Here is a 57671-nt window from a genome sequence, read left to right on the forward strand (position 1 = left end):
CTTGTTGCCTAGCGCACTGCTGCGTTTGCGCCAGGCCGCGCCGAGAGTTGAGCCGAAGCTGGTGCCAGGCGTTTCGCTCAATCTGCTCAGCCAAGTGGACGCCGGCGAGCTCGATGTCGCCATTTTGATTCGCCCGCCCTTCCCTTTGCCTAAAGAACTGCATACCCAGCTACTGCGCCAGGAGCCGTTTGTGTTGGTGGTGCCGGAAGGATTGCAGGGCGACGACCCGCTGCAGATTCTTAGCGAGCAACCGTTAGTGCGCTACGACCGCACTTCGTTTGGGGGGCGATTGGTGAGCCGGTTTCTACGCGAGCAACGGTTGGATGTGCAGGTTGCGCTAGAGCTGGATGAGTTGGACGGAATTGTGAAGATGGTCGAATGCGGCCTGGGCGTTACGCTGATTCCTCTGGCCGGGCTGTGGCTCGAGTTGGGCGCTAAGGTACGAATTATCGAGTTGGGAGAGCTGACGTTTCACCGCGAGCTGATCATGTTGCTGCGCCATAGCCAGCGGCATCTCCCGATTCAGCAGTTATTCATTGACTGCATCCAAGGAAACTAACCACGCGCCCATAAAAAAACCCGGCTTGGTTGGCCGGGTTTTTCAGGTGAGGTAACGCGAACCATCAAACCACACGGTTGGCACTCGGTACGATCAGCGCCACCTTCAGCTACACGGTTTGCGCCGGTACGATCAGCACCGCCTTCAGCTACACGGTTTGCGCCAGTACGGTCTGCACCACCTTCGGCTACACGGTTTGCGCCGGTACGGTCTGCACCGCCTTCGGCTACACGGTTTGCGCCGGTACGGTCTGCACCGCCTTCAGCTACACGGTTTGCACCGCAGTACGGTCTGCACCGCCTTCGGCTACACGGTTTGCGCCGGTACGGTCTGCACCACCTTCGGCTACACGGTTTGCGCCGGTACGGTCAGCACCGCCTTCGGCTACACGGTTTGCACCGGAACGGTCAGCGCCGCCTTCAGCAACCATCGAGGAGTGAACGAATTGACCGTCAAACGTGAACTGAGGTTGATCGGATGGCAGAGCAAATACGCTGGCGGAGAGGCTGGCCAGGATCAGGCTGGCAAATACTTGGCTTTTCATTTTTCGGCTCCTTGCAGGGGCTGGTAAGTGGGTACGGAGCCTATGGTACTCACCGAGATTTTTCGTAGAAGTGAAAGGTCCCAATAGTCACCATCGATACGAATGATTGCTGGCTTTTCTCTTTTCAAATCAAGCCACTAGCTGCGCTAAACATAGGTAGAGACGAATTCCTGACACCCGTTTTTGACCGCCCGCCCAGCTTATTCGCGCTCCTTCTCCAGCAATTTTTGCTTGCGCTCGATACCCCAGCGATAGCCTGAAATGCCGCCATCGTTACGAACGACACGGTGACAGGGGATCGCCACAGCTAAAGAATTAGCTGCACAGGCACCGGCGACGGCACGAACAGCCAGAGGCGTTCCAATAACTTCGGCGACGTCGCGATAGCTAGCGGTTTTGCCGACGGGAATTGTTTGGAGCGCCTGCCACACGCGCTGCTGAAACGCCGTTCCGCGAATATCCAGCGGCAAGTTCAGCCCCTGGCCCGGTGCTTCGACGAATGCGACGACCTCGGCCAGGATTTGGCTGAATGCATCGTCGGCAGCTTCGATCTGAGCATTGGGAAATCGGCGGCGTAGGTCAGCTTCGAGCACGGGCGCGTTGTCATCAAACAGAATCGCGCAAATGCCGCGCTCACTTTGCGCCACCAGCAACGCACCGAGGAGCAGGCACCTAGGGCGTAGCGAATCCGCACACTAGCGCCACCGGCCTTGTAGGCTTTTGGAGTCATGCCTAACAGCTGATTAGCCACGGTGTAGAAACGTCCGCTGGAATTGAAGCCGGCTTCATAGAGCGCTTCGGTTACAGACCCACTCGCAGTGAGTTGGTCACGAACGCGATTGGCCCTGTGCGCGCTGGCGTAGCCTTTTGGCGTGACTCCGGTGATTGCTTTAAACAAGCGATGGAAGTGGTACGGACTCAGTCCGACCTGGGCGGCGAGCGCGTTTAGGGTCGGCGGCGATTCTGCTTGTTCGATTACGTGACAGGCACGCTCGATCAATGCGCGCTGCGTTTCATCAGGCGACCTCTGGTCAGGTTTGCAGCGCAGGCAGGCGCGGAAACCCGCGGCTTCGGCTGAGGAGCAGTCGAGATGGAACTGAACATTTTCGGGTAACGCCTGACGCGCCGAGCAGGAAGGACGGCAGTAGATGCCGGTGGAAGTCACTGCGTAGACGAACTGGCCGTCGGCGGCTTTGTCTCGCGCTTGCACGGCGAGCCAGCGCGGGTCGCTGAGCGTTTGGGCGATGCGGGTGTTTTTGTCGAGATTGGAACTCATCGAATAGCTCACGATTGGAAGCTGAGCGTACGGTATCAGGGGATCCACCCGGGGGGCATGCTGAATCTTGCTATCGAATTCGGACTTCCGTAGAGAGCGGAGCTGACTGGCTGGGCCCGCTCAGTTGGCGGCCGCTAAGTCGGCCGACATACTTGCTTTAGCTCAAGCTATCCAGATCAAGACGTCTGCGCAGACCTATTTTTCATCGCACAAAAACAAACCCCTACCCGTTTTCACGAGTAGGGGGTTTGGAATTTAAGCTTGACGATGACCTACTCTCACATGGGGAGACCCCACACTACCATCGGCGATGCGTCGTTTCACTACTGAGTTCGGGATGGGATCAGGTGGTTCCAACGCTCTATGGTCGTCAAGCAATTCGGGTGGAGCGTCGCGTTAGCGCAGCTCCAAATTGGGTATGTGATGATGCTGCGGGTAATTTGTGTGTTTGCCGAATTTTCGGTTTGTATCGTCTTCACACCATCAATTTGCGCTAAGCAAATTGCTTGGGTGTTATATGGTCAAGCCTCACGGGCAATTAGTATGGGTTAGCTCAACGCCTCACAACGCTTACACACCCCACCTATCAACGTCGTAGTCTTCGACGGCCCTTTAGGGGATTCAAGATCCCAGTGAGATCTCATCTTGAGGCTAGTTTCCCGCTTAGATGCTTTCAGCGGTTATCTATTCCGAACATAGCTACCCGGCGATGCCACTGGCGTGACAACCGGAACACCAGAGGTTCGTCCACTCCGGTCCTCTCGTACTAGGAGCAGCCCCTCTCAAATCTCAAACGTCCACGGCAGATAGGGACCGAACTGTCTCACGACGTTCTAAACCCAGCTCGCGTACCACTTTAAATGGCGAACAGCCATACCCTTGGGACCGGCTTCAGCCCCAGGATGTGATGAGCCGACATCGAGGTGCCAAACACCGCCGTCGATATGAACTCTTGGGCGGTATCAGCCTGTTATCCCCGGAGTACCTTTTATCCGTTGAGCGATGGCCCTTCCATACAGAACCACCGGATCACTAAGACCTACTTTCGTACCTGCTCGACGTGTCTGTCTCGCAGTCAAGCGCGCTTTTGCCTTTATACTCTACGACCGATTTCCGACCGGTCTGAGCGCACCTTCGTACTCCTCCGTTACTCTTTAGGAGGAGACCGCCCCAGTCAAACTACCCACCATACACTGTCCTCGATCCGGATAACGGACCAGAGTTAGAACCTCAAAGTTGCCAGGGTGGTATTTCAAGATTGGCTCCACGCGAACTGGCGTCCACGCTTCAAAGCCTCCCACCTATCCTACACAAGCAAATTCAAAGTCCAGTGCAAAGCTATAGTAAAGGTTCACGGGGTCTTTCCGTCTAGCCGCGGATACACTGCATCTTCACAGCGATTTCAATTTCACTGAGTCTCGGGTGGAGACAGCGCCGCCATCGTTACGCCATTCGTGCAGGTCGGAACTTACCCGACAAGGAATTTCGCTACCTTAGGACCGTTATAGTTACGGCCGCCGTTTACCGGGGCTTCGATCAAGAGCTTCGCGTTAGCTAACCCCATCAATTAACCTTCCGGCACCGGGCAGGCGTCACACCCTATACGTCCACTTTCGTGTTTGCAGAGTGCTGTGTTTTTAATAAACAGTCGCAGCGGCCTGGTATCTTCGACCGGCATGAGCTTACGCAGTAAATGCTTCACCCTCACCGGCGCACCTTCTCCCGAAGTTACGGTGCCATTTTGCCTAGTTCCTTCACCCGAGTTCTCTCAAGCGCCTTGGTATTCTCTACCCAACCACCTGTGTCGGTTTGGGGTACGGTTCCTAGTTATCTGAAGCTTAGAGGCTTTTCTTGGAAGCATGGCATCAACCACTTCGCGCTCTAATGAGCACTCGTCATCAGTTCTCAGCCTTAACCGCCCGGATTTACCTAAGCAGTCAGCCTACAACCTTAAACTTGGACAACCAACGCCAAGCTGGCCTAGCCTTCTCCGTCCCCCCATCGCAATAACTAGAAGTACAGGAATATTAACCTGTTTTCCATCGACTACGCTTTTCAGCCTCGCCTTAGGGACCGACTAACCCTGCGTCGATTAACGTTGCGCAGGAAACCTTGGTCTTTCGGCGTGGGTGTTTTTCACACCCATTGTCGTTACTCATGTCAGCATTCGCACTTCTGATACCTCCAGCAAGCTTCTCAACTCACCTTCACAGGCTTACAGAACGCTCCTCTACCGCATCACCTAAGTGATACCCGTAGCTTCGGTGCATGGTTTGAGCCCCGTTACATCTTCCGCGCAGGCCGACTCGACTAGTGAGCTATTACGCTTTCTTTAAAGGGTGGCTGCTTCTAAGCCAACCTCCTAGCTGTCTAAGCCTTCCCACATCGTTTCCCACTTAACCATGACTTTGGGACCTTAGCTGACGGTCTGGGTTGTTTCCCTTTTCACGACGGACGTTAGCACCCGCCGTGTGTCTCCCGTGCTCGCACTTGCTGGTATTCGGAGTTTGCATCGGTTTGGTAAGTCGGGATGACCCCCTAGCCGAAACAGTGCTCTACCCCCAGCAGTGATACACGAGGCGCTACCTAAATAGCTTTCGAGGAGAACCAGCTATCTCCGAGCTTGATTAGCCTTTCACTCCGATCCACAGGTCATCCGCTAACTTTTCAACGGTAGTCGGTTCGGTCCTCCAGTTAGTGTTACCCAACCTTCAACCTGCCCATGGATAGATCGCCCGGTTTCGGGTCTATACCCAGCGACTAAACGCCCTATTAAGACTCGCTTTCGCTACGCCTCCCCTATTCGGTTAAGCTCGCCACTGAATATAAGTCGCTGACCCATTATACAAAAGGTACGCAGTCACCCAACAAAGTGGGCTCCCACTGCTTGTACGCATACGGTTTCAGGATCTATTTCACTCCCCTCTCCGGGGTTCTTTTCGCCTTTCCCTCACGGTACTAGTTCACTATCGGTCAGTCAGTAGTATTTAGCCTTGGAGGATGGTCCCCCCATATTCAGACAAAGTTTCTCGTGCTCCGTCCTACTCGATTTCATTGATAAGAGATTTTCGCGTACAGGGCTATCACCCACTATGGCCGCACTTTCCAGAGCGTTCCGCTAATCTCAAATCAACTTAAGGGCTAGTCCCCGTTCGCTCGCCACTACTAAGGGAATCTCGGTTGATTTCTTTTCCTCAGGGTACTTAGATGTTTCAGTTCCCCTGGTTCGCTTCTTACACCTATGTATTCAGTGCAAGATACTTAACTTATGTTAAGTGGGTTCCCCCATTCAGACATCTCCGGATCAAAGTCTGTTTGCCGACTCCCCGAAGCTTTTCGCAGGCTACCACGTCTTTCATCGCCTCTGACTGCCAAGGCATCCACCGTATGCGCTTCTTCACTTGACCATATAACCCCAAGCAATCTGGTTATACTATGAAGACGACATTCGCCGAAAATTCGAAATACTCTTGATCTCTCAAGAGAACTCACAAATTTTACCTTAGCCTGAATAAACACCAGTGAAAGTGCTATCCAGTCTATCTTTCTATCACATACCCAAATTTTTAAAGAACGATAATACTTTCTAGTCAAAGACCAGAATTCAATATTCAGCCAACAGGCGAATACTCAATTCTGAACTTTACGTGTCGTCGTGGTGGAGCCAAACGGGATCGAACCGTTGACCTCCTGCGTGCAAGGCAGGCGCTCTCCCAGCTGAGCTATGGCCCCGTATCTGAGGCTTCTTCCACAACAATTGGTGGGTCTGGGCAGATTCGAACTGCCGACCTCACCCTTATCAGGGGTGCGCTCTAACCAACTGAGCTACAGACCCAATTGTTCGGGCTACTAGGCTGACAACTCGTCACTGATCCTCCTAAAACCTCTAGGACGACCCTATCGTCTTTCGCAATGAATCAAGCAATTCGTGTGGGAGCTTATAAGGAAGCTGATGTCGTCGATTAAGGAGGTGATCCAGCCGCAGGTTCCCCTACGGCTACCTTGTTACGACTTCACCCCAGTCATGAATCACACCGTGGTAACCGTCCTCCCGAAGGTTAGACTAGCTACTTCTGGTGCAACCCACTCCCATGGTGTGACGGGCGGTGTGTACAAGGCCCGGGAACGTATTCACCGTGACGTTCTGATTCACGATTACTAGCGATTCCGACTTCACGCAGTCGAGTTGCAGACTGCGATCCGGACTACGATCGGTTTTATGGGATTAGCTCCACCTCGCGGCTTGGCAACCCTTTGTACCGACCATTGTAGCACGTGTGTAGCCCTGGCCGTAAGGGCCATGATGACTTGACGTCATCCCCACCTTCCTCCGGTTTGTCACCGGCAGTCTCCTTAGAGTGCCCACCATAACGTGCTGGTAACTAAGGACAAGGGTTGCGCTCGTTACGGGACTTAACCCAACATCTCACGACACGAGCTGACGACAGCCATGCAGCACCTGTGTCTGAGTTCCCGAAGGCACCAATCCATCTCTGGAAAGTTCTCAGCATGTCAAGGCCAGGTAAGGTTCTTCGCGTTGCTTCGAATTAAACCACATGCTCCACCGCTTGTGCGGGCCCCCGTCAATTCATTTGAGTTTTAACCTTGCGGCCGTACTCCCCAGGCGGTCGACTTAATGCGTTAGCTGCGCCACTAAAGTCTCAAGGACCCCAACGGCTAGTCGACATCGTTTACGGCGTGGACTACCAGGGTATCTAATCCTGTTTGCTCCCCACGCTTTCGCACCTCAGTGTCAGTATCAGTCCAGGTGGTCGCCTTCGCCACTGGTGTTCCTTCCTATATCTACGCATTTCACCGCTACACAGGAAATTCCACCACCCTCTACCATACTCTAGCTCGACAGTTTTGAATGCAGTTCCCAGGTTGAGCCCGGGGATTTCACATCCAACTTAACGAACCACCTACGCGCGCTTTACGCCCAGTAATTCCGATTAACGCTTGCACCCTCTGTATTACCGCGGCTGCTGGCACAGAGTTAGCCGGTGCTTATTCTGTCGGTAACGTCAAAATTGCAGAGTATTAATCTACAACCCTTCCTCCCAACTTAAAGTGCTTTACAATCCGAAGACCTTCTTCACACACGCGGCATGGCTGGATCAGGCTTTCGCCCATTGTCCAATATTCCCCACTGCTGCCTCCCGTAGGAGTCTGGACCGTGTCTCAGTTCCAGTGTGACTGATCATCCTCTCAGACCAGTTACGGATCGTCGCCTTGGTGAGCCATTACCTCACCAACTAGCTAATCCGACCTAGGCTCATCTATTAGCGCAAGGCCCGAAGGTCCCCTGCTTTCTCCCGTAGGACGTATGCGGTATTAGCGTTCCTTTCGAAACGTTGTCCCCCACTAATAGGCAGATTCCTAGGCATTACTCACCCGTCCGCCGCTGAATCAAGGAGCAAGCTCCTCTCATCCGCTCGACTTGCATGTGTTAGGCCTGCCGCCAGCGTTCAATCTGAGCCATGATCAAACTCTTCAGTTCAAACATATCTGGGTTTTGTGAAAACCCTAAACTTGGCTCAGCAATCGCAAAAAACTCTCAAATTAACGAGTGTTACTTGTGATGCTGATAATCTGGTGACTATCAGTCTTACCTCACAAGCACCCACACGAATTGCTTGATTCAGTTGTTAAAGAACAGTTGGTTAAGCCTTTCGTCTCAACCGAGGCGCGCATTCTACAGCAGCCTCTTATTCCGTCAAGCGATTTCGAAAATTTCTTTTCAAACTCAACCGCTTGCGCTTCAGATCAACTTCAGTCTCTCGTCAGCGGGAGGCGAATTCTACAGCGTTTCAAACCGCTGTCAACCACCTCATTTACCGCTTTTCGATCAACTTACTCGACCGACCAACAAGACCAACCTTCAACCTTGTCAGCCCGGCGCATTCTACGCAGATCGCTCTGCTTTGCAACCTTCAATTTCAACCTAACCTATTGATTAGAAAGAACTTTTAGGAGCCTTCCGCGCCGGAAGAGGTGCGCATTATAAGCACCTGGGAAAAGCCGTCAAGCCATTATTGAAACGATTCTGAAATAAACCTAAATACCGAACGAGCGTGCCGGGAAACCCTCTTACCCATACGCCTCTATATATAGAAGGTGTAACGCCGCACTTGCGAACAGGACAACGCTTATGAAACTTCCCACCCTCGTGCGCCCGACAGCCACAGCCTTGCTGCTACTTATCCTGAATGGATGCAGCGTGTTCGGTTCGCGGGATGACGTCTATGTAGACCTAGTCGGCCTGGAGCCACTTCCCAGCCAGGAAATGGAAGCGCGATTTGCGCTGAAGTTGCGGGTGCAGAACCCAAATGAGCAGGCGATCCGTTATGACGGCATCGCCCTGGAGCTGCGGGTCAACGATCGCCCCTTCGCCAATGGAGTGAGCGATGAAAGCGGGGAAGTTCCGCGCTACGGTGAAAAGCTCATCTATATACCCATCACCATCTCAGCCTTTTCAGTACTGCGTCAGGCTTGGGGCGTTGCCTCCGCTGCACCTTCGGCCAAGGCCGCCGTGCCGTATGAGCTGAACGGCAAGTTGGGCGGCGGCCTGTTTGGAGCCGCGCGGTTCAGTGACAGCGGCAAGCTCTCCTTTCCAACGCAATAGCCTTAAGCAATCGCTGCCTGTTTGGCCAGTTCGTCGAACACTTCTGGCCGCAGCGCTGCTTCGCCTTTCTCATCCAACACTTCACGGGGATGTTCGCTGCCAGGAATGCTGCTATCCAGCAGACTGAGCAGACTCGCCCCACGCGGCGTTAAGACGAAGTTCTCACCATTACCGCCTTCTTCCTCCGGGCGCGGTTCGATAAAGCCGTCTTTAAGCAACAACGCTTCATAGTTCTGAGCGTCGGCTTTAAGCGTGTCGAGCTTTTCCAGCTGCACGCCTTCAGCGGTTTGGTCCGCAGCAAACTCTGCGGCGTATTCCCGTGGTTTGAACGGTTTGTAGGCGCCGTTCTGCACTTCGTGGAGCAGGCGCTCGATGAGGTCCCAGTTATAGGTAGCCATGTTCTCAACCTCCAACTTTCACTAAGTGATGCCGCGCGCCCAGAGACGCCGACTTGTCCTTCTTAAGTTGTGACCTACCCCGCCCATGGGCCGTTCAGGTTGATTTCGCCGGCACGCCTTCATCCGCCACCTTCTCGCCCGGCGACTTGCCGTCGCGTGCATGGTGCTCAATCACGGCGTTCAGCTCGGCTCCAAACAGCAGCACCGCCGAAGACAGGTATAGATAGAAGAGGAAAATAATGATCGCCCCGATGCTCCCGTAGGTGGCGTTGTAGTTGGCGAAGTTCTGCGCGTAGAACCCGAAGCCCAACGAAGCGGCAATCCAGCCGATCACCGCCACCAGCGACCCCGGCGTAATAAAGCGGAACTCCTGCTTCACATCCGGCGCCAGGTAATAAACCGTCGCCACCACCGCTACCAGCATGAACACCGCCACCGGCCAACGCAGCCAGTTCCACAGCACGACCACGATCTGCTCAATACCCAGTTGGTGCGCCAGCCAATTCATCGCCTGAGGACCGACCACCATCAGGCCCGCCGCAATCAGCAGCAACGCCGCGACCCCAATGATGTAAATCACCGATAGCGGAATTCGCTTCCACGCCGGCCGCCCCTCCTCCACCCCATACACCTGATTCATCGCCAACATCGTGGAGCGCACCGCGGCCGAAGCCGTCCACAGGGCGATAACAATGCTGAAGGAAAACAAACCCGCCTTTTGCGTTTGCAGATTGCTGATCGCAGGGTCGACCAATTCCATCGCCGCGCGAGGCAATACCAGTGCAGCTTGTTCACGCAACCAATCAAAGAACGGCTGTAAGTCGAGCACGCTGATTAACGCGATCAGGAACAACAAAAACGGGAATAAAGAGAAGAACAGCTGGAAAGCCAGTGCCGATGCGTAGGTCGGCAACTCGTCATCAAGAAAGTCGACCACCGTGCACTTAATGATTTCCCAGAAGGAAACACCGCGCAGATCCGGTAAAAACATGCTCAACCTCCGTGCGTTAGCTGCCTGCGGCGCCAGTGAAATAGCGCCGCGTCCACGGGTTTTGAGCACACGGGCGGCAAATCGGTTCGTGTAAAAATAAGCGCCCCCTGCCGGCCAACCGAAACGAGGGAAAACCCTATACACTATGCGGCCTTTTTTAGCGGTCTGAAGCCGAGGTTCCCGTGAGCACGTTGCCACCCTGCCCGAAATGCAATTCCGAATTCACTTACGAAGATGGCCAGCAACTGGTCTGCCCGGAATGCGCCCACGAATGGTCGGCCACTGCGGCAACGGACACAGGCGGCGAGAGCGACAAGGTCATCAAGGATGCCGTCGGCAACGTACTGCAAGACGGCGACTCGGTCAGCGTGATCAAAGACCTCAAGGTCAAAGGCACGTCGCTGGTGGTCAAGGTGGGCACCAAAGTGAAGAACATCCGCCTGTGCGACGGCGATCACGACATCGACTGCAAAATCGACGGCATCGGCCCCATGAAGCTGAAGTCCGAATTCGTCAAAAAAGTCTAACCACTTCCGGGCGGCCTACCGCGCCGCCCTACCCCGCCTTACTGCACCGGCAAGAAGTTCATAAACAGCAGCCCTTGCGCATAACTCACCCCCAGCCGCCGATAACGCTCATCGAGCACATCGGTGAGCAGGTCCAGGCGCGCGACAATCTTGCCGAACTCCACGGCAAAACTCAGGTTGCGAACATCCGGCGATAGCTCGTTCGACAACAGCCACGGGTTGCCCTTCAAGTCGTTACGACTGGCGAGCATCCACGTCGCCTTCTCGATATTGCGCGCAGCGTTGTGGATAAACTGCGGGTCGAGCTCATCGGTCATATAAAACTCGGTACGCCCGCCATGCGCCGTAATCAACATGCTGCCCAGCGCATAAACAAAACCACCCACCCGATCCCCCTTGTAGTCCACGCTCAACGCGTAGCTCAGCGCCTCAACGTCTTTACGGCCGCCGAGTTCAGGTAATGGAAGGTCTTTTTCGATAGCCAGCTGCACTTGTTTTTCCGCTTCTTCAAGCGTCGGCAAGCCGGTCTTACGCCACTCGCGCGGATTGCGGCGGTAGAGTTTGTCCATCAGGCGATAGAGGGTGTTGAGGTTGTTGCGCATGCCGATGGTGGCCATGCGGTCGGTGTGCGTCTGGAAGAACTCGCCCGGCTTTACCGCGCTTTTATTGCCCACAATCGAGTCGTGGTCTTGGTGCGTGGCGCAGCCAGAAACCAGCAAGCTCAGCACTAACGCCCAACCGCGCAATGCCCACCGCCCCGCGCCAGCTTCGTTGCGAAGCCTTGCGCGCCGCTGGGCGCCACTTGCTAGCAGGTTCATCCAATCCATGCGTCGTACAGTCATCCACTCAGGTGCTGTGCAGTGCAACTAGCTCAACGCTAGCAATAAAAATGCCGTGCCTGGTTATTTTTTAGGCACCCCAGCCAACACGCCTCGTCGCGTCGGCCTCAGGGTCTGACCGGCAAGTCGCGCAGAGGTTGCGCCGCCTGGCAAAACGCAGCGTTTGCCCCTACTGGGCATACCCTGCGCGCCGACTTCATTCCGTCATCAGCCCGTCACAACACCCGCGCAAGCTGCTCGCCGTCCGCACGCCAAAATCGCCCGTCGGTTACCGATCCTCCCAGCGTTCTGTTACAGCAGTGAGCCGCCATGAATCACACCCTTGAGGTTCCAGACCTGTTCGGTCTGCTCTATGGCTTTCGTTTCCGCCCGGGCGAGCGCGGCGAGGAAATCGACTCAAGCGCCGCCCTGTCCTGGCTTCAAGCGCCCAGCGATGACGGCGAATTCCTCTGGCTGCACCTCAACCTGGCACACGCGGCCTGCGAGCGCTGGATGATGGCGCACCTCGACCTACCGGAATATTTCTTCGAAAGCCTGCGTGAAGGCTCGCGCTCTACGCGCCTGGAGCACGTGGACTCGGCGCTGTTGGCGGTGGTCAACGACGTGGTGTTCAACTTCGACATGGTCAGCACCGACATCTCCACCCTGTGGGTCTGCGCACGCAGCCGCCTGCTGGTGACTGCCCGCCTGCAACCGCTGCGTTCGGTCGACAAGCTGCGCTCCTCAGTGAAACGCGGGGAACATTTCCGCTCGCCGCTGGAGGTGCTGGTTCACCTGCTGCGCGATCAAGGTGACGTGCTCACCGGCATCGTCCGCGAAACCAGCCTCAGCGTGGACGGCATTGAAGACCAACTGCTCGCCTCGCGCCTGAACAGCAACCGCGCCGACCTCGGCACCAAGCGCCGAGTGCTGGTTCGCCTGCAACGCCTGCTGGCACTGGAGCCGGGTTCGCTGATGCGCCTGCTCAACCGCCCGCCCGACTGGCTGCAAGACGACGACGTACGCGAACTTCGCGAAGCGACCGAAGAATTCACCCTGGTCATCAGCGACCTCACAGCCCTTGGCGAGCGGATCAAGTTGCTGCAGGAAGAAATCGTCGCCCAGCTCAACGAACAAAGTAACCGCACGCTGTTCACCCTCACCGTAGTCACCGTGCTGGCCTTGCCCATCAACATCATTGCCGGTTTTTTCGGCATGAACGTCGGCGGCATTCCGTTGGCCGATGACGCCGAAGGTTTCTGGATTCTGGTGGCGCTGGTGGCCACGTTCACGGCGCTGGCCGGACGCTGGGCCTTTCGCAAACGCAGCGATTACTAGCGCGCTGCGCTGTCATCCGCCTGCCATGCCCACGCTCTAGCATCGGCAGCCCAGCCCACCTACGCCCCGCTCTCCCACCTGAGGTGCAGACATGACCAACGACCAGCTGATGCAACGCATCCACCGTGAGTTGCAGGACTACGGCGACGAAGCATTGGAATTGGAACTGCTCGAAGACGGCCAAGACCTCGACGAACTGTTCCAGGGCCGCCCCGAAGACAGCGAAGCCAAGCGCGCCCGCAAGCGTTACTTCAGCGAACTGTTTCGCCTGCAAGGTGAGTTGGTGAAGCTGCAGAGTTGGGTGGTCAAGACCGGGCACAAAGTCGTGATTCTGTTCGAAGGTCGCGACGCGGCTGGCAAAGGTGGCGTGATCAAGCGCATCACCCAGCGCCTCAACCCGCGTGTGTGCCGAGTGGCCGCATTGCCCGCACCGAACGACCGTGAACGAACGCAGTGGTACTTCCAGCGCTACGTTTCGCACCTGCCTGCGGCGGGTGAAATCGTGCTGTTCGACCGCAGCTGGTACAACCGCGCGGGCGTCGAGCGGGTGATGGGCTTTTGCAACGACGAGCAATACGAAGAATTCTTCCGCAGCGTGCCCGAATTCGAACGCATGCTCGCGCGCTCGGGCATTCAGTTGATCAAATACTGGTTCTCCATTTCCGACAGTGAACAGCACCTGCGCTTCCTGGCGCGCATTCACGACCCGCTCAAGCAATGGAAACTCAGCCCCATGGACCTGGAATCGCGCCGCCGCTGGGAGGCGTACACCAAGGCCAAGGAAATCATGCTCGAACGCACCCACATCAAAGAAGCGCCTTGGTGGGTGGTGCAGGCCGACGACAAGAAAAAAGCACGGTTGAACTGCATCAACCACCTGCTAAGCCAGATGCCGTACGAGGAAGTGGAGCACCCGCAGGTGGAACTGCCGCAGCGGTTGCGGCATGAGGACTATGTGAGGAATCCGACGCCGTCGAGCATTATTGTGCCGCAGGCGTATTGAGCGGGAGCGTCGATGGCTGGGGGGCATAACGCCGAGTGTGCAACCCCACCCGTCATCCTCGCGAAGGCGGGGATCCAGAATCTTTCAGGTTACGTCGTTCAGTCCGAAAGCCTGGATTCCGAATCGTCGGACCGCCGCCTGCGCGGGAATGACGGTGGTTTGTGCTGCTGGCGCGGCTACAGACGAAGAAGCGCACAACCACACCCGTCATCCTCGCGCACGCGGGGATCCAGGCTCGTTCAGGTTCGTCGCCCGACGCACAAACACCCGTCATCCCCGCGAAGGCGGGGATCCAGAGTCTTTCAGGTGACTCCGTCCAATCCAGGCTCAACCTTCAACCCACATCCCCCACAAACAACCAACGCCCCCCCGAAACACAATCTGTAACATCCAAACAGAATAGTGATCAGGTCTCCCTTCCCAAAGGACGCCCTTCACATGAACAGCCCCTCCTATGCCGGCGATGTCTCAATCGCGGCAGACGCCAAGCCCAAGCTGAACCGAACCCACGGCAAGGGCACCAAACTGGCTTTCTTCTCCATCCTCATCCTCGGTCTGGTCTACAGCGCGTATAGCCTGTTCCACGACGTCGACGAAGCCGGCACCGTCGTCACTACCTGGACGCCCTTCGTGCTCCTGGGCATCGCGCTGCTGATTGCCCTGGGTTTCGAGTTCGTCAACGGTTTGCACGACACGGCCAACGCCGTGGCCACGGTGATTTACACCCATTCGCTGCCGCCGCAGTTCGCGGTGTTGTGGTCGGGCTGTTTCAATTTCCTTGGGGTGTTGGTGTCCAGCGGCGCGGTGGCGTTCGGGATTATTGCCTTGCTGCCCGTGGAGCTGATTCTGCAGGTGGGCTCGTCCGCCGGGTTTGCCATGGTGTTCGCCCTGCTGATCGCCGCCATCATCTGGAACCTCGGCACCTGGTGGCTGGGTTTGCCGGCGTCGTCTTCGCACACGCTGATCGGCTCGATCATCGGCGTGGGCATCGCCAACGCGCTGATGCATGGGCGCGACGGCGCCAGCGGCGTGGACTGGGCGCAAGCGACGAAGGTCGGTTACTCGTTACTGCTCTCGCCCTTGATCGGCTTTGGCTGCGCCGCGCTGCTGCTGTTGGCCCTGCGTGCGCTGGTGAAAAACCGCGAGCTGTACCAGGCGCCTAAAGGCAACACGCCGCCGCCGTGGTGGATTCGCGGCATGTTGATTCTGACCTGCACCGGCGTGTCGTTCGCCCACGGTTCCAACGATGGGCAGAAGGGCATGGGCCTGATCATGCTGATTCTGATCGGCACGCTGCCCATGGCCTACGCACTCAACCGCGCCATGCCGGAAAGCCAGGTCGAGCAATTCACCGCGCTGGCCCAAGTCACCCAGCAGGCGCTGGTGAAAGTTGCCCCGCAACCGGCCCCGCAAGACCCACGCGCCACGCTCTCGGAGTACGTGCGCAGCAAACAGGTCACGCCCGAGCTGATTCCGGCCCTGGCCTCGCTCGCGGGTTCCATCGGCGCGCAAGTGAAAAGCTACGGTTCCCTGGCCCAGGTGCCAGCGGCGGCGGTGTCGAACGTGCGTAACGACATGTACCTCACGTCCGAAGCCATTCGCTTTATGGACAAAGACAAAGTCGGCGGCTTCGACACCGCCACGCAAAACACCTTGCTGGCGTTCAAGAAGCAAATCGACGACTCCACCAAGTTCATCCCGCTGTGGGTGAAAATTGCCGTCGCCATCGCCTTGGGCCTCGGCACCATGGTCGGCTGGAAACGCATCGTGGTCACCGTCGGCGAAAAAATTGGCAAAACCCACCTCACCTACGCCCAAGGCGCTTCGGCGGAATTAGTGGCCATGGTCACCATCGGCGCGGCCGACGTGTATGGCCTGCCGGTTTCCACCACCCACGTATTGTCATCCGGTGTGGCGGGCACCATGGCCGCCAATGGCTCCGGCTTGCAGATGCGCACGATCCGCAACCTGCTCATGGCCTGGGTGCTGACCTTGCCGGTCGCCATCCTGTTGTCGGGCAGCCTGTATTGGTTGTTCACCTCCCTGTTTTAACCGCGCTCCCCCGCGTATTGCCGCCCTTTCACTGTGCAAGGGCGGCTTTTTTATTCGTCTGCGCCGCGCAGCGCCTATGCTTCACATCCGGGCGCACGTGTTCGCCCGGTCAGGAGCTTGTATGCTGCGACGCCTCGCTGTTTTGCTGCTGTGTGGCAGTTTGATCGGTGCAACGCCGATGTCCTACGAAGCCAGCAAAGAACAGTTGGCGACGCTGTACGCCACCTTGAAAACCCTGCTGCAAAACACCCCGATTCACCGCAAGCAACTGATCAACACCCAGCGCTCCTGGCGAGCCTTTCGTGATGCCGAATGCGAGTTCGTCACTACCGATGACGAACAAAACAATGAGCACATCGACAGTTATCGCCAGTGCGTCGAGGACATGACCTTGGCGCGGATTCGCGCGCTGCAGCACTACCTGCACTGCGCCGAAACCGGCACGGATTGCACCGTGGCGCCGCCCTGAATAGCAGCCGCGCCGGCGCCGAAAAACCGGCCGGCCGCGCATAAAAAAGGCCCGTCAAATGACGGGCCTTTTCACATGCCGATACAGCGAACGCGCTTAGCCGTTGCTTGGGAACGCGAACTGCGCGGCTTCATGGGACGCACGTTGTGGCCAACGCTGGGTGATGGCTTTGCGACGGGTGTAGAAACGCACACCGTCCGGGCCGTAGGCGTGCAGGTCGCCAAACAGCGAGCGCTTCCAGCCGCCGAAGCTGTGGTAAGCCACTGGCACCGGCAACGGCACGTTGACGCCAACCATGCCCACTTCGATCTCGTCGCAGAACAGACGCGCCGCTTCACCGTCACGGGTGAAAATGCAGGTGCCGTTGCCGTATTCGTGATCGTTGATCAACTGCATGGCCGCTTCCAGGCTGCCGACGCGAACGATGCACAGCACAGGGCCGAAGATCTCGTCGGTGTAGATGGTCATGTCAGTTTTAACGTTGTCGAACAGGCTGCCGCCGAGGAAGAAGCCGTCTTCGTTGCCGGCCACTTTCAGGTTGCGACCGTCTACGAGCAAGGTCGCGCCAGCGGCCACACCGGCGTCGATGTAACCGGCCACTTTGTCACGGGCAGCAGCGGTAACCAATGGGCCCATGTCCAGGCCGCACGAGGTGCCGGCACCGATTTTCAGCGCCTTAATTTGCGGCACGATTTTCTCGACCAGCGCGTCGGCAATCTGATCGCCCACACACACGGCAACCGAAATCGCCATGCAGCGCTCGCCGCACGAACCGTACGCAGCACCCATCAGGGCGCTGACGGCGTTGTCCAGGTCGGCATCGGGCATCAGCACGGCGTGGTTTTTCGCGCCGCCCAGCGCCTGAACGCGTTTGCCGCGCTTGGTGCCTTCGGAATAGATGTACTCGGCAATCGGCGTCGAACCCACGAAGCTCAGGGCTTTGACTTCCGGCGCTTCGATCAGCGCGTCTACCGCTTCCTTGTCGCCGTGCACCACGTTCAACACGCCTTTAGGCAAGCCGGCCTGGTTCAGCAGTTCAGCAATGAACAAGGTGGAGCTTGGGTCACGCTCGGACGGTTTGAGGATGAAGCAGTTGCCGCACACGATGGCCAGCGGGTACATCCACAACGGCACCATGGCCGGGAAGTTGAACGGGGTAATACCGGCGACCACGCCCACCGGCTGGAAGTCGCTCCAGGCGTCGATGTTCGGACCGACGTTGCGGTTGTATTCGCCTTTGAGAATTTCCGGCGCGCCGCAGGCGTATTCCACGTTTTCGATGCCGCGCTTCAGTTCGCCAGCAGCGTCTTCGAGGGTTTTGCCGTGCTCTTCGCTGATCATCTGCGAGATTTTCGCTTCGTTCTGCTCCAGCAATTGCTTGAAGCGGAACATCACCTGAGCGCGTTTGGCCGGCGGCGTGTTGCGCCAGGCCGGGAAGGCGGCTTTGCCGGCGTCGATGGCTTGTTGAACGGTGGCGCGGCTGGCCAATGGCACCTTTTGAATGGCTTCGCCGGTCGACGGGTTGTACACGTCGGCAGTGCGACCGGTGTCGGTCACGAACTGGCCGTTGATCAAATGCTGGATGGTGCTCATACAAAACTCCCTTATCGAATGCGTGCGGCGTCTGGCGCCTGGGCCCGTGCTCGAACAGCACGATGCCTATTTAATTTCGGTCTCGATGAAGACGATCTCGTGGTCACTGGCGTTGATCACATTGTGTTCAACGCCAGCCTTGCGGAAGTACGCCTGGCCGGCTTTCAACGGCGCGTGCTTGTCGCCCTCCGGGGTTTCCAACAGCAGCAGGCCGTCGGTCATCGGCACCACGACATAGTCGTAACCGTGGCGGTGCTTGCCGGTTTCGCTGCCGGGCGAAAAACGCCATTCGGTGACGATCACCTCATCGTTATCCACCTGCACGGTGGGCACGGCTTGCACGCGCTGGGTCATGGCCTTAGTCCACGCTGTTCAGGGCATCGCCCACAGCAGAGAACACGCGGTCGAGGTCTTCGACCTTGGCGTTGAAGGTTGGCCCGAATTGCAGGGTGTCGCCGCCGAAGCGCACGTAGAAGCCGGCTTTCCACAGTTTCATGCCAGCCTCGAACGGACGGATCACCGGGTCGCCATCACGCGGGGCCAGTTGAATGGCGCCGGCCAGGCCGCAGTTGCGGATGTCGACAATGTGCTTGGCGCCTTTCACGCCGTGCAGCAGCTTGGCGAAGTGCGGGGCCAGTTCAGCCGATTGCTGCACCAGGTTTTCGCGCTTGAGAATTTCCAGCGAGGCCAGGCCGGCAGCGCACGCCACCGGGTGAGCCGAGTAGGTGTAGCCGTGGGTGAACTCGACCATGTGCTCAGGCGAAGGCTGGTTCATAAAGGTTTGGTAAATCTCGCGGCTGGCGATCACGGCGCCCAGCGGCACGGCACCGTTAGTGATCTGCTTGGCCACGTTCATGATGTCCGGGGTCACGCCAAAGTATTCGGCGCCGGTCCACTTGCCCATGCGGCCGAAGGCGGTGATCACTTCGTCGAAAATCAGCAGGATGTTGTGCTGCGTACAGATTTCACGCAGACGTTGCAGGTAACCCACCGGCGGCACGATAACGCCAGCCGAACCGGACATCGGCTCAACGATCACGGCCGCGATGTTCGAGGCGTCGTGCAGCTCGATCAGTTTCAGCAGTTCGTTGGCCAGCTCCACGCCGCCGGTTTGCGCAGCGCCTTCGGTGAAGGCCATGCCCGGTTGCAGGGTGTGCGGCAGATGATCCACATCCATCAGCTGGCCGTACATTTTGCGGTTGCCGCCGATGCCGCCGAGGCTGGTGCCGGCGATGTTCACACCGTGGTAACCCCGGGCACGGCCGATGAATTTGGTTTTGCTCGCCTGGCCTTTCAGGCGCCAGTAAGCCTTGGCCATTTTCACCGAGGTGTCGGCGCTCTCGGAGCCGGAACCGGTGAAGAACACGTGCTTGAGGTCGCCGGGCATCAGCTCGACCATTTCCTCAGCCAGTTTGAACGACAGCGCGTGGCCGTACTGGAAGCCCGGCGAGTAATCCAGCACACCGAGTTGCTTGCCCACCGCCTCGGCAATTTCCTTGCGCGAGTGCCCGGCGCCGCAGGTCCACAGACCCGACAGGCTGTCGTAGATCTTGCGGCCTTGGTCGTCCACCAACCAGCTGCCTTCGGCCGACACAATAAAACGCGGGTCGCGCTGGAAGTTGCGGTTGGCGGTAAAGGGCATCCAGTGCGCGTCCAGCTTGAGCTGGCTGGCCAAGGATGGCTGGGCGGTTTGCGGCATGTTCATTTAATGGCCTCGCATGGATTGTTCGGTTTTCCGTAGGAGCCAGCGTGCTGGCGAACGCTGTTTCCAAGATTCGCTAGCAAGCTGGCTCCTACGCGAATAACGGGTAGCTGTTGTGCTTGCGAGCAAAGGTGCCATGGGCATAAAGTCTGAAAAACCCGATTCTTCTAATTTTCAGATTGGCGTTCACTAAACTATGAGTACCCGCCGCCCCGACCCACTGGCCCAGGTCAGTGACTTTGATATCCGCCTGTTACGCATCTTTCGCAGCGTGGTGGAATGCGGTGGCTTCTCCGCTGCCGAAAGCGTGCTGGGCATTGGCCGCTCGGCCATCAGTCAGCAAATGAGCGACCTCGAGCAACGCCTCGGCTTGCGACTGTGCCAACGGGGCCGCGCCGGGTTTGCGCTGACTGAGGAAGGCCGCGAGGTTTATCAATCGTCGCTGCAACTGCTCAGCGCCCTGGAAAGTTTTCGCACCGAGGTCAACGGCCTGCACCAGCACTTGCGGGGCGAGTTGAACATCGGTCTTACCGACAACCTCGTCACGCTGCCGCACATGCGCATCACCAACGCGCTGGCCCAATTAAAAGAACGCGGGCCGGATGTGCACATTCAAATCCGCATGACCCCGCCCAGCGAAGTGGAGCAAGGCGTGCTCGACGGTCGCCTGCACGTGGGCGTGGTGCCGCAGGCGACGACCTTGTCTGGCCTGGAATATCAACCGTTATACGAAGAACGCTCGCTGCTCTACTGCGCCGTCGGCCATCCGCTGTTTTATGCCGCCGATGACCAACTCAGCGACGAGCGCCTGAACGTGCAAGACGCCATCGCCCCCACCTTCCGCCTGCCGCCCGAGATTCAGGCGCAGTACCAAGTATTGAAAGCCACCGCCAGCGCCTCCGACCGTGAAGGCATGGCGTTTCTGATTCTCACCGGGCGTTACATCGGCTACCTGCCAGACCACTACGCCAGCTTTTGGGTGCAGCAAGGCCGGCTGCGGGCGCTGAAACCGGCAAGCCGTTTTTACGACCTGAGCCTGGCCTCGGTGACGCGCAAAGGCCGTCGCCCGCACCTGGTACTGGAAAGCTTTCTCGAAGCCCTCGCCGCCACCACCTGAGGCGCCCCGCTTCAGTGCACGGCGGGCGCCATGACGATGCAGCCCGCCGTTCTTCGACCCATCGGTCAGTCTGACGGCTTGTCCGTCACCCTTTCTGCAGCGAATGTATGCACCCGCCGACACAAGGCCCGCATCGATTGCGCACAATTTCTGCGAAGTTTTTTCGGCGAATCTGATCACTTGGACAGAAACTTGCAAAGATGAGTGCACCTGACCAAGTGGCCAGGAAAACTAAAACTAGAGTGAAGTCATGCGGGCCACTGCGCTCGTGTGAAGGACGCCTTCCTGGGAGCACACACGCGAATGAATAAAGTCTCTTCCCTGCTGCTTGCCGGCAGCCTCTTGCTGGGCGCCAGCGCCGCTCAAGCCGACGGCCCACTGGTGTGGCAGGACAACAGCATCACGTACCTGTACGGCCGCGACTTCAAAGTGAACCCGGCGATCCAGCAAACCTTCTCGTTCGAACACGCGAGCGGCTGGACCTTCGGCGACCTGTTTATCTTCTTCGACCAGATCAACTACAACGGCACCGAAGATGCCAACGCCGGCAAAAACACCTACTACGGCGAGATCACCCCGCGCCTGTCGTTCAGCAAAATCTTCGACCAGAAAATCGAGTTCGGCCCACTGAAAGATGTGCTGCTCGCTGGCACCTACGAGCGTGGCGAGAACCGCAACCAGAACTACCTGCTCGGCCCAGCCTTCGACTTCAACCTGCCGGGCTTCGACTACTTCCAGCTGAACTTCTACTACCGCAAACCCGACGGCATCACCAAGAACCCGTCCGGCCAGTGGCAAGTGACGCCGGTGTGGTCGTACACCATTCCGGTAGGCAATTCCGACATCCTTATCGACGGCTACCTCGACTGGGTGTGGAACAACAAAGACGCCACCAGCAGTCGCCCGAACGACCTGCACGCCAACTTCCACTTCAACCCGCAGGTTAAATACGACCTGGGCAAAGCCATGGGCTGGAGCGCGGTCAAACACTTCTACGTGGGTGTGGAATACGACTACTGGAAAAACAAATACGCCATCGACGACAACAGCTTCCTCGGTGACGAAATTCTGCAAGGCACTGACCAGAGCGCCATCAACTTCATCGCCAAAGTGCACTTCTGATCCGCTGTTCCGGCCGCTGTTTTGGCGCAGCGGCCTGCTCTACCGCTTGAACGTAAACCTCCTTTATTGGCCCATTGGCGCACCGCGCTCGATGGGCATTTTTTAATCAAGAATTCTGTAGCCCGGCGCGACCAGCCGGGCCAACAAAACACCTGTGCGAGACCGCAACATGCAGCCTGACTCCGACAGCAACACCGACCTCATCTACGGCCTCGAAGACCGCCCGGCGCCGGTGCCGGCGTTCTTCGCCGCCCTGCAACATGTGCTTGCCAGCTTTGTCGGCATCATCACGCCGCCGCTGGTGATCGGCTCGGTGCTGGGCCTGGGCGCCCACCTGCCGTACCTGATCAGCATGGCCTTGATGGTCTCGGGCGTCGGTACGTTTATTCAGGCGCGCCGCCCGTTCGGCATCGGCGCCGGCATGATCTGCCTGCAAGGCACCAGCTTTGCCTTTCTCGGCGCCGTGCTGTCGGCCGGCTTTTTGGTCAAGAGCCGCGGCGGTAGCCCGGAAGATGTGTTGGCGATGATTTTCGGCGTGTGCTTTTTCGGCGCCTTCGTACAGATTGTGCTGAGCCGCATGCTCGGCCAACTGCGCCGCGTGATCACGCCGCTGGTGACTGGCATCGTCATCACCTTGATTGGCGTGAGCTTGATCAAAGTGGGCGTCACCGACCTGGGCGGCGGCTTCAACGCCCCGGACTTCGGCGCCCCCGCCAACCTCGGCCTCGGGGCCCTGGTGCTGCTGACCATCATCGCCCTGAACCGCTCCAGCCGGCCGTGGGTGCGGCTGTCGGCGATCATCATCGGCCTGGCCGTGGGCAGCATCGCCGCCTGGTTCACCGGCAAGCTGGTGCCACAACCGCTGCCGGACTTGCCCCTCGTCAGCCTGCCAATTCCGTTCAAATTCGGCTTCGCCTTCGACTGGACAGCCTTTATTCCGGTGGCGCTGATCTACGTGATCAGCACCATCGAAACCGTTGGCGACCTCACCGCCAACAGCATGCTCTCGCGCGAACCGATTGAAGGCCCGCGCTACCTGGCGCGGCTCAAAGGCGGCGTATTGGGCGACGGCGTCAGCTGCATGATCGCCGCCACCTTTAGCGCGTTCCCCAACACCACCTTTGCGCAGAACAACGGCGTGATCCAGATGACCGGCGTCGCCAGCCGTTACGTCGGCTTGTACATCGGCGTGGTGCTGTTTGCCCTTGGCCTGTTCCCCTTGCTGGGCGCCGTGCTGCAACAGATTCCGAAACCGGTGCTGGGCGGCGCCACGTTAGTGATGTTCGGCAGCGTGGCCGCAGCCGGCGTGCGCATCCTCGCGCAGTCGCCGCTGGACCGTCGCAGCATGCTCATCATCGCCGCCTCGTTTGGCGTGGGCCTGGGCATCGCCGCGCAACCGACCCTGCTGCACCTGATGCCCAAGCTGGTGCAAAACCTGTTCGACTCGGCCATCACCAGCGGCGGGTTGACGGCGATTGTGTTGAATTTGGTGTTGCCGGAAGAGAAGCGCGCCAAGGCTGTGACCGAGTAAAGGCTAATCGCGGCTAAAGCCGCTCCTACAGATTGTGCTGGCTGTAGGAGCGGCTTCAGCCGCGATGGCTGCACCCACAATTCCCCGCCTAATTACCGCCGCACCCCAGCCCGGCGCTGCAATTCCAGCACCGCCACCTGCGCCTGCCGCCCCAACTCCATCACATCCAACCCCGGCACCTGATCGTCGGCGACCACACGCCGACCGCCCACCAGCAGCGCCCGCAAACTGGCGCGACCGCCGCTGGCGACCGGGCCAATGGCCATGTCGTGCAAACCGAAGTAGCGCGGGTCATCGAGCCGGTAAATCGCAATGTCCGCCGCCTTGCCCACTTCCAGCGTGCCGAGATCACTCAGCCCTAACACCTGCGCGCCACCGGCCGTGCCCCAGCGCACCACGTCGTCAATGCTGGCCGCATCAGCGCCGCCTTCGAATTGGCCGCCTGCGTACTTCGGCTGCGCCAGCTCGCCCTTGCGCGCCCTTTGCAGCAGCCAAGCGGCATGGGTTTCCGAGAGCATGTCGGCTGCTTCATTCGAGGCGGCGCCATCCACGCCGATGGACACCGGCACGCCCGCCGCTTCCAGTGCCGGCAAGTCTGCAATGCCGCTGCCCAAGCGGCCGTTGCTTTGCGGGCAATGGGCGATGCCGGTGCCGGTCTGGCCGAGCAGTTGGATTTCTTCTGGCAGCAATTTCACCAAATGGGCGAACCAAACGTCGGAGCCGAGCCAGTCGTGCTCTGCGCAAAACTGCACGGGCGTCATGCCGAATTTGGCGCGGGCAGCGTCGAGGTAATCCACGGTTTCAGACAGGTGACTGTGCATACGCAGGCCCAGCTTGCGCGCCACTGTGGCGGTCTCGCGTAATTCGGCCGGCGTGGTGGAATGCAAGGTGGTGGTCGGCGCCATGACAATGCGCCGGAAGGCATCGCCAGCGGGGTCGTGGTACAGGGCAGTCAGGCGCTCGACGTCGGCCAGGTAGTCATCGAGCTTTTCCGGGCGCATGGCTTGCGGCAGGTCGGCTTCCAACTGCCGCGTCTGCGTGGCGCCACCGCGACAAAGAACAAAACGCAGGCCCAGGGCATCGGCTTCCTCGAACAGAATCGCCGCGCTATCGAACGGCATGCCGGGGTAATACAGGTAATGGTGATCCGCCACGGTGGCGCAGCCTGAGCGCAGCAATTCGAGCAAACCAATGCGCGCGGCCAGGCGAAAACTGTGCTCATCAAACGCGCCGCGAAACCGGTACGGCGTCGCCGCCAACCAGGGCGTGAGCGATTGATTCAAACCCTCGGGCTCGCCCTTGAGCAGCGACTGAAACAGGTGGTGATGGGTGTTGATCCAGGCCGGATAAATCACGCAATCACGGGCATCGATCTGCGCTTCGCCCGGCTGCGGTTCAAGGTGGCCGATAGCCGCGATGCGGCCGTCGACAATGCGCATGTCCGGCCCGGCATGGCGCGACTCGGCGCCGCGTTTGCCGGTGAGCATGGCGCTGGCATTGCGGATCAGCCAGGAAGTATTGGCGGTCATGTGTGGTGCTCCGAAATCATTGATTAGCCCTGCTCACTTTCATGCCAATGCCCAAGGCTATAACGCGCCAAGGCTGCCATCAGGCTAAACAGCAGCACGCCCGTCAGGGCGATCAGCACAAGCGCCGCAAACAGGCGCGGAATGTTCAGTTGAAAGCCGGCCTGCAAAATCTGATACGCCAGCCCGGCGCCGGTGCCACCGGTGCCGGCGACAAATTCCGCCACCACCGCACCGATCAACGCCAGGCCACTGGCAATACGCAGTCCTCCGAAAAAATACGGCAAGGCGCTGGGAATGCGCAGGCGCACCAGCGTCTGCCAGCGGCTCGCGCGGTTCAGGCGAAACAGATTGAGCAGCCCCGGGTTAACACTGCGCAGCCCCAGCACGGTGTTGGAAATCACCGGAAAGATCGCCACCAGCGTGGCGCAAATCACCAGCGCCAGCGTGGCGTTGCTGCACCAGATAATAATCAGCGGCGCGATGGCCACCACTGGCGTGACCTGCAACAGAATCGCGTAAGGAAACAGACTGGCCTCGATGATGCGGCTCTGCACAAACAGGAACGCCGCCAGCACGCCCAGCACCACGGCGAGGGCGAACGAGAGGAAGGTGATTTTCAGCGTCATCCATAACGCACCGAGCAGCATGGGGCCGTCGACGATCAGCGTGCGGCCGATGTCGGCGGGGCTGGGCACCAAGTAGACCGGCACTTTTAGCGCCACGCACAACAGCTGCCAGAGGCCGAGCAGTACGGCGCCGACCAGGAGCGGGGCGAGGATGTTTTGCACGGAGGGGTTAGATAGCCAGGGTTTGGTTTTCATGGCGTGGGTCCTGTCGGTAGGACTGAAATCAAAAGCGCCCTCACCCCCAGCCCCTCTCCCGTAAACGGGCGAGGGGAGGCAAGCGGGATCGCGGTCAGATTCCCCTCTCCCCGCGCGCGGGAGAGGGGCTAGGGGTGAGGGCAGCAGGCGACGCATATTCAATGCCCCTCCCCATTCGCTTCCACCAACAACGCCGACAACCGCGCGCACTGTTCGATAAACCCGGCCGACATGCGAAACGCCTCATCACGTTCCGCCGGCCCGTCGATGTTCACATCGGCAATCACCCGCCCCGGCCGCGCGCCCATGACCACTACGCGCGAGGACAAAAAAAACCGCTTCGTAAATGCTGTGGGTGACGAACACCACGGTCAGGTCGCGGCGCGACCAGAGTTGGCGCAGGTCGCTGTCCAGGCGGTTGCGGGTGAATTCGTCGAGCGCGCCGAAGGGTTCGTCCATCAACAGCAAGTTGGGCTCGGTCGCCAGGGCGCGGGCAATCGAGGCGCGCATTTGCATGCCGCCCGACAGCTCGCGCGGGTAAACGCCGCCGAATTTACCCAGGCCCACCAACTCCAGCGCGGCCTGCACCCGAGGCTCGCTGTTGGCGCGGGGAATGCGCGCCAAATCGAGCGGCAGGCGCACGTTGTCGGCCACCTTCGCCCACGGCATCAAGGTGGCTTCCTGAAACACCATCGCCAGTTTTTGCTGGGCGCTGTCGGTGCCCACTTCGCCTTTGCCCCACCAACGCACATGACCGGCCGAGGGTTGCTCCAGCCCAGCAAACATTTTCAACAGCGTGCTCTTGCCGCAGCCCGACGGGCCGAGCAGGGAAACGAATTCGCCGCGGCCGATTTCCAGCTTCATTTTCTGTAACGCGTGGGTGCCGTTGCCGTAGGTTTTCTCCACCTGATTGGCCAGCAGCACCGGTGGCTCTTCGCTCACGGGCAGGTTGAAGGCGGCGTTCATAGCGGCATGCCCGCGGGGCGGAATTGCTCTTCTTCGCCATGGGCTTGCAGCAGGTCGAAGAGCATCTTGCGCATGATCAGGCCCGGCTTGTCCGACTCCATATGAAACTCCACGCGCCGACGGGTATCGACGCAGGCGTCGTAGTCGGTGGCTTCGAGAATCTCTTTGTCTTCAAGGGTGATCGGCGCGTCCCAGGCGATCAGCTCCTCGGTGCTGCACGCCTCTTCGCTGTCGTTGCGGTACAGCCACTGCACCAGCTGAATGCGCTTGTCGTCGATGGGCGTGGCGCAGTTGTAGATGATGTGGTGCAGGCCGCTGTCCGGGTAGGTGCAGCCGAAACGCCGCACGAACGGCAGGTGCCAGCGGTTGAACAGGTGACGCGTGGTGGTCGGTGCGTCGGTGCCGGTGACGCGGTGCCCGGCCGGTGGATTGTTGATCGGCACAATGGTTTCGGCCTCGAAGCCCCACTCGTTTTGCTCGAGCAAATACTTCGACGGTTTGGGCTGGCTGAGCATGCCGAAGTTGGCCTTGTGCACAAAGCTGAAGTGCGAGTTATCGAACGAGTTCTCCATAAACCGCAGCGGGCTGGTTTGCCATTCTTCGTAGAACTGGAAGATGCGCCGGTACTGCGGCTGGCCTTCTTCGTCGAAGTGCGGAATCGGCTGCAGCGGCTCGCCCAGGCACACCCACACGTAGCCATATTTTTCCTGACAGTGAAACGCATCAGTGCGCGCGCCAGCGGGTATCGGCGCGTTGTCGGCTTTCTGCGGAATGCACACGCAGGCGCCGCTGCCGTCGTAGCGCCAGCCGTGGTAACCGCAGACGATCACGCCGTCATCGACCCAGCCTTTGGACAACTGCGCGGTGCGGTGGCAGCAGCGGTCGGCCAGGGCAATCGGCCCCGTTTCGCCATCGGCCTTTTTGCCCATAAACAGCACCAGGCGTTCATTGAGCAGGGTGAACGGCTTCGGGCCGTCGGCGAGCAGGCTCACGGGCATGAGTGCATACCAGAAGCGGCGCAGTACGGGTTGTTGAGTCACAAGCATGGCAATTTCCTCATCACAGCTTTTAACGCCCGCGCTCTGCGGCGGGGCTGGAAAAATGAATTACTGCGCCGCCACGTCGGCGGCGGCCGGCAGCACCTTCAGGTCGCGGACGAAACGGGTGTCGTAGGCTTTTTTCCAGTCGGCGTCGGCGCTGAGCAGGTTGGCTTTCACCATGAAGTCTCGGGTCGCCTGCCAACGCGCGTCGGTCATGGTGCCGATGCCTTGGGTCTGCGCATCGCCGCCTTCTACCAAGCGATATTCCTTGAGCTTGGCCACGCCCCAGGCGAGCATTTCGTCGTTCATGCTCGGGTTGTCTTGCTTGATCAACTCGTTGGCGGCAGCGGGTTCGGCCAGGTAGCTTTTCCAGCCCTGCATGCTGGCTTTGACGAAACGCTGCAGCACTTCAGGGCGGCTGGCGATCACGTCCTGGCGGGTGACCAGCGTCGAGCCATACGGTGGATAACCGGCGTCGGCGAACAGGAAGAAGTTGGCTTTCTCGCCGGCTTTCTGCGCCTGGAACAATTCCGATGTCGGATAGCCCTGCTGCGCGGTGTTGGGGTCGGCGAAGAACGGTTGCAGGTTGAAGGTGTACGGGCGCGCCTGGGCGTCGCTGAAGCCGTACTTGCCTTTCAGCCACGGCCACCAGGTGGTTTGCCCCGAGGTGGAGACGAGAATTTTCTTGTCTTTCAGGCCGTCCAGGCTGGTGACGTCGGCGTGGGTCAGCATGCCCTGCGGATCACCCTGGAACGGCGCGCCGATGGCCACCACGGGCAAGCCCTGCTGCACGCTGGCGAGCACTTGCAGGTCGTAGTTGATGATCACGTCGGCCTGTTTGTTGAGCAGCAATTGCATGCCGTTCACCTGCGGACCGCCCATGCGAATTTCCACGTCCAGGCCGTTCTCGGCATAAATGCCTTTGGCCTTGGCCTGGTAAAAACCGCCCTGCTCGGCCTGCGCGTACCACGAGGTGAGCAACACGATTTTGTCGTTGGCCTGCACGCCCAGGCTGAGCAGGATAGAAGCGGAGGCGACACATGCTTTCACGCAGAAGTGCTTCATGGTGATGGTCTCTTTTACGGAGGGCACAGAGAAAGCCGCACCCAGCGCAAAACGCGCCGGGCTGCGAGGGAAACCGGAGGCAATGCTGGAGCTGAAAAAGGCACGGCAACGAGAGGCCGACAGGCACAAACCTGTGGCGGGCGACGGCATGAGCAACGGGCAAAAACGGTTCATGGCTGACCTCTCTCTCGTCCGGGCAATCGCCAGGATCAAGCACCCGCAACCGGGTGTGCGGCCGGGGTGGCCGCAAGAGCAATGTCCTACGTCGAATGAACTGCCTCGACGCTAACCGCTTCTACTCGGGGAGGTCTTTGCAGAGGCTGTGCCAAGTTGTGGAAACGCCGATGCCAGCAGCCTTTGTTGACCATACGGACAGAACCGAGCGGCAGCAGCACCGAACCACGCGGCCACAAAACCGCGCACGGCAGCGGCGGTCGCGCACAACGACGGTGCACGCCCTGCACTGAAGGCGACATACACGGCTTTTTCTGCGACGCCCGCTTGTCAGTGTGCAGCCGCCTGGGTTATCAGTGCACAGGCTCCCCATCCTCAACGGTTCGGTTGTACTTATGAACTTCGAAGTCCCCGCGCACACCGCCAAAAACACCGGCAAACCGGCCGGGCGTATTCGCCAGAAAAACGAAGAAGCGATTCTGCTCGCCGCCGAGGAAGAGTTCGCTCGCCACGGGTTCAAAGGCACCAGCATGAACACCATCGCCCAGACCGTCGGCCTGCCCAAAGCCAACCTGCATTACTACTTCAGCAACAAGCTGGGGCTGTACCTGGCGGTGCTGAGCAACATTCTCGAACTGTGGGACAGCACGTTTAACAACCTCACCGCCGAAGACGATCCGGCGCAGGCGATGGCTGCTTACATTCGCGCCAAAATGGAATTCTCCCGACGCCAGCCGCTGGCCTCGAAAATTTTCGCCATGGAAGTGATTGGCGGCGGCGAGTGCCTGTCGGAGTACTTCAACCAGGATTACCTGACCTGGTTTCGCGGCCGCGCGGCCGTGTTCGAAGCCTGGATTGCGGCGGGCAAAATCGACCCGGTCGACCCGGTGCACCTGATCATTCTGCTGTGGAGCAGCACCCAGCATTACGCCGACTTCAACCAGCAAGTGTGCCGCCTCACCGGGCGCAAAAAACTCGCCAAGGAAGACTTCGCCGTGGCCACCGACACCCTGATTCACATCATCCTCAAAGGCTGCGGGCTGACGCCGCCAAGCGCCTGATGCCGTTTAGCCTGGTCCAGCCTTGCGAGTACCGCGAGGAAATCAAAAAAAGCCGTTTCCACACCTTGGCTGCGCCGATTACCAGCGCGGCCGAGGCGCAGGCGTTTATCGAACGCCACAGCGACCCGGCCGCCACCCACAACTGCTGGGCCTGGAAAGTGGGTCAGCAGTACCGCTTCAGCGACGACGGCGAACCGGGCGGCACCGCCGGCCGCCCGATATTGGCCGCCATCGAAGGGCAAGACTGCGACAACGTGGCGGTGCTGGTGATTCGCTGGTACGGCGGCATCCAGCTCGGCACTGGCGGCTTGGCCCGCGCCTATGGCGGCGGCGCGAGCAAATGCCTGCAAGGCGGCGAGCGAGTGGAACTGGTCAGCCGCGTGAGCTGCGCCTGCCATTGCCAGTTTGCCGAGCTGCCGATTCTGAAAGCGCGGCTGGGGGAGTTGGAGGCGCTGTTGGAGAGCGAGGTGTATGACGGTGAGGGGGCGCAGGTGCAGTTGGCTATTCCCGAGGCGCGGTTCGCTGAGCTACAGCGGGTAGTTGGCGATATCAGTCGGGGGCGGGTTGTTTTACGGCGTCTGGAAGAGCATCGCGGCTAAAGCCGCTCCCACAGTTTTTGTGCCAACGTGTGGGAGCGGCTTTAGCCGCGATGGGCCCACCACGGTCAACTTTTTTAACACCACCACCCCAACTTTCTGACCCACTGGCCAAGTTTTTGCTTACACCTGACTCAGTCGTATCTTTTCGAGTCAGTCACCATGTCCAGTTCCCCCCTACGCCCCGCTTGCAACTGCGCGGCATTACCAAGCGCTACCCCGGCTGCCTAGCCAACGATCGCATTGATCTGAGCATCGAGCCGGGGCATATCCATGCGCTGCTGGGCGAAAACGGTGCGGGCAAAAGCACGTTGATGAAGATCATCTACGGCGTCACCCAGCCCGACAGCGGCAGCATCGTCTGGCACGGTCAAACACTGACCATGCGCGATCCAGCCATGGCGCGCAGTCTGGGCATCGGCATGGTGTTCCAGCATTTCTCGCTGTTCGAAACCCTCACCGTCGCCGAGAACATTGCCCTGGCCATGGGCAGCGAGGCCGGCACGCCGAAGCAGTTGGAACCGCGCATTCGCGAAGTGTCGCAGCGCTATGGCATGGCGCTGGAGCCGCATCGGCTGGTGCACAGCTTGTCCATCGGCGAGCGCCAGCGCGTGGAGATCGTTCGCTGCCTGATGCAAGACATCAAGCTGTTGATTCTCGACGAGCCCACCTCCGTGCTCACGCCGCAGGAAGCCGACGAGCTCTTCGCCACCCTGCGCCGCCTGGCCGCCGAGGGCTGCAGCATTCTGTTTATCAGCCACAAACTCGGCGAAGTGCGCGCCTTGTGCCAGAGCGCCACGGTGCTGCGCGGCGGCCGGGTGTCGGGGCATTGCGTGCCGGCTGAATGCTCGGACCTGGAGCTGGCGCGGCTGATGGTCGGCGACGCCGAGGGGCTGGAAAGCGAATACCCGAAAGTCAGCGGGGGGCGCGTGCGGCTGCGGGTCGATGACCTCAACTGGCACAACATTGATCCCTTCGGCACCTCGTTGAGCAACCTGCGCCTGGAAGTGCGCAGCGGTGAAATCGTCGGCATTGCGGGCGTGGCCGGCAATGGCCAGGACGAGTTGCTGGCCCTGCTCAGCGGCGAAGTGCGGCTGGCGCGCGGCGAGCGCGAACGCATCAGCCTCGACGACCAGCCCATCGCCAACCTTTACCCCGACGCGCGCCGCCAGCGCGGGCTGGCCTTTGTGCCGGCCGAGCGCCTGGGCCATGGCGCGGTGCCGGATATGTCCCTGAGCGAGAACGCCTTGCTCACCGCTTTTCAGCAAGGGCTCGTGAGCAAGGGGCTGATTCAGCGCGCCAAGGTGCTGGCCTTTGCCGAGGCGATCATTCAGCGCTTCGCGGTAAAAACGCCGGACGCCGAAGCTGCCGCGCGCAGCCTGTCGGGCGGCAATTTGCAGAAATTCATCCTCGGCCGGGAAATCATGCAGCAACCCAAATTGCTGGTCGCCGCGCACCCGACCTGGGGCGTCGACGTCGGCGCAGCGGCTGCCATTCACCGCGCCTTGATTGCCCTGCGCGATGCCGGCGCGGCGATTCTGGTGATCAGCGAAGACCTCGACGAACTGTTCCAGATCAGCGACCGCATCGGCGCGCTCTCCAGCGGCACGCTGTCGCCACTGGCCGCCACCGCCGGCACCACGCCTGCTGATGTCGGGCGCTGGATGGCCGGCCAATTCGCGCCCCAGGCGCCGCATTTTTCCACCGACACCAGCGCCGCCAGCGCTGCCACCCTGAGCTGACGGAGCACCCGCATGTTGTTATCCCTGGAACCGCGCGGCCAGCAATCGCGCGCCATGCTCTGGCTATCGCCACTGCTGGCCGCCGTGCTGACGCTGATCTGCGGCTCGTTGCTGTTTCTGCTGCTGGGGCTGAGCCCGGCTAAAACTCTGCACACGCTATTGATCGCGCCCGTTAGCGACTGGTACGGCGTGTCTGAATTGCTGGTCAAGGCGCTGCCGATTCTGCTCTGCGCCCTGGGCCTGGCCGTGGCCTACCAAGCGCGCATCTGGAACATCGGCGCCGAAGGCCAACTGCTGCTCGGCGCCCTGGCCGGCAGCGCGGTGGCGGTGCATATCATCGACTGGGAAAGCCGCTGGGCATTGGCCTGGGTGCTGCTCGCCGGCACCTTCGTCGGCGCTGCGTGGGGCGGGCTTACGGCGTGGTTGCGCACGCAGTTCAACGCCAACGAAATCCTCACCAGCATCATGCTCAACTACATCGCCCTGAACCTGTTGCTGTACTTCGTGCACGGCCCGCTGAAAGACCCCGAGGGCTACAACTTTCCGCAATCGGCCATGTTCGGCGACATGGCGCGCCTGCCGCTGCTGAGCGAAGACGGCCGTCTGCATGCCGGCATTTACTTCGCCCTGCTGGCACTGGTAGCGGTGTGGGTACTGCTGCAAAAAAGCTTTCTGGGCTTTCAAATCAAAGTGCTTGGGCTCGACCGTCGCGCGGCTGGCTTTGTCGGCTTTCGTGAGAAGCGCCTGGTGTGGTTTGCGCTGCTGGTCAGCGGCGCGCTGGCCGGCTTGGCCGGCGTCAGCGAAGTGGCTGGGCCGATTGGCCAACTGGTGCCGCAAGTGTCGCCGGGCTATGGCTACGCCGCGATTACCGTGGCGTTTCTCGGGCGCTTGAACCCGCTCGGCATCGTCTTCGCCAGCCTGCTGATGGCCTTGCTCTACCTCGGTGGTGAGAGCGCGCAGTTGAGCCTGAACCTGCCCCAGGCGATCACCCAGTTATTCCAGGGAATGATGCTGTTTTTCCTGCTGGCGTGTGATGTGTTGATTTTGTATCGGCCGCGGCTGAAGGCCGTTTGGAAGCGGCGGTTGGCGGTTAACGAGGCGGCGGCCTAAAGGTCCCCCCCTCACCCCAACCCTCTCTCACGAGGGGGAGAGGGAGCCAGACCGCACGCGATTGTGCTCCCCTCGCCCGCTTGCGGGAGAGGGGCTGGGGGAGAGGGCAAGCCGTTCGCCATTACATAATTTGCGGAGCAACACCCGATGGATCTCGACCTGTTAAGCAACATCCTCTACGCCATGGCGCGCACCGGCACGCCGCTGCTGCTGGTGGCGCTGGGCGAACTCATCTGCGAGAAAAGTGGCGTTCTCAACCTGGGCCAGGAAGGCATGATGCTGTTCGGCGCGGTGATCGGTTTTATCGTCGCCTTCAGCACTGGCAGCCTGTGGCTCGGCGTGTTGCTGGCGATGGCGGCGGGCATGTTGTTGTCGATGCTGTTCGCCACCGTAGCCCTGGGCTTCAACGCCAATCAGGTCGCCACCGGCCTGGCGCTGACCATCTTTGGCGTCGGCCTCTCCTCCTTCATCGGCGCCGCTTGGGTCGGCAAGCCATTGGCCGGCTTCGAGCCGCTGGTGATTCCGCTGCTCAGCGACATCCCATTGATCGGCCGCATGCTCTTCGCCCAGGACGCCTTGATTTACCTGTCCTTCGCCCTGTTTGCCCTGGTGGCTTGGGTGCTGTTGAAAAGCCGCATCGGTTTGATCATCCAGGCCGTCGGCGAGAACCCCGACGCCGCCAGCGCCATGGGTTTGCCGGTGCTACGCGTGCGCACGTTCGCTGTGATGTTCGGCGGCGCCATGGCCGGGTTGGCGGGCGGCTACCTGTCCCTCGCCTACACGCCCATGTGGGCCGAAAACATGACCGCCGGCCGCGGCTGGATCGCCCTGGCGCTGGTGGTATTCGCCAGTTGGCGCGTGTTCCGCGTATTGCTTGGCGCGTACCTCTTTGGCCTGGCCAGCATTCTGCATTTGGTGGCGCAGGGCATTGGTTTGTCGGTGCCCTCGAACCTGCTGGCAATGCTGCCGTACGTCGCCACGATTGTGGTGCTGGTCCTGCTCTCGCGCGACGCCATCAAAACCCGGTTGTTTGCGCCGGTGTCGTTGGGCAAACCGTGGCAGCCGGGGCATTAAAAGCATCGCGGCTAAAGCCGCTCCCACAGGACCGCGGAATTTCTGTGGGAGCGGCTTTAGCCGCGATTGGATCTAAAGCCAAACCGCGTCCCACAGCGGGTAGTCACCGATGCGTTCGACTAGACCAGCGCGCAACGGGTTCGCAACCACGTAACGAGCGAATGCGGGAAGATCGTCGTCAAATCGCAACGCGTGCTCGTGATATCCGTTCTGCCAAAACGAACCAACGCCTCCCGATTTCTTATTTAGCCGCAGCGCGCTCCGACCTTTCACACGCTGAATCAACGTCGCCAAAGAGCCTCGGCTTAGCGATACCAGCCAATGGAAATGGTCGGGCATGATGACCCACGCCAGAGATTCAGCCAGACCGTCTTCATGTGCGCTGCGCAATTCGGCCACCAAGAGGCGCCCGAGGTGGAAGTCGGTGAACACCGGCTTGCGGCCCCGCACGGCAGCGGTAATGAAGTAAATCCGGCCCTCTTCGGAGTATCTGCCGGTTCTAAGGTGTGAGGATTTAGGCATTCCGTTGCCTTTTGGTGAGGGGGTGAGTTTGCGATCGCTATCGAGGCTGAAGCCTCTCCTACAGGATCTCGGTTGCTTGCAGCTTCGGTGTTAACAACGATGGTAACCGTCAGGCGCCGGCAGTTGATCCTGACCACCCAGTTAGGTATTGTCGCCACCACGCCTTACGGCTACCTGGATCAGCAGACAGGGCAACACTGAGCTGGCTACCTGAAATCAACCTCAAGGAGCCTACTCACATGGCAGCTACCCGTCTCTGGATCAAAAATCCCCTCGCCGTTTTCACTGCTAATTCACTCGACGCCGCTGGCGGTCTGGTGGTGGAAAACGGGGTTATCGCTGAAGTGCTCGGCGCTGGCCAATCTCCTTCCCGCCCCTGCGATTCCACCTTCGATGCCCGCGAGCATGTGTTGCTGCCGGGCCTGGTCAATACCCACCATCACTTCTATCAAACCCTCACCCGTGCCTGGGGCCCGGTGGTTAATCAGCCGCTGTTTCCGTGGCTGAAAACCTTGTACCCGGTGTGGGCGCGGTTGACGCCGGAAAAGCTGGCGCTGGCGACCAAAGTGGCGCTGGCCGAGTTGCTGTTGTCAGGTTGCAGCACGGCGGCCGATCACCATTACCTGTTCCCGGGTGGCCTGGAAAACGCCATTGATGTGCAGGTTGATGTGGTGCGCGAGCTGGGCATGCGCGCCATGCTTACGCGCGGTTCCATGAGCCTGGGCGAGGCCGATGGTGGCTTGCCGCCGCAGCAAACGGTGCAGCAAGGCGAGGTGATTCTGGCCGACAGTCAACGCCTTATTGAGCAGTACCACGAGCGTGGCGATGGCGCGCAAATTCAGATTGCCCTGGCGCCGTGCTCACCGTTTTCGGTCACCCAGGACATCATGCGCCAGAGCGCCGAACTGGCTGAGCGGCTGGACGTGCGCTTGCACACGCATCTGGCCGAAACGCTGGATGAAGAAGATTTCTGCCTGCAACGGTTCGGCCTGCGCACTGTGGATTATCTGGACAGCGTCGGCTGGCTCAGTTCCCGCACCTGGCTCGCCCACGGCATTCACTTCAACCCGGACGAAATCGCCCGCCTCGGCGCGGCCGGCACCGGTATCTGTCATTGCCCAAGCTCGAACATGCGCCTGGCCTCGGGCATTTGCCCGACGGTGGACCTGGAAGCCGCCGGCGCGCCGATCGGTATTGGCGTGGACGGCTCGGCTTCGAACGATGGCTCGAACATGATTCTCGAAGCGCGTCAGGCGTTGTACATCCAACGCCTGCGTTACGGCGCTGAGAAAATCACCCCGGAGCTGGCGTTGGGTTGGGCGAGCAAAGGCTCGGCGAAATTGCTGGGCCGCACGGATATTGGCGAGCTGGCCGTCGGCAAACAGGCCGACCTGGCGTTTTTCAAGCAGGATGAGCTGCGCTTCTCCGGCAGCCACGATCCGGTTTCTGCGTTGCTGTTGTGCGGCGCAGATCGGGCCGACCGCATGATGATTGGCGGCGAATGGCGTGTGGTGAACGGGCAGATTGAAGGGTTGGATGTTGCCCAGCTAATCGCCGACCACCGCCAGGCGGCAAAAGCGTTGATCGCCGGTTAAACCCGGCCGTTGCACCACATCACAGCGCCCACGCGGCGCAACGCACCAACAGCGTTCTCTTGCTGCATGCCGGTAACCGCTGGCGCCCCGCTTCTACGCGGCGCCAGCGGTTATTTGTCCAGTTGGTCAATTTTTTGCAATTGCTCTCGCCAGCCATTCAAAAAACAACGACACACACCACTGGAGCTCTATTCGCTATGCGGAACACATTGAAAAAGCCCCTGCTGCGCACCCTGATCGCCGCACTCGGTTTCAGCGCCACGTTGGGCGCCTCGGCGGCGGATCCGCTGAAGGTGGGGTTTGTTTATATCGGCCCGGTGGGCGATCACGGTTGGACCTACCAGCACGAGCAAGGCCGCAAGGCGATGGCCGAAGCGTTGGGCGACAAGGTCGATACCAGCTATGTGGAAAACGTGCCCGAAGGCGCCGACGCCGAACGCGTGATCCGCAATATGGCCAAAGGCGGCTACAAGCTGATTTTCACCACCTCGTTCGGCTACATGAACCCGACGCTGAAAGTGGCCAAGCAATTCCCCGGCGTCACCTTTGAGCACGCCACCGGCTACAAGCAGGACAAAAACCTCGGCACTTACTTGGCGCGCACCTATGAAGGCCGTTATGTGGGCGGCTACCTCGCGGCGAAAATGACCAAGACCAAGAAGGTCGGCTACGTCGCCTCGTTCCCGATTCCGGAAGTGATCCGCGACATCAACGCCATCCAACTCGCGCTGGACAAGTACAACCCCGGCACCGAAATGAAAGTGGTGTGGGTGAACTCCTGGTTCGATCCGGGCAAAGAATCCGACGCCGCCAACGCGCTGATCGATCAGGGCGTAGACGTGGTGTTCCAGCACACCGACAGCCCGGCGCCAATCCAGACAGCGGAACGCCGCGGTGTGTACTCGGTGGGCTACGCCTCCGACATGGCGCACTTCGGGCCAAAAGCGGTGCTGACATCCATCGTCAACAACTGGGGCCCGCATTACATCAAGTCGACCCAGGCGGTGCTCGACGGCACCTGGAAACCGCAGGATTTCTGGGGCGGGCTGGATGACGGCACCGTGGAATTGCCGATCAGCGACATCGTGCCGGCTGATGTAAAAACCGAGGCAGAAAAAATTATTGCCGACATCAAGTCGGGCGCCTTCCACCCCCTTCACTGGCCCGATCAAGGACCAAACCGGTGCGGTGAAAATTCCGGCTGGCGTGGTCGCCACCGAAGCGGAACTGGCCTCGATGAATTACTACGTAGAGAACGTCAAAGCCGAATTGCCGAAGTAAAGGTGCCGCGTTAAACCGGGGCACCTCGCGGGGTGCCCTTTTTGCAGTTGCTATCCGTGCCGTCCCTGCTGAATGGCTCAGCAGAACCGCCTCTTCGCTATGGGTACGAGAAGACCTGAGCAGCTTGGAGCCGACATGCCCAATTCCCTTCCCATTATCGACATCGCCCCGCTGTATCAACACGACGACGCCGGCTGGCTGAACGTTGCCAAGCAGATCGACGCCGCCTGCCGCGAGTGGGGCTTTTTCTATATCAAGGGCCACCCGATCACCGCGCAGCGCATCGACGATTTACTCAACGCAGCGAAGACATTTTTCGCCCGCAGCGAAGCCGACAAACTGCGCATCGACATTACCCAGAGCGAGCACCATCGCGGCTACGGCGGCATCGCCACCGAGCAGCTCGACCCGACCAAGCCGAGCGACCTGAAAGAAACCTTCGACATGGGCTTTCATATGCCCGCCGACCACCCGGAAGTGCTGGCCGGCAAACCGCTACGCGGGCCGAATCGCCACCCGGACCAACCCGGTTGGGAAGCGTTGATGGAACAGCATTACGTCGACATGCAGGAGCTGGCGAAAACCTTGCTGCGGGCCATGACCATTGCGCTGGGTATCGACCGCGACTTCTTCGATGTGCGCTTCAACGAGCCCATCAGCGTGCTGCGCATGATCCACTACCCGCCGCGCCATACCGCCAGCAGCGCCGAGCAACAGGGCGCCGGCGCGCACACCGATTACGGCTGCATCACCTTGCTGTACCAGGACGACGCTGGCGGCTTGCAGGTGCAAAACGTCAAGGGCGAATGGATTGACGCGCCGCCGATTGCCGGCACCTTTGTGGTCAACCTTGGCGACATGATGGCGCGCTGGAGCAACGACCGGTACAAGTCGACGCCACACCGGGTAATCAGCCCGCTGGGCGTGGATCGCTATTCCATGCCGTTCTTTGCCGAGCCGCACCCGGACACCGTGATCAGTTGCCTACCGGGCTGCTCGGACGACAGCCACCCGCCGAAGTACCCGCCAGTGACCAGCGTGGCGTATTTGATGTCGCGGTTTGCCGATACGTACGCGTACATCCGCGAGCAGGAAGCGCTGTAGCGGCGCAGCAAAAACTCGCGGCTGAAGCCGCTCCCACAGGAGCCAAAAGTTACCTGTAGGAGAGGCTTCAGCCTCGAGCTTTTCAGCCGCCCGCTCCATCCCCCGGCTATGCTGTGCTCCCTACCCTTTCAACAGGAGCCGACCATGGCACAGACAAAATCCGCACTCATCATCGGCGCCTCGCGCGGCCTTGGGCTGGGCTTGGTGCGCCAGCTGCACGCCGATGGCTGGCAGGTGACGGCCACCGTTCGCAGCCAGAATGGCGTCGATGCATTGCAGGCGCTGGCCGGGGTAAAGGTCGAGCAACTGGAGATGAACGACGGCGCGCAAGTCAGCGCGTTTCAGCAGCGCGTGACTGGGCAGACGTTTGATCTGGTGTTTATCAATGCCGGCGTTTCCGGTCCGTCGCATCAGTCGGTTGAAGAAGCCACTGTCGAGGAGATCGGTCAGCTGTTTATGACCAACGCCATCGCCCCCATCCGCCTGGCGCAACGGCTGGTGGCGCAGATCAACAAGCCCGACGGCGTGCTCGCTTTTATGAGTTCGGTGCTGGGCAGCGTGGCCATTCCCGAGGGCAACCACATGGCGCTGTACAAGGCCAGCAAGGCGGCGCTGAATTCGATGACCAACAGCTTTGTCTGTGAGCTGCCAGTTGACGGGCTGACCGTGTTGTCGATGCATCCAGGCTGGGTGAAAACCGACATGGGCGGCGAAGGCGCAACACTGGATATCGAGACCAGTTGCAAAGGGATGGTGGCGCAAATCAACAAACAGGCCGGCGTGGGTGGGCATCGGTTTATTGATTACCAGGGCGAAGCGATTGTTTGGTAAGAGCCGCCCTCACCCCAACCCTCTCCCGTAAACGGGAGAGGGGGTCAAATCGCGCTAGAGGGGCGGATGGCGTTTGTCTCCCCTCGCCCGGCACGGGAGAGGGGCTGGGGGTGAGGGCGCGGTTTACAGGCCGATAAACGTCAGCATCAAAAACGTCGCAAACAACGCGAAGTGGGTCATGCCTTCAATGGCATTGGTCTCGCCGTCGTTAAGGTTAATCGCCGCCACCACCAGGGTGATAAACACCATCATGGTTTGCACCGGGGTCATGGCCATGATGAACGGCTGACCGGTGTACAGCGCGATGCCCTCCATCACCGGCACGGTGAGAATTACCGTCGACAGCGAAGCACCGAGTGCGATGTTCACCACCGATTGCATGCGGTTGGCCATGGCCGCGCGCAAGGCGGTGAGAATTTCCGGGGCGGCGGAAATGCCGGCCACCAACAACGCCGCCAACACGGGTGGCGCGCCGGTGCCCTCAAGGCCGAGGTCGAGGGTTTTGGACATCACCTCCGCCAAGGCGCCAATCACCACCACGCCGACGATCAGCAAACCAATCGACAACGACTTGCTCTCGCGCTCTTCTTCCTGGGCGTTGGCGCGGCGTTTTTCCGGGTAGCTGTAGCTGAAGAAGTAACTGTGCGGGCCGACCTGCATGCGCAGAAACAAGCCGTAGAGCATGACCATCATGACGATGGTGAACGCCGAATAGGCTTTCCACGAGTTGTCCGGAACGAACTCCGGCACGATCATGGAAATGCCCATGGCGGTGAGGATCATCACGCTGTAGCTGCGCGCGGAATCGTCGTTGTACGGCTGCTCGCCGTGCTTGAGGCCGCCCATCAACGCGGCAAGGCCGAGGATGCCGTTGATGTCGAGCATCACTGCCGAATAAATGGTGTCGCGCACCAGGGTTGGTGACGCTTCGTTGCTCATCATGATGCCCAGCACCACCACTTCCACCAGCACGGCGGCAGAGGTAAGAATCATGGTGCCGTAGGGGTCGCCCACCCGGTGCGCCAGTAACTCGGCGTGGTGCGCCACGCGCATGGAGGCGCAGATAATCGCACCCACCAGCACCAGCGCGCTGAACAGCGCAACGGCTTGCCCCGAATGCAGCAGCACATGCTCCAACGGGTAGGCGATGGCCACCGCCAGGATGGCGATCAGCAGCATCTTTTCGTTCTTGAGGTGGGCAAGCATGGGATGTCGGCGCTCCGTGGCAACAAAATGTTTCGGCAGTCTACGTGCCCATCCGTTCAGAGAGAATCGCGTGCGGGATTCTGTCTTCACGGTCAGCTAAACTAGCCGGCATTTCCAACTGACAAGGTGCTCACCATGTACGACTGGCTCAACGCCCTGCCCAAAGCCGAATTGCACCTGCACCTGGAAGGCTCGCTCGAGCCGGAGTTGCTGTTCACATTGGCCGAGCGCAACAAGATTGCCCTGCCCTGGAACGATGTCGAAGCGCTGCGCAGCGCTTACGCGTTCAACAACCTGCAAGAGTTTCTCGACCTCTACTACCAAGGCGCCGACGTGCTGCGCACCGAGCAGGATTTTTATGACCTGACCTGGGCCTACCTGCAACGCTGCAAAGCGCAGAACGTGGTGCACACCGAACCCTTTTACGACCCGCAAACCCATACCGATCGTGGCATTCCGTTTGAAGTCGCACTTAACGGCATTGCCACCGCGCTGAAAGATGGCCGCGAACAACTGGGCGTGAGCAGCGGTTTGATCTTGAGTTTTCTCCGGCACTTGCCCGAAGACGCCGCGCAGCAAACCCTCGACCAGGCGCTGCCGTTTCGCGATGCGTTTTTTGCCGTCGGCCTCGACAGCTCGGAGATGGGCCACCCGCCGAGCAAATTCCAGCGCGTATTCGATCGTGCTCGCGGCGAAGGTTTTCTCACCGTGGCGCACGCCGGCGAAGAAGGCCCGCCCGAGTACATTTGGGAAGCGTTGGATCTGCTGAAAATCAGCCGCATCGACCACGGCGTACGCGCCAGCGAAGACCCGCGTTTAATGCAGCGAATCATCGACGAGCAAATTCCGCTGACCGTGTGCCCGCTGTCCAACACCAAGCTTTGCGTGTTCGACCACATGGGCCAGCACAACATCCTCGACATGCTCGAACAGGGCGTGAAAGTGACGGTGAACTCGGATGACCCGGCGTACTTCGGCGGCTACGTGACCGAGAACTTCATGGCGCTGCACGAGCACCTGGGCATGACCCAGGAACAGGCGCAGCGGCTGGCGCAGAATAGTTTGGATGCGCGGTTGGTTAAGGGTTGAGCCTTTAGATTGGCGGTGGCGTCTCCCCCTCACCCTAGCCCTCTCCCTCAGGGAGAGGGGACGAAAAGCCAAAGCGCTGCGCCGATCGGCTCCCCTCGCCCCCGCGCGGGAGAGGGGCTGGGGGAGAGGGCAAGGCCTACGCCGTCTCCATCCGTCTCACCCGCGAGATCACCAACCAATCCAACACCCCAATCACCACCAGCGACATGCCCACCAGCGGAAACGCCACGCCCAGCGCAATGATGATCACCACCGCCGTTTTCCACAGCGGCAAGTCATGGCGCAGCGGCGGTACACCGAGTTGGCCTTGCGGCCGACGCTTCCACCAGATCACCAGACCACTCACCGAGCTGAGCAAAATCAGCAGGCACACGGCCAACATCATCAGCTGGTTGGCCAGGCCGAACAGTTTGCCTTCGTGCAGCATCACCCCGGTTTCCACGCTTTTGGCCACCAGGTTGTAGTGCTGCCAGCGCACGTCGGCGAGCACCTGGCCGCTGTATTGGTCAATGTGCAGCGTGGCGTCGTTTCGGGGGTCGTCGGCGAAGACCGCGATGGTGTAAACGCCCTCTGCGCCCTGCGGCAGCGTGATGCTGTAGCCGGGCGTTACGCCGTTGGCTTCGGCGATGTCGACCACCTGTTGCAACGGAATCTGGCCGCTGGCGGCGGGCGCCATGTCGGCCATGTGGTGGCCGTTGTGCGCCGCATGGGGATCAACAGCCGGCGGCTTGGAAGCGGGCAGCGGCGTGTTCTCAACGGCCCAGGGCACGGTCTGCGAATCGCGGGTATTGAGGCTGCGGGCTTCGGCGCCGGACTTGGGCACGTCGTTCCACATCGCGGCCGGAAACTGGTTCCACACGTCCGCAAAGCTTTTGCCCCAGAAGCCGGTCCAGGTCATGCCGGTGAGCAGCATAAACAGCAACAGCAGCGAACCCCAAAAGCCGGTCACCGCGTGCACGTCGCGCCAGAACAAACGCCCCCGCGCCGCCATGCGTGGCCACAACACGCCCGCGCCCCAGCGACCACGCGGCCACCACAGGTACAGGCCCGACACCACCAGCACCACGCCCCACCCAGCGGCCAGTTCCACCAAGCGGTCGCCGACGGTGCCGATCATCAACTCGCCATGCAGCGCACGGGCAATGGCTTGCAGGTTGTTTTGCGCGTCCTGGCTGCCGAGCACCGTGCCGTTGTACGGGTCGACAAACAGATTGAGCTTGCGCCCCGCCTCGGTCACCACGAACTGCGCGCTGTGGCGCTCGTCCACCGGCGGCAGATATTGGCTCACGGCGGCTTGGGGATACTCCGCTTGCACCCGCGCCAGCTGCGCTTCGGCGCTCAGGCGTTGGCCAATCGGATTGACTTCCAGCAGGTCGGCGTACATCAGGTTATCGAGCTGCGGTTTGAACAGATAAATGATGCCGGTCAGCGACAGCATCACCATAAAAGGAATGACAAAAAGCCCGGCGTAGAAATGCCATCGCCAGGCCTGGTTGTAGAACGACACAGGCGCCTTGCTCATACACTTTCCCCCGGCGTGTTAGTTGCTGTGCTCAGACATGTCGTGCTTGGACATATCGTGCTGCGCAGGCGGTGCATTTTTTTGCACGGCCACCTGCACGGTCACCTCGCCAGCTTTTTCAAACGTCAGGGTCAGGGGAAAGCGCTCGCCGTCTTTGAGCGGTTGTTTCAGGTTGAACAGCATCACGTGGTAGGCCATGGGCGCGAAGGTCGCTTCGCCGCCAGCCGGCACGGTGACGAACTGCACCTGCTGCATTTTCATCAGGCCGTTCTGGTCGATGTGCTCGTGCATCTCGGCTTTGCCGGCCGCCGGCGTTGCCACCGAGACCAACCGATCAGCGCTGGCGCCTTTGTTGTGCACGATGAAATAGGCCGCCGCCGTGGGGGCGCCCGGCGGCATTTCGCGCGACCACGGATGATCGATATGCAGCTCGCCCACTTCGTACTCGTGGGCCACGGCAGCAAACGACACGCTCAGCAGCGCGCTCAGAAACAAGGACTTGAACAGGGTCATCACACTTCTCCAAAAAATGAACACGGGGTTAGCAGCAGAACAGCGTGTTCAGATCGGGGAAGCGCGGGGGTTGGCCGAGGGCCACAAGTAACGGGGCGGCGCTTTGCTGCGCGGCTCCCAGGCCGGGAGACGGTCGCGGCGCGGGCGCAGCAGCCAGCTCAGGCAGAACAGCAGCGCCAGGCCGAGGCTGATGGCGCCGCAGAGGGGACAGTTAAACGACGGGGTGGCGCTGTCGTCGTTGATCGAGCCGCTGCCCGAATCCAGCGTGGGGCCGGCGCCGTTATCGGCGGAGCAGAAGGCGCCGCCCAGACCATTCAAGCTCAAGCCCATCATCTGCCCATGGCCAATGCCGCAGGCGAGCACGTTGAACAGCACGCTGAAATACAGCAGCCAGGCAACGAGCGAGCGATGGGAGGGGGAGGCGATCATGGCGCGCGACTCTACCAGCGCGCGGCGCGATGACAAGCCCCGGCGCACGAGCCATTTGCCGCACATGCCGTTTCGTTGGGCGGCACTACGGCTTGGCTTCGAGCAGTTGGCTACAACGCAGTTGAATGAACTCACGCAGCAAGTACACCGTTTTACTCAGTTGGGCGCGATGGGTGCAGATTAGGTTAAGAGCCGCCGGCTCGCCACGCAGTTCCGGCAACAACACCTTTAGGCGCCCGGCCTTCACGTCGGCGGCAACGTCCAGCCAGGATTTGTACATAACGCCGCGCCCGGCCACGCCCCAGCGGCGCACCACGTCGGCATCGTCACTGACCTGATTACCGCCCACCGTCACGCTCAGTTCACGCTTGCCATCGATAAACCGCCAGCGCTCGTGCAGGCGGCCGCCGAGCATGTACAGCAGGCAATTGTGCTGCGCCAGTTGGTCGACCCGCAGCGGTTCGCCGTGCTTTTTCAAGTAAGCCGGCGAGGCACATAACACGCGGCGGTTGTTGGGTGCCAACGGCAGCGCCACCAGACTGGAATCTTCCGGCGCGCCGTAGCGAATGGCGATATCCACCGGCTGGCGATAGAGGTCGGCGTTGCGGTCGCCGAGCAGCAGGCGCACGTGCAATAACGGGTGCTCGGCCTGGAACTCGTCGAGCCAGGGCAGCAGCACATTGCGGCCGAAATCCGAGGGCGCGGAAATTTGCAGCACCCCACTAATGTCTACCTTCCTGCCCGCCAATTGCTGCTGGGCTTCGTCTAGGCTTTGCAAAGCGGCACGGGCATAGCCCAAAAACTGCTCGCCTTCAGGCGTCACGCGCAAACTGCGCGTGGAGCGGGCGAACAAGCGTACTTCGAGCTGCTGCTCGAGCCGCTTGAGCGCTGCGCTGGCCACGGCTGGCGACACATCCAGATCACGCGCCGCCGCTGACAGGCTGCCCAAGTCAGCGGTACGCACAACAATTTGCAGATCATCCAGGCGCAACATGGCGGTTCTCGCGGCAGGCAATTATCAATAGAGAATTGAAAGAGAGTTCGCTTTTACGCTCTTTTTCCCACTCGCGAAATATCACAACCTGCACGCCATCCATCGCCCATCCACTTTTCGGAGTCTTCATATGAAAGCCATTGCCTATTACCACTCGCTGCCCATCGACGACGAAGCCGCCCTGCAAGACATCGAACTCCCCGCCCCAACCCCGCTGCCGCGTGATTTGCTGGTGGAAGTGCGGGCGATTTCGGTAAACCCGGTTGATACCAAGATTCGTAAAAACGTGGCGCCGGAAAATGGCGACGCGAAGGTTCTGGGCTGGGACGTAGCCGGCGTGGTGAAGGCGGTAGGCAGCGAAGTGAGCCTGTTCAAGGTCGGCGACAAGGTGTTTTACGCCGGCGCCCTGACCCGCGCTGGCGCCAACAGCGAGCTGCACGTGGTGGACGAACGCATCGTCGGCCATATGCCGAAAAATCTCAGCTTCACCCAAAGTGCCGCCCTGCCGCTGACCGCGATCACCGCCTGGGAACTGCTGTTCGAACGCCTGCAGGTGCCACAAGGCAGCAGCGGCAAAAAACACAGCCTGCTGGTGGTAGGCGCCGCTGGCGGGGTGGGTTCTATTCTGGTGCAACTGGCTCGTCAGCTCACCGACCTCACCGTGATCGGCACCGCCTCGCGCAGTGAAACCCAGGACTGGGTGCGCGAGCTGGGCGCCCACCACGTCATCGACCACAGCAAGCCGCTGGCCGAAGAACTCAAACGCATCGGCGTCGGCCAGGTGACCTACGTCGCCAGCCTGACCAACACCGATGACCACTTCGATCAGCTCGTCGAAGCGCTGGAACCGCAGGGCAAGCTGGGCCTGATCGACGACCCGAAAAGCCTCGACGTGACCAAACTCAAGCGCAAGAGCCTGTCGCTGCATTGGGAATTTATGTACACCCGCTCGATGTTCGAGACCGCCGACATGATCGAGCAGCATCGCTTGCTCAATCAGGTGGCCGAGCTGATCGACGCCGGCACGTTGAAAACCACCGTCGGCGACCACTTCGGCAGCATCAACGCCGCCAACCTGCGCCGCGCTCATGCGCTGCTGGAAAGCGGCAAGGCCAAGGGCAAGATTGTGCTTGAGAGCTTCTGACTGCCGTGACGGCGATTGCGGCTGATCGGAGTGACGCCCTGCAGCTCCTACAGGTTTTTCTATCAACTGTGGGAGCGGCTTCAGCCGCGATGCTTTTAACCACACGACCGCGTGTCGCTCGAATGACGGCAGTCAAAGAAAATTCACGAACGCTGACTAGACTGCAACTTCCTCGACATACCAACCGCAGGAGGCAGGCATGAAAATTCTGGTTCGTACGCTCTCCACGCCGCAAGGCCCGCTTTGGCAAGTTCGCATGGATCAACATGCCGTGAGTTTCCGCAGCGAGGCGCAAGCCCGCGAGTTCGTCACCACCCTGGAAGCCCGGCTGAAAGCCCCGCACCAACTCCCGCAAGTCGAACAACGCGCCGCCGGATAGCGCGTTTTTTTATGCCCAACGTGCCGTTACAACACCCCGAACGGCACGTTCTTGGCGCTGCGTGATGTCACCAGCGCCAGCACCATCGCCACCACACCGCACAGGCTGATGACCATCGCCATCGGCATCGCCGTGCCGTCGTGCAGCACACCCACCAAACTGGCAGCGCCCGCCGCCACGCTGAACTGCAAGCAACCGAGCAACGCCGACGCGCTGCCCGCGTGGCTGCCCTGCCCGGCCATGGCGCAGGCCGAGGCGTTGGGGATGATGCAACCCAGGCTGGCGATAAAGCAGAACAACGGCAGCATCAGCGGCCACAACTGCGCCGGTTTGAATGCCGTGACGGCCAGCAGAATCAGGGCGAACAACAGGTACAGCCACACGATCCGCACCAGCCAATAACCGGGGCCGTGGTGACGCAACAGGCGCGCGTTGATCTGCGCCGTCAGAATAAACCCCGCCGCGTTGCCACCAAACAGCCAGCCGTAATGCTCGGGCGGCACGCCATACAGTTCGATAAACACAAAGGGCGAACCGGCGATATACGCGAACATACCCGCCATGGCGACGCCGCCCGTGAGCGCATGGCCGAGGAACTGGCCGTCGCCCAGCAAACGCCAATACTGACCAAATGCCCCCCGTAACCGCGGCCGCTCCAGGCCGGCGGGAATCGTCTCCGGCAACCACAGCGCCACCCCGAGCAGGCACAACACGCTGAAGCCGGTGAGGCACCAGAAAATCGACGGCCAGCCAAACAGATTGAGCAACACCCCGCCCCCGAACGGCGCCAGAATCGGCGCCACGCCCATCACCAGCATCAATTGCGAGAAGGCTTTGGCCGAGGCCAGCGGGTCGCACAAGTCGCGAATCACTGCGCGGGAAATCACCATGCCGGCGCAACCGCCCAGGGCCTGCACGAAGCGCGAGGCGATCAGCCATTCCAGACTCGACGACAGCGCGCACGCGGCCGATGCCAACGTAAACAGCACCACACCGACGAGCAGCGGCAGGCGGCGGCCGAAGCGATCGGTCAGCGGCCCGTACACCAACTGCCCAATCGCCAGACCGCTGAAATAGGCGGCGAGGGTGAGCTGAACATGCTCGACGTCGGTGCCGAAGGCGTGGGCCAGGGTGGGGAAACTGGGCAGGTAGAAATCGATGGCCAACGGGCCGAAGGCACTGAGCGCGCCGAGGATAAGCAGGATACGTAAGTTCATTAAAGGTCCGGCAACAGCGAGAACACGAGGCGGGGCATGGTACACCGTGGGAGGGGTTGGGCCGTAGGCGGACGTTGGGGTTGGCGATGGCCGGAGGGCTCGGTTGCTGGGGTTGTGCGATAGCGCTGGAGTTCGCGTGATACAGGTATTTGCGCTCGGCTTGAGATTCTGGATTCCCGCCTGCGCGGTAATGACGGTGAACTTTAATAACACCTCCGTCATTGCCGCGAATGCGGCGGTCCGCCGATTCGGGATCCAGGGTTTTTCAGGGATCGCTGCTCGGCGGGAGATTCTGGATCCCCGCGTGCGCGAGGATGACGGTGGACTTTAATAACACCTCCGTCATTCCCGCGCAGGCGGGAATCCAGAGTCGTTCAGCCGCGGCCATTCCACGGAAATTTCTGGCTCCCGAATCCAGAGTCGTTCAAGTATCACCGCTCGGCTTGAGATTCTGGATTCCCGCCTTCGCGGGAATGACGGTGGACTTGAATAAAACTTCCGTCATCCTCGCGAAAGCGGGGATCCAGGCTCGTTCAAGCATCGCCGCTCGACGAAAAACCCTAGATCCCGAATCGGCGGACCGCCGCGTGCGCGAGGATGACGGTGGACTTGAATAAGACCTCCGTCATTCCCGCGAAGGCGGGAATCCAGGCTCGTTCAGGTATCGCCGCTCGAAGAAAAACCCTAGATCCCGAATCGGCGGACCGCCGCCTGCACGAGGATGACGGTGGACTTGAATAAAACTTCCTTCATTCCCGCGAAAGCGGGAATCCAGGCTCGTTCAGGTATCGCCGCTCGACGAAAAACCCTAGATCCCGAATCGGCGGACCGCCGCGTGCGCGAGGATGACGGTGGACTTGAATAAGACCTCCGTCATTCCCGCGAAGGCGGGAATCCAGGCTCGTTCAGGTATCGCCGCTCGAAGAAAAACCCTAGATCCCGAATCGTCGGACCGCCGCGTGCGCGAGGATGACGGTGGACTTGAATAAAACTTCCGTCATTCCCGCGAAAGCGGGAATCCAGGCTCGTTCAGGTATCGCCGTTCGACGAAAAACGCTAGATCCCGAATCGTCGGACCGCCGCGTGCGAGGAGGATGACGGTGAATTTGAATAAGATCTCCGTCATCCTCGCGAAAGCGGGGATCCAGGCTCGTTCAAGCACCGCCGCTCGACGGAAAACTCTGGATCCAGCCTCGCCCAGTTATCACCGATCCGCAGGCAAATCACTCGCCCGAGGAACCTCAGGCGCCACCGCTTTCCCCTTATCCCCCTTCCCTTTCCCTTTCCCCATCCGCGCCGACGCACTCTCCACCAGCAAATAAAACATCGGAATCATAAACGTCGCCAACAGCGTCGCCGCCAACATGCCGCCAATCACCCCGGTGCCGATGGAGTGGCGACTCGCCGACCCCGCCCCCGTGCTGATGGCCAACGGTACGCAGCCGAGAATAAACGCCAGCGAGGTCATGACGATGGGCCGGAAGCGCAGTTTCGCGGCCTCCAGCGCCGAGTCGTAAATGCTCATGCCTTGGCTGCGGCACAGCACGGCGAATTCGACGATGAGGATGGCGTTTTTCGCCGCCAACCCAATCAGCGTCACCAGGCCGACCTGGAAGTACACGTCGTTCTGAATGCCGCGCAGCCATACCGCCAGAATGGCGCCGAACACCGCGAACGGCACCGCCGTGACCACGGCCAGCGGCAAGGTCCAGCGTTCGTATTGGGCGGCAAGAATCAGGAACACCATCACCAGCCCGAATAGAAACGCGGTGCTGCCAGAGCCCTGGGAAGCCAGTTCCTGATACGCCTGGCCGATCCAGCCGATGGTGTAGTCGCTGCCCAACGTCGCATCGGCCACTTCCTGCATCGCTTGCAGCGCTTGCCCCGAGCTGTAGCCAGGCGCCGGCCCGCCGAGCACTTTCGCGGCCGGGTACACGTTGAACCGTGCATAACTGTCGGGGCCGAGAATGCGCCGTACGCTGACCAATGAGGACAGCGGAATCAGCTCTGACGTGGCGGTTGAGCGCACGTACACCTGGCTCAGGTCTTCGGGCTTGCGCCGGAACTCCGCCTCCGCCTGCAAGCTCACCTGCCAGGTGCGGCCGTAAAGGTTGAAGTCGTTGACGTAGTAGCTGCCGAAGGTGGTTTGCATGGCGGTGAATACATCGTTGATCGCCACGCCCAAGGCCCGCGCTTTGATGCGGTCAAGGTCGATGTAGTACTGCGGCACGTCGGCGTTGAAGGTGGTGTTCACGCCCGCGAGCTCGGGCCGCTTGGCCGCTTCGGCCATAAATTTATGTACAGTTTCAGCCAGTTTTTCACTGCTGCCGCCACTGCGGTCCTGGATGTACGCCTCGAAGCCGCCGGTGGTGCTCATGCCGGTGATGGGCGGCGGGTTGAAGGTCATGACCATGGCGTCTTTTTGCGAGGCGCCCATGCCCATGAACGCGCCGGGCAGGTTGCGCGCGTCCAGCTCCTCGGTGGTGCGCTCGCTCCAGTCTTTCAGCGGCACGAACGACACCCCGGCGTTGCTGCGCGTGCCGAAGGTGAGCACGTCGAAACCGGCGAAGGTCACCACGTCTTGCACGGCCGGGTGCTTCATCAGTTGCTGGGTCACGTCGCCGGTCACTTTCTCGGTGCGCGTCAGCGAGGCGGCGGCCGGCAGGAAGTAGGCGTTGATGACGTAGCCCTGGTCCTCATCTGGCACTAGCGACCCCGGCACGCGGCCGAACAACACCACCATTAAGGCGATCATGCCGCCGAACAGCAGCAAGCCGATTATCGAGCGTTTGAGAAAGAACACCACGCCCCGGCTGTACCCGTTCGTGGCGCGTTCAAAGAAGCTGTTGAACCAGCGGAACGGCGCCGCTGGCTCGTGGTGCCCGGGCTTGAGTAACAAAGCGCACAGCGCCGGCGACAGCGTCAGCGCCACCAGCCCGGACACCGCCACCGACACGGCAATGGTGATGGCGAACTGCGAATACATCTGCCCCGCCAGCCCGCCGAGAAAGCCCACCGGAATAAACACCGCGCACAGCACCAGCACGATGGCGATGATCGGCCCGGTCACTTCTTCCATGGCTTTGATCGCCGCCTCGCGCGGCGGCAGTTTCTCGGTGCGCATCACCCGCTCGACGTTTTCCAGCACCACAATCGCATCGTCCACCACGATGCCGATGGCCAGCACCAGGCCGAACAGGGTCAGCAAATTGATGGAGAACCCGAGCATGTACATGCCGGCAAACGTGCCGATCAGCGACACCGGAATTGCCAGCACCGGAATCAGCGTGGCGCGCCAGTTCTGCAGAAAAATAAACACCACCAGCACCACCAACACCAACGCCTCGAAGAAGGTGTGAATCACCTCTTCAATGGAAACGGTCACGAACTTGGTGGTGTCGTAGGGGATTTTGTAGGTAATGCCCGAAGGGAAGCGCTTGGCTAGGCGCTCCATGGTCTGATTCACCAGCTTGGCGGTGTCCAGGGCGTTGGCGCCGGGTTGCAGGTAAATACCAAAGGCGGCGTTTTGCTGACCGTTGAGGGTGGTTACCAGCGAATAGTCCTGCGCGCCAAGCTCCACTCTCGCCACATCTTTAAGCAGCAAGCTGGCGCCGGTGGCGTCGGTGCGCAGAATGATGTTCTCGAACTCTTTCGGGTCGGCAAAACGGCCCTGAGTCGTGACGGTGTAGGTGAAGTCTTGCTCCTGAGTCAGCGGCTGTTTGCCAAAGCTGCCGGCGGCGAATTGCGAGTTCTGCTCCTGAATGGCATTCACCACGTCGGTGGGCGTGAGGTTGTATTGCGCCAGCTTGTCCGGGCGCAGCCAGATGCGCATGGAGTAATCCTTGGAGCCAAACTGACTGGCATCACCCACGCCTTTCAGGCGTTTGAGTTCATCGATCACGTTGATCAGCGCGTAGTTGCTGATAAAGATCGGATCGCGCGAACCGTCCGGCGAATACAGGGTGATGACTTGCAGGATGTCGGAGGATTTCTTCTCCACCTTCACCCCTTGGCGACGCACTTCTTCCGGCAGCTTCGCCAGCGCCGCCTGCACCTTGTTGTTGACGTTGATGGTCGCCTGGTCCGGGTCGGTGCCGACCTGGAAGTACACGTTCAGGCTCATCGCCCCGCTGCTGTCAGAGTTCGAGAGCTGGTAAATCATGTTCTCGACGCCGTTGATCTCCTGCTCCAGCGGCGCCGCCACGGTTTCGGCGATCACCTGCGAACTGGCGCCGGGGTAACTGGCGGTGACGGCCACCTGCGGCGGCAGAATTTCCGGGTACTGGGAAATGGGCAGCGAGCGCATGGCCGCCAGCCCGGCGAGCACGATAACCACGGAAATGACCGTGGCGAAAATCGGCCGATCAATAAAGAAGCGAGAGATCACGGCGACGCTCCTTTAGGATTTTTTCGCAGGTTGTTCGGCTTGTGCCTTCGCTTCACCGGCTTTGACCGGCGACTCCGGACGCACCTTGAGAATGCCTTCGACAATCACCTTGTCGCCCACACTTACCCCCGACTCGATCACCCACCGCCCCTCCGACGTCGGCCCGGTGGCAACCTGGCGAGCATGGGCGACACCCTGGTCATCCACCACATACACAAACGTGCCCTTCGGCCCTTGCAGCAAGGCACGCTCCGGCACCGTAACGGCGTTGGGGCGCGTAAGGCCCTTGATCACCACGCGCATAAATTGGCCGGGCAGCAATTTCTGGTCGGGGTTGGGCACCACGGCGCGGGCACTGACGGTGCCGGTGCCGCTGCTGACGAAGCTGTCGGTGAAGTCGACGCGGCCCTCGATGGGGTAACTGCTGCCATCGCCAAACTTCAGCTGGGCGAACAATTTGCCGTCAGCCGGCATCGCCAATTTGCCGCTCTGTACGCCCTCACGCAGGCGCTCGGCCTCGGTGTCGGGGTAGGCGAAGTTGACGTACAGCGGGTCGAGTTGAGTGAGTTGAGTCAGCAGGCTGGCATTGGCATCGGAGGCCACCACCAGGCTGCCTTCGGACACCGTCTGTTTACTGGTGATGCCGGAAATGGGGGCGACCACCGTGGTGTAGTCGAGATCGATTTGCCGCGACTCCACTTCGGCCTTCGACGCCTCGACGTTGGCCTTGCTCTGCTCGAAATTGGACACCGCGTTGTCCAGCTCGCTTTCGCTGGCGAAGCCCTTCTTCTGCAGCTCGCGAATGCGCTTGAGATCACGCTCGGTCTGGCGATAGCGCGCCTGTGCTTGCGCCAGTGCGCCTTGGGCGCGCATCAGCGCGGCCTGATACGGCCGAGGGTCGATGCGAAACAGCACCTGACCGGCTTTCACCTTGCTGCCTTCGTCGTAGGTGCGTTGCTGCAAAATGCCGCTCACCTGCGCGCGCACCTGCACCTCGCGATAACCAGCGGTGCGGCCGGAATACTCCAGCACCAGCGGAAAGGTTTCGGCTTTGGCCACTTCCACGGTCACTTCCGGCGGTGGCGGGGCGGCCGCTGCTGGCGCGTCGGCGGCCAGACTGTTCGCACTGAACAGGCTCAGCGTAATCAAAACAACAGAAGACAAGGCGTACGGCATAGCGGTCTCCATGACCAGGCGCATCAGAAAGTTGGCTATCCAGAGCCGGCCGATACATACGAGTGTGTTTGTAAAACCTGACAGGCATTACACTCACCCCCCTACGCCCCGCTCTAACTGAACAAGAGCCTAGACAGAAATAGCCCAACCGCCATGCGCCGAACCAAAGAAGAAGCAGAGAAAACCCGCAGCGCCATTTTGTTGGCCGCCGAGATGTTGTTTCTGCAAAAAGGCGTGGGCCACACCACCCTGGATCAAATCGCCAAAACCGCCGAAGTAACGCGCGGCGCGGTGTACTGGCACTTCCAAAACAAAGCCCATTTGTTCCACGAAATGCTCGACCAGGTTCGCCTGCCGCCGGAGCAAATGGCCGAGCTGTTATCCGCCGACAACGGCCGCGAACCGCTGCAAAGCCTGCGTGACATCTGCGTGGACGCGCTCATCGACCTAGCCCACGACGAGCAGCGGCGGCGGATCATGACCATCCTGCTGTTTCGCTGCGAGTTCACCGACGAGCTGCGCGAAGCCGAAGACCGGCACAACGCCTTTGTTCGGCAATTTATCGACGTGTGCGAAACCGTATTCCAGCGCGCCGCCGACAGAGGCCATCTACACCCCGCCATGACCCCACGCATGGCCGCGCTAACCTTGCATGGCCTGATGATTGGCCTGTTCAGCGACTACCTGCGCGACCCCGACCTGTACCGCCCCGACGAGCAAGCGGCGGCGATGATCGACACCCTGTTCCGCGGCCTCGCCCGTCAATGGCCGCTAAACAACTAAGCTAGAAAAATCTGCCGGCAGGAGTGCTGACCATGCGCTTTTTATTCACCCTTTCGCTGCTGCTGCTTTCGACGCTGGCGCACGCCGAATTCGCCGATGCGCCGACGCCGCAATCCGACGGCTACGGCGTGCTGATCATTTCGCGCGAACGCCTGGAAGTCGGCAGCCCGTGCGACATCGGCCTCTACCTGCAAGACCAATTGGCGGCGCGCTTGTGGCAAGGCCAATCGGTGGCCTTCAACCTGCCGCCCGGCGCCATCTCCGTGAGGCTTGGCCTGCTGGGACCCGGTGTTTGCTCACCGGGCATCAGCCAGGCCACCAGCATTCTGGTCGACCTGATACCGGGCGAGATTCGCCGCTATCGAATTGCGCTGAATACCACCGGGTTGTACCTGCTGCAGGCGCCGGCGTTGAATCAGTGAGGCCTTCGGCCTTTGGTTCCGGCGTTTCCAGGAATCGAGGCTAAAGCCTCTCCCACAGAAATTCGGTCCCTGTAGGAGAGGCTTTAGCCTCGAGGTTTTGATCTAAATCTTTTGATCTTGATCTGGCTTGTGACCTACCCGCACCGTTTATCGCAGGCCGAGTGGAGTCGTTGCGTAGGGGGTTGAGCGGCCGGGAGCCGCGAGAGGCGTGTCGGGCCAAGGATGGCCCGTCTCGCCGTGCCCCCGGAGCAAGGACGGAGCGAGGGAACCTGGAGCGCAGCGTAAGGCCAAGGTAGGGGCTAGACCTTTTGGTTACTTTTGGGTGGTCCGGCAATCCGGCAATGCCAAAAGAAGCTCGCGCGTAAGGCGCGAAACAAAAACGTTCAGCACACGCGCTAATGAATAGCTTCGCCGATCTACCGTGTACGGCTTGAAATACTGGATCCCCGCGTTCGCGAGGATGACGGGGGTTTGATAACGAACGCAGTAGAGAAGCTCGCGCGTAAGGCGCGAAAACAAAAACGTCCAGCGCACGCGCAAATGAATACCTCCGCTGATCTACCGTGTACGGCTTGAAATACTGGATTCCCGCCTGCGCGGGAATGACGGGGATTTTGATAACGAGCTCGGTAGAGAAGCTCGCGATCCAGCTCTGGATTCAAATCCCCTCCAACACCTCCCCCAACACCCGAATCCCCGGCCTGATGCGCTGCGCATCAATCGCATGAAACCCCAACCGCATAAAATTCACCGGCACATGCTGGCCAAAGAAAAACTGCGCCCCCGCTTCAATCAACACACTGCGCTGCGCTGCCGCCCACGCCAATTTCTGCGTATCCACCCCCGCTGGCGCCGCCAGCCAAAAAGCGCTGGCCCCCGGGCTGCCCACCGGTTCGCAACTGGGCAATTCCTCCCGCAGCGCCTCGCTCAAGGCTTCACGGCGCCGTGCATGTTCTTCACGGAAGCGGCGCAAGTGCGCGTCGTAGTGCCCCTGGGCAAGAAACTCCGCGAGCATTCGCTGGTTGTTCAGCGGTGGATGCCGGTACATGAGGCGACGCAGCGCGCGAAGCTCGTCGATCAATTCGGCATCAGCCACCAGATAGCCCATGCGCAAGCCCGGCGAAAAAGCTTTCGACAGGCTGCTCAGGTAAATCACTCGGCCCTGGGTGTCGCTGGCTTTGAGCGCCGGCTGCGGGTGGTTGTCGAGGTTCAGTTCGGCGTCGTAGTCGTCTTCGATCAGCACCTGGTCGTGCTCGCGGATGTGCGCCAGCAACTGAGTGCGGCGCTCGGCGCTCATGGCGATGCCGGTCGGCACTTGGTGGCCGGGCGTTACGTACAGGTATTCACAGTCGTTCAGGCGCGAGTCGACCACCAGCCCTTCGCGGTCGATGTCTTGCAGCTGAACGTGCGCGCCTTGCAGGTCGAAGATGCTCAGGGCGTCGCGAAAGCCTGGGTTTTCCACGGCCACTTTTACGCCTTTGCCCATCAGCAGAGTGGCGAGCAAATACAGCGCATTCTGCGAGCCGAGGGTGACCAGAATTTCATCGGCACGCGCCCAGATGCCGCGTTTGGGCAGCACGCGGGTGCGCAGTTGTTCGATGAGCATTTCATCGTCACGGTCAAAGCGGTCGCGCAGCCAGCCTTGGTCGCGCTCGCTGCGCAACGTGTTGCGTGACACTTCGCGCCAGCGCTCCAGCGGAAACAGGTCGCGAATCGGTTGGCCGTAAATAAACGGGTAGGTAAAGCCGGCCAAGTTGCTGGGGCGCAGCACGCCGTGCTTCAGGCTGGGCTGCATTTTGAAACGCGCGGCCCAATTCGGTGCACGCACGTTGGCGCCACTGTCGGCGTGTTCGGGTTGGCGCTGCGGGGTCATGCGCAGCACGCTGTCGTCGAAGTCGGCGCCGCAATAGTCAGGGTGCAGGTAATAGCCGCTGCGCGGGCGGCTGATGAGGTAGCCGTTGTCGAGCAGGCTTTCGTACACCAGCGCCACGGTGTTGCGCGAAACCGAGAGCTGTTGCGACAGCTTGCGGCACGAAGGCAACGGTTCATCGGCGGGGAAACCGCCGCCCAGAATGGTCGACACCAGCGACTCGCGCAGTTGCTCTTGCAGGCCCCGCTGGTGGTCGAAAGACAGATGAAATAGATGATCGATCATGGTCGTTCCACTCGCTTGCCGACCGAGGAACTTTGCAATTAGCGCGCCACGATTTTCGCCCGCCGCACTGGCCAGTCGA

General features: G+C 60.4%; 46 protein-coding genes, 2 tRNA genes, 3 rRNA genes and 2 pseudogenes (1 of these 53 only partly in view). 25 read left to right on the forward strand and 28 right to left on the reverse strand.

Annotated features, from left to right (window positions below; genetic code table 11):
• On the forward strand, positions 1–559 hold the 3' portion of the coding sequence (locus ACZZZP_RS19800; protein WP_463536789.1) for a LysR family transcriptional regulator. Its footprint begins 302 nt before the window's first position; only the last 559 of its 861 coding nucleotides appear in the window; the start codon falls outside the window, past its left edge; its stop codon occupies positions 557–559.
• 265 nt (positions 560–824) lie between these two features.
• On the opposite strand, the gene ACZZZP_RS19805 is transcribed toward ACZZZP_RS19800, so the two are convergent.
• The 7 genes and pseudogenes from ACZZZP_RS19805 to ACZZZP_RS19835 form a co-directional block, all read right to left on the reverse strand.
• The gene (locus ACZZZP_RS19805) at positions 825–1103 is read right to left on the reverse strand and encodes a hypothetical protein (protein WP_463536790.1); all 279 of its coding nucleotides are present in this window, start codon (positions 1101–1103) and stop codon (positions 825–827) included.
• A 200-nt stretch (positions 1104–1303) separates the two neighbouring features.
• Positions 1304–2379, reverse strand: a pseudogene (gene ada / locus ACZZZP_RS19810) (bifunctional DNA-binding transcriptional regulator/O6-methylguanine-DNA methyltransferase Ada).
• 259 nt (positions 2380–2638) lie between these two features.
• A 5S ribosomal RNA gene (gene rrf, locus ACZZZP_RS19815) occupies positions 2639–2754 on the reverse strand.
• Between the two features lie 142 nt (positions 2755–2896).
• Positions 2897–5786 (reverse strand): 23S ribosomal RNA (locus ACZZZP_RS19820).
• 249 nt (positions 5787–6035) lie between these two features.
• Positions 6036–6111: transfer RNA gene (locus tag ACZZZP_RS19825), tRNA-Ala, on the reverse strand.
• 26 nt (positions 6112–6137) lie between these two features.
• Positions 6138–6214: transfer RNA gene (locus ACZZZP_RS19830), tRNA-Ile, on the reverse strand.
• A 128-nt stretch (positions 6215–6342) separates the two neighbouring features.
• A 16S ribosomal RNA gene (locus ACZZZP_RS19835) occupies positions 6343–7879 on the reverse strand.
• The 16S, 23S and 5S rRNA genes sit together here with 2 tRNA genes alongside, the layout of an rRNA operon.
• Before the next feature lie 651 nt (positions 7880–8530).
• Here ACZZZP_RS19835 and ACZZZP_RS19840 point away from each other — a divergent pair.
• Positions 8531–9004, forward strand: a complete 474-nt coding sequence (locus ACZZZP_RS19840; RefSeq protein WP_463383846.1) for an LEA/WHy family protein — start codon at positions 8531–8533, stop codon at positions 9002–9004.
• A gap of 2 nt (positions 9005–9006) precedes the next feature.
• On the opposite strand, the gene ACZZZP_RS19845 is transcribed toward ACZZZP_RS19840, so the two are convergent.
• Both ACZZZP_RS19845 and ACZZZP_RS19850 read right to left on the reverse strand, forming a co-directional pair.
• Positions 9007–9402 carry a transcriptional regulator gene (locus ACZZZP_RS19845; protein ID WP_122493175.1) on the reverse strand — a complete coding sequence of 132 codons (396 nt, stop codon included), beginning with the start codon at positions 9400–9402 and terminating at the stop codon, positions 9007–9009.
• A gap of 94 nt (positions 9403–9496) precedes the next feature.
• Entirely contained in the window at positions 9497–10393 is an 897-nt protein-coding gene (locus ACZZZP_RS19850; protein ID WP_463384758.1) for a YihY/virulence factor BrkB family protein, read from the reverse strand.
• Between the two features lie 182 nt (positions 10394–10575).
• On the opposite strand from ACZZZP_RS19850, the gene ACZZZP_RS19855 reads away from it, so the two are divergent.
• Positions 10576–10920 (forward strand): zinc ribbon domain-containing protein YjdM, encoded by a 345-nt coding sequence (locus tag ACZZZP_RS19855; protein WP_122493177.1) that lies wholly within the window; start codon positions 10576–10578, stop codon positions 10918–10920.
• Between the two features lie 38 nt (positions 10921–10958).
• Here ACZZZP_RS19855 and ACZZZP_RS19860 read toward each other — a convergent pair whose 3' ends face one another.
• Positions 10959–11762: a hypothetical protein gene (locus ACZZZP_RS19860; RefSeq protein ID WP_463383847.1), complete on the reverse strand. Its 804-nt coding sequence runs from the start codon at positions 11760–11762 to the stop codon at positions 10959–10961.
• Between the two features lie 306 nt (positions 11763–12068).
• Between ACZZZP_RS19860 and ACZZZP_RS19865 the strand changes: the two genes are divergently transcribed.
• The 4 genes from ACZZZP_RS19865 (at position 12069) to ACZZZP_RS19880 (ending at position 16600) form a co-directional block, all read left to right on the forward strand.
• Positions 12069–13076 carry a transporter gene (locus ACZZZP_RS19865; protein WP_122493178.1) on the forward strand — a complete coding sequence of 336 codons (1008 nt, stop codon included), beginning with the start codon at positions 12069–12071 and terminating at the stop codon, positions 13074–13076.
• A gap of 91 nt (positions 13077–13167) precedes the next feature.
• The gene (gene ppk2 / locus ACZZZP_RS19870) at positions 13168–14079 is read left to right on the forward strand and encodes a polyphosphate kinase 2 (RefSeq protein ID WP_463383848.1); all 912 of its coding nucleotides are present in this window, start codon (positions 13168–13170) and stop codon (positions 14077–14079) included.
• Between the two features lie 438 nt (positions 14080–14517).
• Positions 14518–16131 (forward strand): inorganic phosphate transporter, encoded by a 1614-nt coding sequence (locus ACZZZP_RS19875; protein WP_463383849.1) that lies wholly within the window; start codon positions 14518–14520, stop codon positions 16129–16131.
• Positions 16132–16252: 121 nt separating this feature from the next.
• Complete coding sequence (locus ACZZZP_RS19880) at positions 16253–16600, forward strand: lysozyme inhibitor LprI family protein (protein ID WP_463383850.1); 348 nt, start codon at positions 16253–16255, stop codon at positions 16598–16600.
• Between the two features lie 96 nt (positions 16601–16696).
• Here the strand turns inward: ACZZZP_RS19880 and ACZZZP_RS19885 are convergent, their stop codons facing one another.
• The 3 genes from ACZZZP_RS19885 to aptA form a co-directional block, all read right to left on the reverse strand.
• On the reverse strand, positions 16697–18193 hold the full coding sequence (locus ACZZZP_RS19885) for a CoA-acylating methylmalonate-semialdehyde dehydrogenase (protein ID WP_463383851.1): 1497 nt from the start codon (positions 18191–18193) through the stop codon (positions 16697–16699).
• Positions 18194–18259: 66 nt separating this feature from the next.
• Positions 18260–18547, reverse strand: a complete 288-nt coding sequence (locus ACZZZP_RS19890; protein ID WP_463383852.1) for a cupin domain-containing protein — start codon at positions 18545–18547, stop codon at positions 18260–18262.
• 4 nt (positions 18548–18551) lie between these two features.
• The gene (aptA, locus tag ACZZZP_RS19895; RefSeq protein WP_122493183.1) at positions 18552–19898 is read right to left on the reverse strand and encodes an omega-aminotransferase AptA; all 1347 of its coding nucleotides are present in this window, start codon (positions 19896–19898) and stop codon (positions 18552–18554) included.
• Between the two features lie 193 nt (positions 19899–20091).
• On the opposite strand from aptA, the gene ACZZZP_RS19900 reads away from it, so the two are divergent.
• From ACZZZP_RS19900 to ACZZZP_RS19910, 3 genes are all read left to right on the forward strand, one after another.
• Positions 20092–21012: a LysR family transcriptional regulator gene (locus tag ACZZZP_RS19900; RefSeq protein ID WP_463383853.1), complete on the forward strand. Its 921-nt coding sequence runs from the start codon at positions 20092–20094 to the stop codon at positions 21010–21012.
• A 303-nt stretch (positions 21013–21315) separates the two neighbouring features.
• Positions 21316–22134 (forward strand): outer membrane protein OmpK, encoded by an 819-nt coding sequence (locus tag ACZZZP_RS19905; RefSeq protein WP_463383854.1) that lies wholly within the window; start codon positions 21316–21318, stop codon positions 22132–22134.
• A 169-nt stretch (positions 22135–22303) separates the two neighbouring features.
• Positions 22304–23665 carry a uracil-xanthine permease family protein gene (locus ACZZZP_RS19910; RefSeq protein WP_463383855.1) on the forward strand — a complete coding sequence of 454 codons (1362 nt, stop codon included), beginning with the start codon at positions 22304–22306 and terminating at the stop codon, positions 23663–23665.
• A gap of 92 nt (positions 23666–23757) precedes the next feature.
• Here the strand turns inward: ACZZZP_RS19910 and ACZZZP_RS19915 are convergent, their stop codons facing one another.
• From ACZZZP_RS19915 to ACZZZP_RS19935, 5 genes are all read right to left on the reverse strand, one after another.
• Entirely contained in the window at positions 23758–25194 is a 1437-nt protein-coding gene (locus ACZZZP_RS19915) for an amidohydrolase family protein (RefSeq protein ID WP_463383856.1), read from the reverse strand.
• Positions 25195–25217: 23 nt separating this feature from the next.
• Entirely contained in the window at positions 25218–26015 is a 798-nt protein-coding gene (locus ACZZZP_RS19920) for an ABC transporter permease (RefSeq protein WP_463383857.1), read from the reverse strand.
• 246 nt (positions 26016–26261) lie between these two features.
• Positions 26262–26981, reverse strand: coding sequence for an ABC transporter ATP-binding protein (locus ACZZZP_RS19925; RefSeq protein ID WP_463536791.1), 720 nt, complete (start codon positions 26979–26981; stop codon positions 26262–26264).
• Positions 26978–28027, reverse strand: a complete 1050-nt coding sequence (locus tag ACZZZP_RS19930; protein ID WP_463383859.1) for an aromatic ring-hydroxylating dioxygenase subunit alpha — start codon at positions 28025–28027, stop codon at positions 26978–26980. Before ACZZZP_RS19930 ends, ACZZZP_RS19925 begins: the two co-directional genes overlap by 4 nt.
• 60 nt (positions 28028–28087) lie before the next feature.
• A complete protein-coding gene (locus tag ACZZZP_RS19935; protein WP_463383860.1) occupies positions 28088–29086 on the reverse strand; it encodes an ABC transporter substrate-binding protein in 999 nt (332 codons plus the stop codon).
• Positions 29087–29655: 569 nt separating this feature from the next.
• On the opposite strand from ACZZZP_RS19935, the gene ACZZZP_RS19940 reads away from it, so the two are divergent.
• The 5 genes from ACZZZP_RS19940 to ACZZZP_RS19960 all read left to right on the forward strand — a co-directional run bounded on the left by ACZZZP_RS19940 (position 29656) and on the right by ACZZZP_RS19960 (position 34843).
• A complete protein-coding gene (locus ACZZZP_RS19940; RefSeq protein ID WP_122493193.1) occupies positions 29656–30321 on the forward strand; it encodes a TetR/AcrR family transcriptional regulator in 666 nt (221 codons plus the stop codon).
• Positions 30321–30920: an IMPACT family protein gene (locus ACZZZP_RS19945; RefSeq protein WP_463536792.1), complete on the forward strand. Its 600-nt coding sequence runs from the start codon at positions 30321–30323 to the stop codon at positions 30918–30920. The genes ACZZZP_RS19940 and ACZZZP_RS19945 overlap by 1 nt, the downstream gene beginning before the upstream one ends.
• Positions 30921–31105: 185 nt before the next feature.
• Complete coding sequence (locus ACZZZP_RS19950; RefSeq protein WP_463536793.1) at positions 31106–32659, forward strand: ABC transporter ATP-binding protein; 1554 nt, start codon at positions 31106–31108, stop codon at positions 32657–32659.
• A 12-nt stretch (positions 32660–32671) separates the two neighbouring features.
• Positions 32672–33769, forward strand: a complete 1098-nt coding sequence (locus ACZZZP_RS19955; RefSeq protein ID WP_463383861.1) for an ABC transporter permease — start codon at positions 32672–32674, stop codon at positions 33767–33769.
• 147 nt (positions 33770–33916) lie between these two features.
• Positions 33917–34843 carry an ABC transporter permease gene (locus ACZZZP_RS19960; protein WP_463383862.1) on the forward strand — a complete coding sequence of 309 codons (927 nt, stop codon included), beginning with the start codon at positions 33917–33919 and terminating at the stop codon, positions 34841–34843.
• Positions 34844–34915: 72 nt separating this feature from the next.
• Here the strand turns inward: ACZZZP_RS19960 and ACZZZP_RS19965 are convergent, their stop codons facing one another.
• Positions 34916–35365 (reverse strand): REP-associated tyrosine transposase, encoded by a 450-nt coding sequence (locus ACZZZP_RS19965; protein ID WP_463383863.1) that lies wholly within the window; start codon positions 35363–35365, stop codon positions 34916–34918.
• A 239-nt stretch (positions 35366–35604) separates the two neighbouring features.
• On the opposite strand from ACZZZP_RS19965, the gene ACZZZP_RS19970 reads away from it, so the two are divergent.
• The 4 genes and pseudogenes from ACZZZP_RS19970 to ACZZZP_RS19985 all read left to right on the forward strand — a co-directional run bounded on the left by ACZZZP_RS19970 (position 35605) and on the right by ACZZZP_RS19985 (position 40176).
• Positions 35605–36960, forward strand: a complete 1356-nt coding sequence (locus ACZZZP_RS19970) for an 8-oxoguanine deaminase (RefSeq protein ID WP_463383864.1) — start codon at positions 35605–35607, stop codon at positions 36958–36960.
• A 197-nt stretch (positions 36961–37157) separates the two neighbouring features.
• Positions 37158–38241 (forward strand): annotated as a pseudogene (locus ACZZZP_RS19975) (BMP family ABC transporter substrate-binding protein).
• A 135-nt stretch (positions 38242–38376) separates the two neighbouring features.
• Complete coding sequence (locus ACZZZP_RS19980; RefSeq protein WP_463383865.1) at positions 38377–39345, forward strand: 2-oxoglutarate and iron-dependent oxygenase domain-containing protein; 969 nt, start codon at positions 38377–38379, stop codon at positions 39343–39345.
• 144 nt (positions 39346–39489) lie between these two features.
• The gene (locus tag ACZZZP_RS19985) at positions 39490–40176 is read left to right on the forward strand and encodes an SDR family oxidoreductase (RefSeq protein WP_463383866.1); all 687 of its coding nucleotides are present in this window, start codon (positions 39490–39492) and stop codon (positions 40174–40176) included.
• Positions 40177–40299: 123 nt separating this feature from the next.
• Here ACZZZP_RS19985 and ACZZZP_RS19990 read toward each other — a convergent pair whose 3' ends face one another.
• Positions 40300–41382, reverse strand: coding sequence for a calcium:cation antiporter (locus tag ACZZZP_RS19990; RefSeq protein WP_463383867.1), 1083 nt, complete (start codon positions 41380–41382; stop codon positions 40300–40302).
• A gap of 135 nt (positions 41383–41517) precedes the next feature.
• On the opposite strand from ACZZZP_RS19990, the gene ACZZZP_RS19995 reads away from it, so the two are divergent.
• Complete coding sequence (locus ACZZZP_RS19995) at positions 41518–42471, forward strand: adenosine deaminase (RefSeq protein ID WP_463383868.1); 954 nt, start codon at positions 41518–41520, stop codon at positions 42469–42471.
• A 136-nt stretch (positions 42472–42607) separates the two neighbouring features.
• Here ACZZZP_RS19995 and ACZZZP_RS20000 read toward each other — a convergent pair whose 3' ends face one another.
• The 4 genes from ACZZZP_RS20000 to ACZZZP_RS20015 form a co-directional block, all read right to left on the reverse strand.
• A complete protein-coding gene (locus tag ACZZZP_RS20000; RefSeq protein ID WP_463383869.1) occupies positions 42608–43993 on the reverse strand; it encodes a PepSY-associated TM helix domain-containing protein in 1386 nt (461 codons plus the stop codon).
• 18 nt (positions 43994–44011) lie between these two features.
• Complete coding sequence (locus tag ACZZZP_RS20005; RefSeq protein WP_463536794.1) at positions 44012–44506, reverse strand: copper chaperone PCu(A)C; 495 nt, start codon at positions 44504–44506, stop codon at positions 44012–44014.
• Between the two features lie 48 nt (positions 44507–44554).
• Positions 44555–44935, reverse strand: a complete 381-nt coding sequence (locus ACZZZP_RS20010) for a DUF2946 domain-containing protein (RefSeq protein ID WP_122493389.1) — start codon at positions 44933–44935, stop codon at positions 44555–44557.
• 85 nt (positions 44936–45020) lie between these two features.
• Positions 45021–45929, reverse strand: coding sequence for a LysR family transcriptional regulator (locus ACZZZP_RS20015; RefSeq protein WP_122493206.1), 909 nt, complete (start codon positions 45927–45929; stop codon positions 45021–45023).
• Between the two features lie 130 nt (positions 45930–46059).
• Between ACZZZP_RS20015 and ACZZZP_RS20020 the strand changes: the two genes are divergently transcribed.
• Both ACZZZP_RS20020 and ACZZZP_RS20025 read left to right on the forward strand, forming a co-directional pair.
• Positions 46060–47073, forward strand: a complete 1014-nt coding sequence (locus ACZZZP_RS20020) for a zinc-binding alcohol dehydrogenase family protein (RefSeq protein ID WP_463383872.1) — start codon at positions 46060–46062, stop codon at positions 47071–47073.
• A gap of 199 nt (positions 47074–47272) precedes the next feature.
• The gene (locus ACZZZP_RS20025) at positions 47273–47452 is read left to right on the forward strand and encodes a hypothetical protein (protein ID WP_122449729.1); all 180 of its coding nucleotides are present in this window, start codon (positions 47273–47275) and stop codon (positions 47450–47452) included.
• Positions 47453–47478: 26 nt separating this feature from the next.
• Here ACZZZP_RS20025 and ACZZZP_RS20030 read toward each other — a convergent pair whose 3' ends face one another.
• Complete coding sequence (locus ACZZZP_RS20030) at positions 47479–48669, reverse strand: Bcr/CflA family multidrug efflux MFS transporter (RefSeq protein WP_122493208.1); 1191 nt, start codon at positions 48667–48669, stop codon at positions 47479–47481.
• 320 nt (positions 48670–48989) lie between these two features.
• Between ACZZZP_RS20030 and ACZZZP_RS20035 the strand changes: the two genes are divergently transcribed.
• A complete protein-coding gene (locus ACZZZP_RS20035) occupies positions 48990–49286 on the forward strand; it encodes a hypothetical protein (RefSeq protein ID WP_463383873.1) in 297 nt (98 codons plus the stop codon).
• A 587-nt stretch (positions 49287–49873) separates the two neighbouring features.
• On the opposite strand, the gene ACZZZP_RS20040 is transcribed toward ACZZZP_RS20035, so the two are convergent.
• Positions 49874–53056, reverse strand: a complete 3183-nt coding sequence (locus ACZZZP_RS20040) for an efflux RND transporter permease subunit (protein WP_463383874.1) — start codon at positions 53054–53056, stop codon at positions 49874–49876.
• A 12-nt stretch (positions 53057–53068) separates the two neighbouring features.
• On the reverse strand, positions 53069–54232 hold the full coding sequence (locus tag ACZZZP_RS20045) for an efflux RND transporter periplasmic adaptor subunit (protein WP_463383875.1): 1164 nt from the start codon (positions 54230–54232) through the stop codon (positions 53069–53071).
• Between the two features lie 153 nt (positions 54233–54385).
• Here ACZZZP_RS20045 and ACZZZP_RS20050 point away from each other — a divergent pair, with 153 nt between their 5' ends.
• Entirely contained in the window at positions 54386–55015 is a 630-nt protein-coding gene (locus ACZZZP_RS20050) for a TetR family transcriptional regulator (protein WP_463383876.1), read from the forward strand.
• A gap of 32 nt (positions 55016–55047) precedes the next feature.
• Complete coding sequence (locus tag ACZZZP_RS20055; RefSeq protein WP_463383877.1) at positions 55048–55437, forward strand: hypothetical protein; 390 nt, start codon at positions 55048–55050, stop codon at positions 55435–55437.
• 658 nt (positions 55438–56095) lie between these two features.
• On the opposite strand, the gene pdxR is transcribed toward ACZZZP_RS20055, so the two are convergent.
• Positions 56096–57592 carry a MocR-like pyridoxine biosynthesis transcription factor PdxR gene (gene pdxR / locus ACZZZP_RS20060; protein ID WP_463383878.1) on the reverse strand — a complete coding sequence of 499 codons (1497 nt, stop codon included), beginning with the start codon at positions 57590–57592 and terminating at the stop codon, positions 56096–56098.
• Positions 57593–57671 lie beyond the last annotated feature (79 nt).

The sequence above is a fragment of the Pseudomonas sp. AC211 genome (assembly GCF_979258055.1).

Bases quoted from the DNA above. Each gene is read 5' to 3' on its own strand.
- ACZZZP_RS19940 (WP_122493193.1), top strand. From the start codon at position 29,656: ATGAACTTCGAAGTCCCCGCGCACACCGCCAAAAACACCGGCAAACCG.
- aptA (WP_122493183.1), bottom strand. From the start codon at position 19,898: ATGAACATGCCGCAAACCGCCCAGCCATCCTTGGCCAGCCAGCTCAAG.
- ACZZZP_RS20025 (WP_122449729.1), top strand. From the start codon at position 47,273: ATGAAAATTCTGGTTCGTACGCTCTCCACGCCGCAAGGCCCGCTTTGG.
- ACZZZP_RS20045 (WP_463383875.1), bottom strand. From the start codon at position 54,232: ATGCCGTACGCCTTGTCTTCTGTTGTTTTGATTACGCTGAGCCTGTTC.
- ACZZZP_RS19905 (WP_463383854.1), top strand. From the start codon at position 21,316: ATGAATAAAGTCTCTTCCCTGCTGCTTGCCGGCAGCCTCTTGCTGGGC.
- ACZZZP_RS19930 (WP_463383859.1), bottom strand. From the start codon at position 28,027: ATGCTTGTGACTCAACAACCCGTACTGCGCCGCTTCTGGTATGCACTC.
- ACZZZP_RS19960 (WP_463383862.1), top strand. From the start codon at position 33,917: ATGGATCTCGACCTGTTAAGCAACATCCTCTACGCCATGGCGCGCACC.
- ACZZZP_RS20000 (WP_463383869.1), bottom strand. From the start codon at position 43,993: ATGAGCAAGGCGCCTGTGTCGTTCTACAACCAGGCCTGGCGATGGCAT.
- ACZZZP_RS19920 (WP_463383857.1), bottom strand. From the start codon at position 26,015: ATGAAAACCAAACCCTGGCTATCTAACCCCTCCGTGCAAAACATCCTC.
- ACZZZP_RS20010 (WP_122493389.1), bottom strand. From the start codon at position 44,935: ATGATCGCCTCCCCCTCCCATCGCTCGCTCGTTGCCTGGCTGCTGTAT.
- ACZZZP_RS19980 (WP_463383865.1), top strand. From the start codon at position 38,377: ATGCCCAATTCCCTTCCCATTATCGACATCGCCCCGCTGTATCAACAC.
- ACZZZP_RS19880 (WP_463383850.1), top strand. From the start codon at position 16,253: ATGCTGCGACGCCTCGCTGTTTTGCTGCTGTGTGGCAGTTTGATCGGT.
- ACZZZP_RS19965 (WP_463383863.1), bottom strand. From the start codon at position 35,365: ATGCCTAAATCCTCACACCTTAGAACCGGCAGATACTCCGAAGAGGGC.
- ACZZZP_RS19875 (WP_463383849.1), top strand. From the start codon at position 14,518: ATGAACAGCCCCTCCTATGCCGGCGATGTCTCAATCGCGGCAGACGCC.
- ACZZZP_RS19805 (WP_463536790.1), bottom strand. From the start codon at position 1,103: ATGAAAAGCCAAGTATTTGCCAGCCTGATCCTGGCCAGCCTCTCCGCC.
- ACZZZP_RS20015 (WP_122493206.1), bottom strand. From the start codon at position 45,929: ATGTTGCGCCTGGATGATCTGCAAATTGTTGTGCGTACCGCTGACTTG.
- ACZZZP_RS19885 (WP_463383851.1), bottom strand. From the start codon at position 18,193: ATGAGCACCATCCAGCATTTGATCAACGGCCAGTTCGTGACCGACACC.
- ACZZZP_RS19995 (WP_463383868.1), top strand. From the start codon at position 41,518: ATGTACGACTGGCTCAACGCCCTGCCCAAAGCCGAATTGCACCTGCAC.
- ACZZZP_RS20050 (WP_463383876.1), top strand. From the start codon at position 54,386: ATGCGCCGAACCAAAGAAGAAGCAGAGAAAACCCGCAGCGCCATTTTG.
- ACZZZP_RS19955 (WP_463383861.1), top strand. From the start codon at position 32,672: ATGTTGTTATCCCTGGAACCGCGCGGCCAGCAATCGCGCGCCATGCTC.
- ACZZZP_RS20030 (WP_122493208.1), bottom strand. From the start codon at position 48,669: ATGAACTTACGTATCCTGCTTATCCTCGGCGCGCTCAGTGCCTTCGGC.
- ACZZZP_RS20055 (WP_463383877.1), top strand. From the start codon at position 55,048: ATGCGCTTTTTATTCACCCTTTCGCTGCTGCTGCTTTCGACGCTGGCG.
- ACZZZP_RS19910 (WP_463383855.1), top strand. From the start codon at position 22,304: ATGCAGCCTGACTCCGACAGCAACACCGACCTCATCTACGGCCTCGAA.
- ACZZZP_RS19990 (WP_463383867.1), bottom strand. From the start codon at position 41,382: ATGCTTGCCCACCTCAAGAACGAAAAGATGCTGCTGATCGCCATCCTG.
- pdxR (WP_463383878.1), bottom strand. From the start codon at position 57,592: ATGATCGATCATCTATTTCATCTGTCTTTCGACCACCAGCGGGGCCTG.
- ACZZZP_RS19985 (WP_463383866.1), top strand. From the start codon at position 39,490: ATGGCACAGACAAAATCCGCACTCATCATCGGCGCCTCGCGCGGCCTT.
- ACZZZP_RS19900 (WP_463383853.1), top strand. From the start codon at position 20,092: ATGAGTACCCGCCGCCCCGACCCACTGGCCCAGGTCAGTGACTTTGAT.
- ppk2 (WP_463383848.1), top strand. From the start codon at position 13,168: ATGACCAACGACCAGCTGATGCAACGCATCCACCGTGAGTTGCAGGAC.
- ACZZZP_RS19915 (WP_463383856.1), bottom strand. From the start codon at position 25,194: ATGACCGCCAATACTTCCTGGCTGATCCGCAATGCCAGCGCCATGCTC.
- ACZZZP_RS19945 (WP_463536792.1), top strand. From the start codon at position 30,321: ATGCCGTTTAGCCTGGTCCAGCCTTGCGAGTACCGCGAGGAAATCAAA.
- ACZZZP_RS19890 (WP_463383852.1), bottom strand. From the start codon at position 18,547: ATGACCCAGCGCGTGCAAGCCGTGCCCACCGTGCAGGTGGATAACGAT.
- ACZZZP_RS19845 (WP_122493175.1), bottom strand. From the start codon at position 9,402: ATGGCTACCTATAACTGGGACCTCATCGAGCGCCTGCTCCACGAAGTG.
- ACZZZP_RS19840 (WP_463383846.1), top strand. From the start codon at position 8,531: ATGAAACTTCCCACCCTCGTGCGCCCGACAGCCACAGCCTTGCTGCTA.
- ACZZZP_RS19970 (WP_463383864.1), top strand. From the start codon at position 35,605: ATGGCAGCTACCCGTCTCTGGATCAAAAATCCCCTCGCCGTTTTCACT.
- ACZZZP_RS20005 (WP_463536794.1), bottom strand. From the start codon at position 44,506: ATGACCCTGTTCAAGTCCTTGTTTCTGAGCGCGCTGCTGAGCGTGTCG.
- ACZZZP_RS19860 (WP_463383847.1), bottom strand. From the start codon at position 11,762: ATGACTGTACGACGCATGGATTGGATGAACCTGCTAGCAAGTGGCGCC.
- ACZZZP_RS19850 (WP_463384758.1), bottom strand. From the start codon at position 10,393: ATGTTTTTACCGGATCTGCGCGGTGTTTCCTTCTGGGAAATCATTAAG.
- ACZZZP_RS19925 (WP_463536791.1), bottom strand. From the start codon at position 26,981: ATGAACGCCGCCTTCAACCTGCCCGTGAGCGAAGAGCCACCGGTGCTG.
- ACZZZP_RS20020 (WP_463383872.1), top strand. From the start codon at position 46,060: ATGAAAGCCATTGCCTATTACCACTCGCTGCCCATCGACGACGAAGCC.
- ACZZZP_RS19935 (WP_463383860.1), bottom strand. From the start codon at position 29,086: ATGAAGCACTTCTGCGTGAAAGCATGTGTCGCCTCCGCTTCTATCCTG.
- ACZZZP_RS19865 (WP_122493178.1), top strand. From the start codon at position 12,069: ATGAATCACACCCTTGAGGTTCCAGACCTGTTCGGTCTGCTCTATGGC.